Origin of the sequence: Trichocoleus desertorum ATA4-8-CV12 (genome assembly GCA_019358975.1) — a bacterium.
GTDB classification, from domain to species: domain Bacteria; phylum Cyanobacteriota; class Cyanobacteriia; order FACHB-46; family FACHB-46; genus Trichocoleus; species Trichocoleus desertorum_A.
The window spans coordinates 1-57,245 of the sequence record JAHHIL010000025.1 but is presented as its reverse complement, the minus strand read 5'-3'; the positions used below and the strand labels follow the sequence as shown (position 1 = coordinate 57,245).

General features: G+C 49.4%; 54 protein-coding genes and 1 CRISPR repeat array (1 of these 55 running past the window's edge). Of the genes, 25 read left to right on the top strand and 29 right to left on the bottom strand.

Going from position 1 to position 57,245, the window contains the following annotated elements; genetic code table 11:
• The 6 genes from KME12_17135 to KME12_17110 form a co-directional block, all read right to left on the bottom strand.
• Positions 1–575, bottom strand: the beginning of a protein-coding gene (locus KME12_17135) for a hypothetical protein (GenBank protein MBW4489513.1). 1,735 nt of this gene lie to the left of the window's left edge; 575 of the gene's 2,310 nt are visible here — the first part of the coding sequence; the start codon lies at positions 573–575; its stop codon lies beyond the left edge, outside the window.
• Positions 576–600: 25 nt separating this feature from the next.
• Positions 601–852, bottom strand: coding sequence for a hypothetical protein (locus tag KME12_17130; protein ID MBW4489512.1), 252 nt, complete (start codon positions 850–852; stop codon positions 601–603).
• Between the two features lie 35 nt (positions 853–887).
• The gene (locus KME12_17125) at positions 888–1,364 is read right to left on the bottom strand and encodes a hypothetical protein (protein ID MBW4489511.1); all 477 of its coding nucleotides are present in this window, start codon (positions 1,362–1,364) and stop codon (positions 888–890) included.
• Positions 1,365–1,368: 4 nt separating this feature from the next.
• On the bottom strand, positions 1,369–2,187 hold the full coding sequence (locus KME12_17120) for a hypothetical protein (protein ID MBW4489510.1): 819 nt from the start codon (positions 2,185–2,187) through the stop codon (positions 1,369–1,371).
• 27 nt (positions 2,188–2,214) lie between these two features.
• Positions 2,215–2,382, bottom strand: a complete 168-nt coding sequence (locus tag KME12_17115) for a hypothetical protein (GenBank protein MBW4489509.1) — start codon at positions 2,380–2,382, stop codon at positions 2,215–2,217.
• 154 nt (positions 2,383–2,536) lie between these two features.
• Positions 2,537–3,331, bottom strand: coding sequence for a hypothetical protein (locus KME12_17110; GenBank protein ID MBW4489508.1), 795 nt, complete (start codon positions 3,329–3,331; stop codon positions 2,537–2,539).
• Between the two features lie 145 nt (positions 3,332–3,476).
• Here KME12_17110 and KME12_17105 point away from each other — a divergent pair, with 145 nt between their 5' ends.
• The 4 genes from KME12_17105 to KME12_17090 all read left to right on the top strand — a co-directional run bounded on the left by KME12_17105 (position 3,477) and on the right by KME12_17090 (position 6,259).
• Positions 3,477–3,707, top strand: coding sequence for a hypothetical protein (locus tag KME12_17105; protein ID MBW4489507.1), 231 nt, complete (start codon positions 3,477–3,479; stop codon positions 3,705–3,707).
• 279 nt (positions 3,708–3,986) lie between these two features.
• The gene (locus KME12_17100; GenBank protein ID MBW4489506.1) at positions 3,987–4,445 is read left to right on the top strand and encodes a hypothetical protein; all 459 of its coding nucleotides are present in this window, start codon (positions 3,987–3,989) and stop codon (positions 4,443–4,445) included.
• Between the two features lie 201 nt (positions 4,446–4,646).
• Positions 4,647–5,162 (top strand): hypothetical protein, encoded by a 516-nt coding sequence (locus KME12_17095; protein ID MBW4489505.1) that lies wholly within the window; start codon positions 4,647–4,649, stop codon positions 5,160–5,162.
• 44 nt (positions 5,163–5,206) lie between these two features.
• Positions 5,207–6,259, top strand: coding sequence for a hypothetical protein (locus tag KME12_17090; GenBank protein ID MBW4489504.1), 1,053 nt, complete (start codon positions 5,207–5,209; stop codon positions 6,257–6,259).
• A gap of 66 nt (positions 6,260–6,325) precedes the next feature.
• Here KME12_17090 and KME12_17085 read toward each other — a convergent pair whose 3' ends face one another.
• Entirely contained in the window at positions 6,326–7,177 is an 852-nt protein-coding gene (locus KME12_17085) for a WYL domain-containing protein (protein ID MBW4489503.1), read from the bottom strand.
• 127 nt (positions 7,178–7,304) lie between these two features.
• On the opposite strand from KME12_17085, the gene KME12_17080 reads away from it, so the two are divergent.
• The 11 genes from KME12_17080 to cas2 all read left to right on the top strand — a co-directional run bounded on the left by KME12_17080 (position 7,305) and on the right by cas2 (position 18,302).
• Entirely contained in the window at positions 7,305–7,508 is a 204-nt protein-coding gene (locus KME12_17080) for a hypothetical protein (protein MBW4489502.1), read from the top strand.
• 122 nt (positions 7,509–7,630) lie between these two features.
• Positions 7,631–10,411: a CRISPR-associated protein Csc3 gene (locus KME12_17075; GenBank protein MBW4489501.1), complete on the top strand. Its 2,781-nt coding sequence runs from the start codon at positions 7,631–7,633 to the stop codon at positions 10,409–10,411.
• 11 nt (positions 10,412–10,422) lie between these two features.
• Positions 10,423–11,436 (top strand): type I-D CRISPR-associated protein Cas7/Csc2, encoded by a 1,014-nt coding sequence (cas7d, locus tag KME12_17070; GenBank protein MBW4489500.1) that lies wholly within the window; start codon positions 10,423–10,425, stop codon positions 11,434–11,436.
• Between the two features lie 2 nt (positions 11,437–11,438).
• Positions 11,439–12,236 carry a type I-D CRISPR-associated protein Cas5/Csc1 gene (cas5d, locus tag KME12_17065; GenBank protein ID MBW4489499.1) on the top strand — a complete coding sequence of 266 codons (798 nt, stop codon included), beginning with the start codon at positions 11,439–11,441 and terminating at the stop codon, positions 12,234–12,236.
• Positions 12,223–14,511 (top strand): type I-D CRISPR-associated helicase Cas3', encoded by a 2,289-nt coding sequence (gene cas3, locus KME12_17060; GenBank protein ID MBW4489498.1) that lies wholly within the window; start codon positions 12,223–12,225, stop codon positions 14,509–14,511. Before cas5d ends, cas3 begins: the two co-directional genes overlap by 14 nt.
• Before the next feature lie 175 nt (positions 14,512–14,686).
• Positions 14,687–15,124 (top strand): nucleotidyltransferase domain-containing protein, encoded by a 438-nt coding sequence (locus KME12_17055; protein ID MBW4489497.1) that lies wholly within the window; start codon positions 14,687–14,689, stop codon positions 15,122–15,124.
• Positions 15,121–15,573, top strand: a complete 453-nt coding sequence (locus KME12_17050; GenBank protein ID MBW4489496.1) for a DUF86 domain-containing protein — start codon at positions 15,121–15,123, stop codon at positions 15,571–15,573. The genes KME12_17055 and KME12_17050 overlap by 4 nt, the downstream gene beginning before the upstream one ends.
• A 7-nt stretch (positions 15,574–15,580) precedes the next feature.
• Positions 15,581–16,414, top strand: a complete 834-nt coding sequence (gene cas6, locus KME12_17045) for a CRISPR-associated endoribonuclease Cas6 (protein MBW4489495.1) — start codon at positions 15,581–15,583, stop codon at positions 16,412–16,414.
• Positions 16,411–16,998 (top strand): CRISPR-associated protein Cas4, encoded by a 588-nt coding sequence (cas4, locus tag KME12_17040; protein ID MBW4489494.1) that lies wholly within the window; start codon positions 16,411–16,413, stop codon positions 16,996–16,998. Before cas6 ends, cas4 begins: the two co-directional genes overlap by 4 nt.
• 14 nt (positions 16,999–17,012) lie before the next feature.
• Positions 17,013–18,017, top strand: coding sequence for a type I-D CRISPR-associated endonuclease Cas1d (cas1d, locus tag KME12_17035; protein MBW4489493.1), 1,005 nt, complete (start codon positions 17,013–17,015; stop codon positions 18,015–18,017).
• 12 nt (positions 18,018–18,029) lie between these two features.
• Positions 18,030–18,302 (top strand): CRISPR-associated endonuclease Cas2, encoded by a 273-nt coding sequence (gene cas2, locus KME12_17030; GenBank protein MBW4489492.1) that lies wholly within the window; start codon positions 18,030–18,032, stop codon positions 18,300–18,302.
• 252 nt (positions 18,303–18,554) lie between these two features.
• Positions 18,555–26,593: direct repeats of the CRISPR family, unit length 37 nt; unit sequence GCTTCGATCAACTTGAATCCCTTACAGGGATTGAAAC.
• A gap of 71 nt (positions 26,594–26,664) precedes the next feature.
• On the opposite strand, the gene KME12_17025 is transcribed toward cas2, so the two are convergent.
• The 7 genes from KME12_17025 to KME12_16995 all read right to left on the bottom strand — a co-directional run bounded on the left by KME12_17025 (position 26,665) and on the right by KME12_16995 (position 34,416).
• Positions 26,665–27,966, bottom strand: a complete 1,302-nt coding sequence (locus KME12_17025; GenBank protein MBW4489491.1) for a transposase — start codon at positions 27,964–27,966, stop codon at positions 26,665–26,667.
• A gap of 132 nt (positions 27,967–28,098) precedes the next feature.
• Complete coding sequence (locus tag KME12_17020; protein MBW4489490.1) at positions 28,099–29,760, bottom strand: ISL3 family transposase; 1,662 nt, start codon at positions 29,758–29,760, stop codon at positions 28,099–28,101.
• Between the two features lie 77 nt (positions 29,761–29,837).
• Entirely contained in the window at positions 29,838–30,305 is a 468-nt protein-coding gene (locus KME12_17015) for a catalase (protein MBW4489489.1), read from the bottom strand.
• 443 nt (positions 30,306–30,748) lie between these two features.
• Positions 30,749–32,452 carry a YdiU family protein gene (locus KME12_17010; GenBank protein ID MBW4489488.1) on the bottom strand — a complete coding sequence of 568 codons (1,704 nt, stop codon included), beginning with the start codon at positions 32,450–32,452 and terminating at the stop codon, positions 30,749–30,751.
• Positions 32,453–32,775: 323 nt separating this feature from the next.
• Positions 32,776–33,117, bottom strand: a complete 342-nt coding sequence (locus KME12_17005; GenBank protein ID MBW4489487.1) for a hypothetical protein — start codon at positions 33,115–33,117, stop codon at positions 32,776–32,778.
• 102 nt (positions 33,118–33,219) lie between these two features.
• Positions 33,220–33,369 (bottom strand): hypothetical protein, encoded by a 150-nt coding sequence (locus KME12_17000; protein ID MBW4489486.1) that lies wholly within the window; start codon positions 33,367–33,369, stop codon positions 33,220–33,222.
• Between the two features lie 243 nt (positions 33,370–33,612).
• Positions 33,613–34,416, bottom strand: coding sequence for an N-formylglutamate amidohydrolase (locus KME12_16995; GenBank protein MBW4489485.1), 804 nt, complete (start codon positions 34,414–34,416; stop codon positions 33,613–33,615).
• A 154-nt stretch (positions 34,417–34,570) separates the two neighbouring features.
• Here KME12_16995 and KME12_16990 point away from each other — a divergent pair, with 154 nt between their 5' ends.
• Complete coding sequence (locus KME12_16990) at positions 34,571–34,747, top strand: hypothetical protein (protein ID MBW4489484.1); 177 nt, start codon at positions 34,571–34,573, stop codon at positions 34,745–34,747.
• Positions 34,748–34,814: 67 nt separating this feature from the next.
• Here KME12_16990 and KME12_16985 read toward each other — a convergent pair whose 3' ends face one another.
• The 3 genes from KME12_16985 to KME12_16975 form a co-directional block, all read right to left on the bottom strand.
• Positions 34,815–35,180, bottom strand: a complete 366-nt coding sequence (locus KME12_16985) for a hypothetical protein (GenBank protein ID MBW4489483.1) — start codon at positions 35,178–35,180, stop codon at positions 34,815–34,817.
• Positions 35,181–35,186: 6 nt separating this feature from the next.
• Positions 35,187–35,576: a hypothetical protein gene (locus KME12_16980; GenBank protein MBW4489482.1), complete on the bottom strand. Its 390-nt coding sequence runs from the start codon at positions 35,574–35,576 to the stop codon at positions 35,187–35,189.
• 261 nt (positions 35,577–35,837) lie between these two features.
• Positions 35,838–36,953, bottom strand: coding sequence for an ATP-binding protein (locus KME12_16975; GenBank protein ID MBW4489481.1), 1,116 nt, complete (start codon positions 36,951–36,953; stop codon positions 35,838–35,840).
• 158 nt (positions 36,954–37,111) lie between these two features.
• Here KME12_16975 and KME12_16970 point away from each other — a divergent pair, with 158 nt between their 5' ends.
• Together KME12_16970 and KME12_16965 are read left to right on the top strand one after the other, a co-directional pair.
• Positions 37,112–39,937, top strand: a complete 2,826-nt coding sequence (locus KME12_16970; GenBank protein MBW4489480.1) for a cation-translocating P-type ATPase — start codon at positions 37,112–37,114, stop codon at positions 39,935–39,937.
• 37 nt (positions 39,938–39,974) lie between these two features.
• Positions 39,975–40,790: a hypothetical protein gene (locus KME12_16965; GenBank protein ID MBW4489479.1), complete on the top strand. Its 816-nt coding sequence runs from the start codon at positions 39,975–39,977 to the stop codon at positions 40,788–40,790.
• 149 nt (positions 40,791–40,939) lie between these two features.
• Here KME12_16965 and KME12_16960 read toward each other — a convergent pair whose 3' ends face one another.
• The 3 genes from KME12_16960 to KME12_16950 form a co-directional block, all read right to left on the bottom strand.
• Positions 40,940–41,461 carry a hypothetical protein gene (locus KME12_16960; protein MBW4489478.1) on the bottom strand — a complete coding sequence of 174 codons (522 nt, stop codon included), beginning with the start codon at positions 41,459–41,461 and terminating at the stop codon, positions 40,940–40,942.
• A gap of 263 nt (positions 41,462–41,724) precedes the next feature.
• Positions 41,725–42,174, bottom strand: a complete 450-nt coding sequence (locus KME12_16955; protein MBW4489477.1) for a GFA family protein — start codon at positions 42,172–42,174, stop codon at positions 41,725–41,727.
• A 114-nt stretch (positions 42,175–42,288) separates the two neighbouring features.
• The gene (locus tag KME12_16950; GenBank protein ID MBW4489476.1) at positions 42,289–43,026 is read right to left on the bottom strand and encodes a hypothetical protein; all 738 of its coding nucleotides are present in this window, start codon (positions 43,024–43,026) and stop codon (positions 42,289–42,291) included.
• Positions 43,027–43,128: 102 nt separating this feature from the next.
• Between KME12_16950 and KME12_16945 the strand changes: the two genes are divergently transcribed.
• The gene (locus KME12_16945) at positions 43,129–43,320 is read left to right on the top strand and encodes a hypothetical protein (GenBank protein ID MBW4489475.1); all 192 of its coding nucleotides are present in this window, start codon (positions 43,129–43,131) and stop codon (positions 43,318–43,320) included.
• On the opposite strand, the gene KME12_16940 is transcribed toward KME12_16945, so the two are convergent.
• On the bottom strand, positions 43,321–44,136 hold the full coding sequence (locus KME12_16940) for a methyltransferase domain-containing protein (GenBank protein ID MBW4489474.1): 816 nt from the start codon (positions 44,134–44,136) through the stop codon (positions 43,321–43,323).
• 131 nt (positions 44,137–44,267) lie between these two features.
• On the opposite strand from KME12_16940, the gene KME12_16935 reads away from it, so the two are divergent.
• Positions 44,268–45,494, top strand: a complete 1,227-nt coding sequence (locus KME12_16935; GenBank protein MBW4489473.1) for a saccharopine dehydrogenase NADP-binding domain-containing protein — start codon at positions 44,268–44,270, stop codon at positions 45,492–45,494.
• 472 nt (positions 45,495–45,966) lie between these two features.
• On the opposite strand, the gene KME12_16930 is transcribed toward KME12_16935, so the two are convergent.
• Together KME12_16930 and KME12_16925 are read right to left on the bottom strand one after the other, a co-directional pair.
• Positions 45,967–46,233: a transposase family protein gene (locus tag KME12_16930; protein MBW4489472.1), complete on the bottom strand. Its 267-nt coding sequence runs from the start codon at positions 46,231–46,233 to the stop codon at positions 45,967–45,969.
• A gap of 135 nt (positions 46,234–46,368) precedes the next feature.
• Positions 46,369–47,133, bottom strand: coding sequence for a hypothetical protein (locus KME12_16925; protein MBW4489471.1), 765 nt, complete (start codon positions 47,131–47,133; stop codon positions 46,369–46,371).
• A gap of 740 nt (positions 47,134–47,873) precedes the next feature.
• On the opposite strand from KME12_16925, the gene KME12_16920 reads away from it, so the two are divergent.
• On the top strand, positions 47,874–49,598 hold the full coding sequence (locus KME12_16920) for a methyltransferase domain-containing protein (GenBank protein ID MBW4489470.1): 1,725 nt from the start codon (positions 47,874–47,876) through the stop codon (positions 49,596–49,598).
• 84 nt (positions 49,599–49,682) lie between these two features.
• Here KME12_16920 and KME12_16915 read toward each other — a convergent pair whose 3' ends face one another.
• Positions 49,683–50,549, bottom strand: a complete 867-nt coding sequence (locus KME12_16915) for a GNAT family N-acetyltransferase (protein ID MBW4489469.1) — start codon at positions 50,547–50,549, stop codon at positions 49,683–49,685.
• Between the two features lie 21 nt (positions 50,550–50,570).
• Here KME12_16915 and KME12_16910 point away from each other — a divergent pair, with 21 nt between their 5' ends.
• A complete protein-coding gene (locus KME12_16910) occupies positions 50,571–50,753 on the top strand; it encodes a hypothetical protein (protein ID MBW4489468.1) in 183 nt (60 codons plus the stop codon).
• Between the two features lie 56 nt (positions 50,754–50,809).
• Here the strand turns inward: KME12_16910 and KME12_16905 are convergent, their stop codons facing one another.
• From KME12_16905 to KME12_16885, 5 genes are all read right to left on the bottom strand, one after another.
• On the bottom strand, positions 50,810–51,019 hold the full coding sequence (locus tag KME12_16905; protein ID MBW4489467.1) for a hypothetical protein: 210 nt from the start codon (positions 51,017–51,019) through the stop codon (positions 50,810–50,812).
• Positions 51,020–51,035: 16 nt separating this feature from the next.
• Positions 51,036–51,707, bottom strand: coding sequence for a transposase (locus KME12_16900; GenBank protein MBW4489466.1), 672 nt, complete (start codon positions 51,705–51,707; stop codon positions 51,036–51,038).
• Positions 51,647–52,336: an IS1 family transposase gene (locus KME12_16895; protein MBW4489465.1), complete on the bottom strand. Its 690-nt coding sequence runs from the start codon at positions 52,334–52,336 to the stop codon at positions 51,647–51,649. Before KME12_16895 ends, KME12_16900 begins: the two co-directional genes overlap by 61 nt.
• Before the next feature lie 24 nt (positions 52,337–52,360).
• A complete protein-coding gene (locus KME12_16890; GenBank protein MBW4489464.1) occupies positions 52,361–52,588 on the bottom strand; it encodes a hypothetical protein in 228 nt (75 codons plus the stop codon).
• Positions 52,589–53,142: 554 nt separating this feature from the next.
• Positions 53,143–54,213 carry an IS630 family transposase gene (locus tag KME12_16885; protein MBW4489463.1) on the bottom strand — a complete coding sequence of 357 codons (1,071 nt, stop codon included), beginning with the start codon at positions 54,211–54,213 and terminating at the stop codon, positions 53,143–53,145.
• Between the two features lie 270 nt (positions 54,214–54,483).
• Between KME12_16885 and KME12_16880 the strand changes: the two genes are divergently transcribed.
• The 3 genes from KME12_16880 to KME12_16870 all read left to right on the top strand — a co-directional run bounded on the left by KME12_16880 (position 54,484) and on the right by KME12_16870 (position 56,960).
• Entirely contained in the window at positions 54,484–54,690 is a 207-nt protein-coding gene (locus tag KME12_16880) for a high light inducible protein (protein MBW4489462.1), read from the top strand.
• 100 nt (positions 54,691–54,790) lie between these two features.
• Entirely contained in the window at positions 54,791–55,246 is a 456-nt protein-coding gene (locus KME12_16875; GenBank protein ID MBW4489461.1) for a DUF4383 domain-containing protein, read from the top strand.
• Between the two features lie 322 nt (positions 55,247–55,568).
• Entirely contained in the window at positions 55,569–56,960 is a 1,392-nt protein-coding gene (locus KME12_16870) for a cytochrome P450 (GenBank protein MBW4489460.1), read from the top strand.
• Positions 56,961–57,245: the final 285 nt, after the last annotated feature.

Genomic DNA, 57,245 nt, shown 5'->3' with positions numbered 1-57,245 from the left:
TCTTGGGCTTGGAGACGATCGCGCTCTTGGGCAATTTGCTCTCGCATGGCGGCTTCAAACTCTTCCTCACGCTCGCTTAATGCCGCTTCTCGGGCTTCGAGGCCTTGCTGTTGGCGATCGTAATGCTCTTCCAATAAGGCTTGTTCCTGGGTCAAGCGTTCCCGTTCTTTTTGCAGGCGATCATAGTCGAGGGCAATTCGTTCTCGCTCTGCTTCCATCTGCTCAAAGTTCACGACTTCTGCGGCTTGCAGTTGGGTTTGGAGTTGCATCAGGGCTTGTTCATACTGCTCAATCTCGCGTCGATGCTGCAATTGGAGGTTGTACTGCTGCCACTCATACCCCTCTCTAACTTCGTTGGCAACCTCAAGCAGGCGGGTATGTTCATCCGTGGCCTGGATAGTCTCTTCTTCCTGGGAGTAGCCGTAAGCCGCCGCCAGCGCGGCTCCACAGCCGACCCCTCGCAGAGAGACCCAGAGCCATTGATTGGAGCGATCGCCAATCCCCACAAAGCTAAACAGCGACAGGAGGGCCAGAACCACTAGGATATGATTTGAAGGGCGATCGCGAGCGGTCATATTGCACCCCCTCCAGTGGCAGCACTTAGAGTAATCCCAACAGCACACCCGCTAAGGCCGCTGTTGCGTAGATTTTGGCTTCCCGGTGATAGAGGGAATAATGGGGACTGGCTTCCAGCGTGGCAAAGTAGGTCAAGGTCACCATACCTACTCCTACTAGGACGATCAATCCCACATTGGGTAAGGAAAGCCTTTGGCTGACCACCAGCCAGCGCAGTCCCATCGTCAGCAGGTTGAGGCAGAGCAGGCAAGACAAGGCGATCGCGAGGCGTTTCATGAACGTGTTTCGGGTCCATCCCGCTCCATCGAGCATCAGCGTAAAGAGAAGCGAGATACCACTCCTCGCAGGTGCAGGTCATCTTCCTTGTCCACGTTCTTTTGGGTCGCTTCCTGAACCGAGAGGTGGATGCTTTGTACCTTCTCTCGGATGGCATCCTGGTTCATGCTCCACTCGCTGAGGGCCGACTGAGCATTATCGCTGGCGATCGCCACTCTGGCCCGTTTTTCCACGAGTTTGTGAGCGGCAGCGAGGAAATCACATTTGGTGGACTCGAGGTTAACCTTGGCAATGCCCACTTCTACCCGCTTTTGAGTCAGGCTAATGCGCTCTTTTTCTAACTCGGCTTCCGCGATCGCCAGTTTCACGCCGCGCTGTTGGCGTTTGAGGCGCTCCAGTTCCGTGTTGAGTTCAGTTTCGCTCAGCTCGCGCGTGCGGGGGGTAACGAGATGAGCATTTAGAGAAGGACGGGATTCATCGGGACTCGGAGAATACTTCACCATTCGTCGCATAGCATTACCTGCCTTGGCTTTGAGGGGACACAATCAGCGGGGCGGGAGTAGGGCGCACAGCCGCGCTGACGAGTAGGTAGGTGCCGATGCCTGCCATTGCCACCAGCGAGGTCACGATCAGCAGCACGGCCCACGTATCTTGACGGGAGAGCCAGTCATCCCAGCGCTTCCAAAGATTGACGTTAACGTGGATTTCCGTTGGTTGCTGCTCCGCCACCAGGCGTTGGGCTTGTAGGAGGGCTTGGGCGGTTTGTTGGGCTTGCTCACCCGCAACCCGTTGGGCTTCAAAGATGAGAGCAGCGGTGTCTTGAGGGGTGGGAATGTTCGTGGCGAAGCGGGGCAGCGGGCGATCGCTCGGTTGCTCTCTTCCGCTCACCCAAACGATCGCCGGAAGATGATAGGGCGCAACTGAGGTGGGCGCAGGGGTCGGATAGGACTCTGGGTAAGGTTCATGGAAGGTGGAGTCTGGGGTCGAATAGGCGGCACCACCCGAAGGGTATGGCGTGAGGGAAGGGCTGGGAGCCGGAACGATCGCTCCCGGAGGTTGAGTGTGCGTTACTAAAGCTTGCTTAAACGCTTGTGACTGGGGGGTATTGACGAGATCCGCAAGCATCAACAAACCCACCAGAGTGTAGAACAAGCGCTCCACATGGTCCGTTCCTCGGATTTTTAGGTAATGCTGGCCTTCCACAAGGCGCGGGTAGTGCTTGCGCAAATGATAGTCATTCGGCACCCCGAAAGCCGCTAAAGTCAAGCGATGGGGGAAGAGATAACCGAAAGTTGGGTCTGCAATCAGGTGTTGGAGGTAAGGATTGGGCGTCATAGCCTTGAAGTCTCCTGGCGTGAGGATTTAAGGAAGCGGACTAGAGTCTTGAGGCTCTGAGTCCACGAGTTGCGGCAAGTAGGCATCGAGGGCTTGGCAGAGGACCGCATCCCAAGACAGGGTGGGATGCATATTGAGTACCTGTTGGAGCTGGTCAAACAGCGAGTCGGGGAGTTGAATTTCGGTGGTAATCATTGGGGGTACCTCAGGAAATGAGTCCTAGTGGATAATTAGTCACTAGGACAAAACAGTGAATGCCTAGGGCAGGGGTTTTCTAGGCTGAGCGTTGGGCGATCGCCCCCGATCCAAGCCCAGCCACCTAGCACAGCAACCGCGAGGACCAGGACAATCAGATAGAGGGGGACGGTGGAGATTCGCTGGGATTCGACAGCAGACCCAACTTTTTTGCCAGTTCCACCCGAACCGCTTCCGTGGCTTGCACCATGCTGCCGACTTCGGTAATGGCGAGTTCAGTGCCGAGACGGGTGCCCTTCTGGCTAGCCTGTTCTCTTAAAGCAGCTTCCAGCGTTTGGTCGTTGGTCACAAACTGTTGCAGCGTCGTGTTTAAGCTCGCGATCGCCTCGGTCAGCCGTTGAGTGGAGTCAATGACGCTCAGGTTCAAGCTTTCAACCTGCGGCACAGCGATCGGGGTCTCGGAGGGCCTTAGCGTGATAGCGGTGGTGGGAGCAGCAGTTTGAACCTGCTCAGCAGGCGGCTTTGAGATTTGATAAGCCGCCACGAGGTCTGGGTTTTGCTCCCAAACTTTAGCTTTCCAAGCCTCAAGCGGTAGCCCTGAGAGACGGTAATCACCCATGAGTTCGATGCAAAGCGGGGTGTAGCGATCGTCGGGCAGTCTTAAATCCACCTCACTAAACCAAGGGCACGCTTCTTTGATCTTTTGAAACCACTGCTGGACAGACTTGCGGGATACGCCGTAGTACTCCGCGATCGCTTTCGTGAACTGCGGCTCGCTCGGTCGCCACAGGACTAAATGAGAATTCGCACCACCTTCGTGAGAAGTGATAAGGGAAGTCGTAGCTTCTGGGCTCAAAGGCTCCTGAGTGGGTTGCAGTTGCGTTTCCTGGGAATCGGTAATCGGGTCTGCGATCGGCTTAAAAGCCAATACATCAAGGTATTTAGTCATGTTCGTAAGCCCTTAAAAAATGTTCGTAGATAGCAACTGGCGGCGTGGGTAGACGATAAGAAAGTTGCGCCTAGTTCATACGAATCATGCTAGATTAGGTTCAGAACTTAGTCAACGAGGTTCTGAACTTTTGCAGAGAGTTTCAATGAAGTTCAGCGTAGGGGATACGATAAACATGAACAACTCAATATTTTTTCAAGACGTGCCTACGAACAGAGAGCGGATCACTTTTGTCTGTGATCTTGAATTAAAAGCTTTTTTGGAAAAGCAAGCGAGTACTGAAAAGCGTTCGCTCTCAAACTTTATTGAAAAAATACTTGAAGACGTAGCTAAACAAAGCGGCTATACCCCGCCAGAAGAAAATCAGGGTAAATAATTGCTCCAGCATTGCAGTACGAGAAGGACAGAGTCAGTAGCTAAGCCGTCTCAACTCTCCTTAACAACCTGATCTACTAGGAAACTAATTGTTCCTAAGACTTGGACTGCCCATATCTAAAACGGCGTATTTACAAAAATTTTGAACTTGTAATTAATGCAGCCTAAGCCTGTCCCAAGCCAGGTTGAGAGATGCAGAGGGAGCCAATGAGAAAGCGATCGCCCACTTTCCACAGCAGCGATCGCCCTCAAATAACCCTTAGTTAAAAGGTGTATACCTATGCTATCAAGATTTCCTCGACGCAACCCCATTGTCGCGCCCGATCAGATTTTTAGTGCTGGCTTTCGGGATGGGATAAATCGACGTACTCATCACCCGCAGTTCTGCAACAACAGCAGCTACCTCCAGGGTTATGCAGAAGGATGCCGTTCTATCCCTGACTCCTGCAATACCCAGATCAGGTTTAGCTGCCCTACATGCCAACAGGATGAGCAGCGGCTGAACGCTACTGTCGGCTCAAGATCTATCCAGAGATCTGCTCGAAAGGTTGGGCAAGCAGTTTCCGAACTCATTCCCTTCTCACGCCGTTCTACCCTCGACTCAGCGCTTCAAGCAATGTGGATCTGGGAGCAAGACCAAAAACGCTTCGACTTTGGCACGGTTGCCCTCGGCTACCACAATGGCTGGTGGTTAGTGCTGGTCTCTAAAGACTTACATGATTTGGCTTTGCCGTTCTAAGCATCCGCTCAAGCATCTCTAAAGGAGAGCGATCGCTTGACTCTCAAGAGGGTGGCGATCGCTCTACCAACCAGCCCTCTCATTGATTAGTCATTTCCTCAGTAGGGAGATAGAACCTCAATTCTCTCCCTACTAGCCAACAATTAACGACCCAAACCATCATCCATCCTGTCACCCACCTCAGTTGTGGGTCAGTTTCTGATGTCATATTTCGCTTCTGTCACTGCCGACCCTAGTTCCCCTGGCGGCTCAGGCTTGCCTGCTGTTCTGGGAAATTCTCTCGTTTTAGACCTCGATGCATTCCCAGAACTTCATTGGCTCCCCACCTATCTCACACTCCTCAACTCCCTCCACTACGACCGCGATCGCTTAACTCAGGCAATTCAAGCAATTACCGAGGAAGGAGAAGTTTATCGCGACCAGTGGATTGAGACCTACACCAAGAGCAAGAACGGTAAGCAATATCTTTACTACCAACTGCGCTGGCTGACCGGAGAATACAAGCCCTCAGGACAGCCCAAAGTCAAAACTAAACATCTCTCCCATCGCGTCGTGGGAGAAGTGAGAGCCGCGATCGCCCGAGGCCATCAAGTAGAAGTGCTAGAGCAACAACGCCAAGCCGTTGAGGCAGAAATCACCCGACTTCAACAGCTTGTGCGGGGAACCGGCAGACGGCTCCAACGAGCGGCTTCCCAGCACTCACAGCAGCTAGGTTAAACCACCTTCCGTCAAGCCTTTGAACTCATCAGAAAAATACAAATATGAACTCCAAAACCTTGGAAGTCAATTCCATTCCCATTCCCCCTCAACTCACCGGGCTCCTTAAACAAGCACTGGGCAGAACAGGCACCGGATTTGATGAAGGGGCATTCCTGCAACAACTGCACTATTGGACCGTCAACTCGGAAACGAGGGGTTGGCTGAGCAATGGGGTGAAGTGGATCTATAACTCCCTCAAAGCTTGGCAAAAACAGTTTCCTTGGATGAGCGAGTACGGCTTAAGAAAAGCGATCGCCAACCTGAAAAAATTGGGTCTCATCCAAACGGCTCAACATTGGCTTACTCAGTACAAGCGCGTGATGTTCTATCGCATTAACTATGAGAGATTGCAGGCGTTTGCGGGCAACTTGTGCGATCTCATCACACCTCGATCCGTGAACAGCGATCGCCTCGACGTGCGAAGTAATCGCACCTCAAATTCAGAGACCTCTTCAGAGATTTCTTTTTCAGAACAAGCAACAGTGGTTGTTGCAGAAGCTGAAAGAGTTGAAACAGTGGCAACCGTTAAAGCTGGGGAGTTGTCCGAGTTGCCAAAGTCGAGCGATCGCTGTTCTGTTCCCAGTACCGAGTTGAGCAATTCTGCTAAAGACAACTCTTGCGTCCCTAGTTCTGGGAATTTTTTGAACAATCAAGACTTAGAATTCCCAGAACTCATTGAGGCTGTCGCCCAAGCGCTCGGGCGGCCCTCCGGTTCTTCACTACCAAAGTCACTGAAGGTAGCGATCGCTCAGTTTCCAGACCGAGTCCCAGCCGCGATCGCCTACCTCCAACACCAGCAACAGCGACACTCCATCCGTAATCCGATCGCCTATCTACATCAAGCCATTGCCCAAGGCTGGAGCCTGTCTATCGCGGGATCTGCCACTTCTGCACTAGCAACTGACTTCAAACAGTGGTTTGATTGGGCCAAAGCGCAAGGTAAAGTGCTTGCAGCGACCACATTAAACGGGGTTCATCACACTCTCCATGTGCACCAGGGTTGGGTTCCTACTGAGCAATTGATGCAGAATCTTACAATGATGTCTTATGAGTAGAGTGCATAGGTTCCATGAATATAGGCTTTCAAGGTTTCAGTACCTTTACACGGTGATTTTGAGAATTTAGACATCGTACAGGGCTGATAGAGCTTGAAATTTTTGCCGGAAGCGGTCGCGCAGCGCATCTGGTGCAATAATTTCACAATTTTCCCAGTAGCGAGAGACTTCTCGAATGAGCCAGAAGGGATTAGCAACTCGACGGGCAACTTGACGAACATCACCAATGACTAGATTTTCATCATCCCCTGGCTTAGGTTCATACGCATTGGCCATCCATCCCTTAAATTGTAAGTACACTTTTATGGAATCAAGTTTTCCTCGCCATTCTCCTTCAATAGGCTGAATGTCCTGAATGCGATCGAACCGGAGGCAGCGGTTGTGCCAAAGCTCCGGTAAATCAGGAATATCTGCTTCAACATCCGCCGTTTCTTCGCACCAAATTTGTAAATAGAAACGCTTTTCTTGGAAGTGAACTTCGGCATAACGCGCATTAAATTCAAGCAATGTTCCTTGTGAGTTACGGTAGGAAACCCAAAATGGCTGCTTTTGTGCGATGTACTGGTCAATTTGCTCTCGCCATGCAGCGATCGACTGGGTAAGTTGTTGCAGCAACGTTTGTCGTAATGGAGCTTCTAGATCTCCTTGCTCTAACAAGATTGTAATTACACTTTTTGCTGCTTCGATGCAGCCTGCATCAATCAGAAGTTTGACTGATTGCCGTAAAGCATCAATCTGCCCTGGGATCAAAGGGCGAAACATTCCAACTTCTACTTCTTCTTGAGCAATTGCTGCAACTAATTTTGAGGCACTAGGGCTTTCACCCCAACGCAAGTCTAACCGTCCAGCGATCGCCTCTAGCTTTTCTTTTGTACCGGGCGGAACAGATAGCGTTAACGTTTCCTTCTTTCTAGGCATTTTGAGAGAAGATCAAGAAATTTAGTTGCACTTCTTAGAAGTCTGTGTGATACTTCGTTTTGTAAGCATATTTTATCACAGCACTAGCTTTAAGTGCAGATATGGCGGTTTACCCAGGAAGTTTGTGATGACACAATTGAAACGGTTGTCTTCAGTTCTGAGTGATGGGCACTGGCATTCAACTGGGGAACTGGTGCAGGAAGTGGGGCACCGCTTTTCTGCAACGATGCATATTGCTACTAAGAAACATGGCTACCAAATTGAAAAACGTAGGGGGAGCGATCGCCAGTATGAGTATCGGGCGATCGCTGTTACCAAACGCTCTAGTTAGAGTGATTGCTAGACGGGAATATTACCAGAGGCGATTCAAAATAGAGAGATTTTCATACTGTTTAGCGTTCATCTCATTAATCACTCTGTCACTACAGACTCAACTATTAGAATAGAACTGAGATGTTGAAGCGTCATCGACTCTTAAAGCAAGAACCAGAGGGTTTAGATGAACTCTACTTTAAAGAGATTCGTCCTACTCTGTATGAGTTACATGGAGCGCATGGACAGTATGGATCGCGTAAAGGGCGAACTTTAGCTGAACATTTAGATTCAGCTTGTCAATTTGTTCTTACTGTCAGCAAAATTGCAAAAGTATCTGAAGAGAAACGGACTTTGATTTTGGCTGCAACGGCTGTTCATGATTTGAACAAGTTAATTGAAGGTGGGGGTAGTGTTAAAAAGTTGGCACGCGATCGCTCCTTCCTAAAAGAACAACTCAGCCGAGCAGGTGTAGATGAATTAGTGAAGACAGACGACGATCTAGAACTCGTTCGTCGCTTGATTGAGAGCCATTCAGGTCATAACAACTCAGATGGAATGCGTTTTATCGGAGAAGATCCCCAGGTTAAAGATCAAATTAAACGCTGGTCAGCCATGCTGATTGGTGGCGATCTCTTTGATTTGGGCATTGAAGAAGATAAGCGGATTCGGAAAGTTGAAAACGAATTAACAGTTGCATTTGGTCGTCCTAGCAGACTATTCAAGGTCAGGCTATCAGAAGATCGAGGGTATTTAACATCATTACTACTGTTTGCTTGTGAGGAAGTTCTGCACAAACACGGGTTACATACGCTTGCAATTGATCCGGACGGTCAAATTTTTGAGGGTGAAGCATTTCCTGAAGAGGACTTGACGATCGAAATCGCGAAGTATTGGCAAAAACGGATCGATCGCGTTTTTGGTAGCAACATTGAACAATTAATCACAGACAAAAGTACAAATGGGATTAAGGTTGATTATCAAGCTATTCAACAAGATCCAGAAGCAGCACTTGAGCGAGTTGATATCTTATTAGCTAAGAAATACTCAAATTACAAGGCTAGCAAAGTAGCAGAATCCATTGAAAAATACTGTAGAAAAGCTGGTGAGGATGCAGTTACTCATGCAGCCAAAATGGGCTTGGTTCCTATTTCCACAGCTGAGGAGTTCGCTATCTCTGAAGGTTTGAAGGCAGCATATGTCAGTTATCGGCAAGTCAAGCCACAACTCACACCAAACCAGGTTTGGAAAAGAATTTCTAATCACATGGGCTTATCAGATCAACAGTGCAAAGCTCTAGAGGCATTTGAAGAACAATATGGACGCTGTTTATTTGCAGGTAAGGCTTCTACACGGAGAATGAATGGTGTTCAAGAGGCTATAAAAGAATCTTTCCAAATGCGTCTGACAAAAACAGATGAGACGACAAGTACCTCAGAAGTCTCAAAGAGCTTGATAGAGGCTGTTAGATATCTTCTCAATCTACCTATTTCACGCAAGCAGAGTTTTTTTGAGGAGCTATCTACCTATATTGAAGCTAATCCCAGCCAAAGATCATCGTTAGGTTCTATTCGTGCTGAGGTCAGTGAGCTTAGGAAACCTCAAATGCCTCCTGAAACAAAGGTACAAGTATTCTCTAATCGTCTACGAGGAGGCTCTAGTGGTGATCCTGTTCGATGTGCTGATTCCTTAGCAGCTCTGGGTTATCAGCTAATGCAAGTTGGTGCTGGCTTCCCTAATGCTAAGAAGAAATCAAAATCTGGTGGTGAAGCCCCAGTTCACACTTATTATTTACATTTCTCGCTACCAAAAGGTTCCAGTTCTGAGCTCCAGGGCATTTGGCGTAAATGGCTTAAAGATACTGCAAACACGAACGCTGACGGTGGAGCAGTTAAAGTTAATGAATTGCAGTTATACCGTGATAATCAAATAGCGTTTGAATCTGACAAATTCGAGGGGTTTTCACTACCAAAACGCCCAGAGTTTACTTTCTCCACAGTTACCATTCCTGTTGTTTGGGGTGACGTTAACAGTTCAGTCGCTTTGCTTAAGTCGCTACGTTTGGCATTAGAACTCTCTCTAGCGTTTGATTTTGGCTTTCCTTTTATTTTAAGTGCCAATTTAGAAGTTAAACCAGAGTGGGAGATATTTGGCAGAGTTGAGGGGCTTCCTTCTGCATTGCAACCTTTGCTTGGTTCGGGTATTTATCAACGGCAAGGGCATCTATCGCAGCAGGAACAAAAAACTAGCATAACTGCGGAAGAGGTTTTAGAGCGATTGCAGTGCGTGGGGAAACTGGTTATTAGTGTTGCCAGCCTTCAGAAGAAAGATGACTGTCTTTACGATTTGGCTCGTGCCGCTCAACGTCCCCTTAACCTCTATCACGTCTTGTTACGGTGGATTTTGCGGGAACAGGATGATCCAAACCTGGAAATCATCTGGACTCGTATTCGAGAACCTTTAACAACTCTATTAAGGAGCCTCATGTCAGAAGAACACGATCGCGTTTCACACTATCTCAAACAAGCGGCGCATATTGCCGAAGTAGCCAAATTGCGTGGTAGTTCCTTTCGGCGTACGTCACAGGCTGAACCCTTTTCTGAATTTATTAAAGCCGTGCGATCGCGAAAATCCCACATGGATTGGGAAACGATTTTTGCTGCACTCGTGCAGGAATATCATGAACGGCTCGATCGCATTCGAGAACACGGAGTTGGCGCAACAAAATATGAGCAGATTAAACAGTTTTATCAAGTGTTGCGCCAGCTATTTGAGGACGTTTATCACTCCCGCCCAGAGCGGTTATTAACCGACAGCAAAACACTAGAGGCAGCTTATCTGTTCTTCTTACAACAAGCTCGTCAAGAATTGAAAGCTCAAACTCAACCTGCCCAGACTGAACTAGAAACTGTAACAAAATAGGAGTTATTCCAATGACAATTGAGAGGTTGCAACCATTTCTCGCATCCAGCTACGAAAACTTTCCTAAAGGTCGCACGATCGGGGTTGTCGTTTTTCGCACTACACAATCAGAAACGATTTTCCGCACGGAAGGAACAGGCGAACCGATGTGCAGTGAATATGTTCAGGCAGGGATTGAAAACACTGAATCGATTCCTCGTCTAGTCATGACGAAACGTAAGCAGATTGCGCCAGAGCGACGGAAAGGAAGAGAGTTTTTGCGATCGAATGGTCTGCTTTACACTGCGCCTAAGAGCAATGCTATCTGTGCGCTTAACACAAACGCTCCTTGTGAAATGTGTATCGACTGCTTCCTTTATGGGTTTGCAGCTGGTGGTGAAGGAGCGCAGAAAAGCCGTGTCTGGACTGAAGATGCATTTAGCGTTCTGCCTGCAACCGAATTAACTGGCGATCGCACCATCAACGCCATCTTTGAGAATGGCACAATGCGCGATGAGAAGGGCAACCCTTCGACTGCCCTGAATACCAGTGAATACATTAAACCAGGTGTTCATTTTCTCGATATTGTCACCTTTAAGGATGTAACGGCTGATGAAATGCGTTACGCTCTCGGCAACATTCTACTGACCAGTCGCTATGGAGCCGTTTCAAGCCGAGTTGGACGGATGGAGAATCAGATTCTTGGTGTCTTCGGCGGCATTGCTGAACTGCCCAGTTCTCTGGAATTAGTGCAGGGCGTGTACGACAAGCTGATTGCTGATGGTAAGCCGATCGAGCATCCATTCAACACTGACGCTCTTGTTTCCGTTACTCAATCAGTCATTGCTAACTGGACAAACAAGCGAGGAATTTCCATGCAATTGTCTGTTGATGAACTCAATGAATTAATTGCTGATGTCGATCGCCATTGGGATTTGGCTGAACAAGAAACGTTTCTCAACCGCCTTGATAAAACTTACGAATCACTTCGCAAAGTGAAAAGCGAAAGCAAGAAGAGAGGACGTAATGGAAACCAGGAAGAGTAACGATGCCACAACTAGAAATTTCATTGAATTCTCCTGAGTCTAGGCCATCCTTTCAAACCGCCCGGCTCATCGAACTATGGTGTGCTGAACCCGTTTTTTTCGCTTCCCGAGAACTATCAGACACCTATTACACCGAGGGTACGATCGGCAACTATGCTTTGGCTTATGCACTAGGCTGGGCGCAATCGCCCTATCGCCTCACAGGAAAAGATACAGGGCAGCCCAAATATCTAGAAGACTTGGTTCCGTTAGCAGAACAATGCTATATCCTTCCGGCGTTTCCCAAAGATGGGAATGTATCATTCCGGTTTGAGCGGTTCAATGCATTGTCAGATTCCTACTGGTATGCCATGACCAACAACCGGGTCGCAACCGCGCGGGAAGACTTGCCGCTCAAACGAACTGGAAAGAAGCCAAATACCTATCGTCCAAGTAACTTTCCTCAAACGGGAAGATTGCGAGTTATTGAGCGAGGTAGTCGATTCCAGACCCTTGTGTTTGGCAACAAAGAACTTCCTGAATATATTCGAGTGGGCAAATTTACCAGTAAGGTGCGGGTTGATATTGTGCAGGAATTAACGGTTATACCGCTTCCAGAAGGTGAATACTCCTGTAGTGCTTATTTCAGTGCGGCTGATATACCCCGTAGTCTCAACTTGCTTGCGTTTGACCTAATCTCCATACCTCCCGTTTCGTTGTTGAAAAATCTGCAATTCTATGGAGCCGCCTGGCGAGTTGGCAATTTCACTTTACCCGCAAACTTAAGGTTTTGTGGCGGACGAACCAATGAGCAGTCTTAAAATTAATCTCGAACCTCGCAGCATCGCAGCCTGCCCTAACCCTGACCTTCCACCTCCATTACTGAAAGCATTCAATCATCAAACTCTTCAACATCAGGTTGATGTATTTCAGGCAGCAGCAAACAATGACATCATTCTAGATCTTGCCCCTACGGGAACCGGAAAAACTAAAGCTGGTTTGAGTGTGTTGTGGCATAACCGCGATCGCAACGCTATATACATTGCGCCAACCAACGCCCTGATTGAGCAACAAACCGAAGCTGCTGAAAAATTTGTACGAGATGCAGGTCTACCTCACATTGTCAAAGCGGCCTCTGCAAGACACATTAAGGAATGGGCTGCTGAACGTATAGCGGGGCGTCCAGGAGAAAAGCTTTATAACGTGTTACGTGAACCTGCAACGCTTTTTCCTGAATGTGCTAGCAAACCCATTTTGCTGGTTACTAATCCAGATATCTTCTACTACGCCGCCTTTTTCCAGTATGGTTCTAAGGATCGGGTCAACATCGCCAGTGAATTTTACAGCAGTTTTGCTACGGTTATATTTGACGAGTTTCACTTGTACGATGCTAAACAGCTTGTTAGCCTGTTCTTCTACCTAGCTCTCTCCAAAGAGTTTCGCTATTTTCAATACAACCGCAAAGTTATTCTTCTAACAGCGACACCAGAACTAGCCTGTAAAGCGGCTTTAGAGCGGTTAAGAGATGTTGGTGTCAGAATTGCTGACATCAATGGAGAATTTCAAACTAATCACCTAAAGCCTTCACAAACAGCTGTTAGTCTTGAAATTCGTAAGCAGATAGACAAGCAGGCGTTTGTTACGGAAATCACAGATGAAGTGATCAAACGCTTAGAGAACTATCCTGATCAAAATGGTGCAGTCATTCTTGATGCAAAGGATACGTTAGGACGAGTTGCGACTTGCTTGCGAGAACGAGGGTATGCAAATTTTTGTGGGCGTATTACAGGCGACACTAAAACCGAGCAACGTAAACAAGCTGCACAGAAGCAAGTTATTCTTGCCACCAGCACAGTTGATGTTGGATTTAACTTTGAACGAGACATTGAACCCGATCGCCAAAACTTAGATTGGCTTATCTTTTCAACCCGCAATCGCTTCTCCTTCTGGCAACGTATTGGTCGTGTGGGACGAGTATTGGGCAAGAAGCAAACGAATATTCCCTCTGAAGCGATCGCCTATCTTCCTGAACAAGCTTGGGAACAAGGAATTGAAAACTTGGACTGCTCCAGTGGGCGAGAAGCTCTCAATCAAATGCTAGACAGCCTGGACTGCATGAAGCGCCCCTTCTTAGAAATCTATTGGCGCTCAGAAGCATTTCTGGAAATCGCAAAGCCTTTACTAGAACTTGAGGATTTGCTTGAAACCTTGCCTGAAGAATCTCTGATTATTCAGCTTTATCAAACCCTGCAAAGTGTACTAGGTGGTAAACGAGATTGGGATTTCTATCGCAAACGCATGAAGCTCCTAAAAGGCGCGGAGGAAATTGCTCGTAAGACTATAAAGGAAATCCAGAAAGATTGGCAGTACGTCAAAGGTGGAAAAAGCTTTGTATGGAGTTACCTAAAAGTCTACTGCCCTGAAGACGTTGAACAGCTAACATCTGATAAGACAGTAGAGGCATACATTCAGCAGAATCAGGAAATTGCAAAGAATTTGCAGGAGTATGCAACCATCCTCAAATCAAGCTATGCACCACTGTTTCGATTTCGAGACAGCTTATTTGGCAATGTCAAAATCTATGATCCTCATTACTTGCTATTAGATGAGGTAGGAGAAACGGATCTTGATCCCATTCACCTACTAAGATTTCTTGAATTTGAGAGCGATGGTGATCGCATCGTCCTAACTAAACGGGCTGAAGAACCTTACAAATTAGCATTCTCTCTACAAATTGAAGATTTAGAGGATTTCAAAAATCTTTATTTATGCAAGTTGTTTGCATTTGAAGGTTGTAGTATTACCAGAATGCAAGGGGAAAGCACTCGTCCAACAGAGTTACCGAGATCTCTGAAAGAGGCAATCAATGCAACACTCATTCCAGGTGTCATTGTTTCTGAAAGTTCAAAAAATGCTTGGGCAATCGCACGGTTGAAAAAGCAAGGATTAGAGTGTTATCCAATCCATATTTCATCCTATACTTCTACTTCACCAGCACAGTATTTATTTTTCTCCAGTTTATCTGGCATTCTAGCGATCGCTTCTGCTGGAGTTGCCTTAAAGTGCCCCGATGAAGAAGAGTTTTGGGTGGTTTAATTATGCCTCATAGTTTAGTTCTCAATCTCCTGCCTCAATCTCCAATTCCAGCGGGATACATCTCCATACATTGTTTCTGACCCTTACAAGTTCTGTTGAGCAAGCCTTTACCAATCGCCAGCTTCCACTTTATTTCTCAATTCAGGTGAACGATCTTAATCTACCCAGACTTACTATGAACGAACTTGGAATTCTCAAAGCTGCATCTACCAGATTCGCTAGAGATCACCCTAATCTCAAACTTCTTATTCTCTTTGGCTCTAGAGTTAGAAGCGAGGCTGACCTCAGCAGCGATTGGGATTTTGCCTTTCTGGCTGAACCAAGCCATCCTAGCGATTGCAAATCCTCCTGGATCCCTGGTTCCGATCTATTAGATACACTTTGTCATCTGCTGCAAGTCTCCGACAAAACGATCGACCTGGTTGATTTAAGCACTTGCTCAGATATTCTGGCCCACTTTGTTGCCCGTGATGGACAGGTGATCTATGAAAAAACACCAGGGGAGTTCGTCCAGTTCCAGCAACAAGCCCTTAAAACACAAGAGGAACTGAAACAGTATCGCCATACCCAGCGAGAACAGGTGCTTCAAGCGCTACAGCGGTGGGGGGTATGAGCAGAGTAGACCCAGAAGCGATCGCTCAGAAGCTCAGCCGGATGGTGCAGCGCATCGATCGGCTCAAGGAATTTGAAGCGCTCACGCTTGAAGAGTATCTGCAAGATGATTTTAGGCAGGCTGCGATCGAGCGTTTGCTTGAGACAATCATCGACTCCGCCTTGAGCATCAATAAAACACTGCTCAAACGAGCCGCCAATCTAGTGCCCACGGACTCCCAAGCATTCAAAAACTTTGAGTCCTTTATCCTCATGGGTGAAAACGGCTTCATCGCTCCAGAACTTGCAACCCAACTGGCACCCTCTGGTAGCTTTCGGAACGTCCTTGCCCATGAATATGACGAAATTAATCCTGTGCAAGTATATCACGCGCTCCAAAAGGCCCTCCAGCAATACCCGCCCTATATCAAAGAGATTCAGATATATCTCGATACGTTAGAGGAGGATTAACACAACCATGCCACACAGTCTGGTGCTTAACTTACTGCCAACCTCGCCCATTCCAGCAGGATACCTGAGCGGGAAGCATCTCCACGCTCTGTTCCTGACCCTTGTCAGTTCAGTCGATCAAGCCTTAGGCGATCGCCTACATGGACAACAGATGGATAAAGCTTTTACGCTGAGTCCGCTGCAAGTGAGCGATCGCCCTTCACGGAGTCACTCCCTGCAATGGGAGCACCTAAAAGCCATTCCAGCGGGAACTCCCTGTTGGTGGCGGATCTCTTTACTCGATGACTCCTTATTTGGTCATCTCACCCAGCTCTGGCTCAACCTGAATCCTAAACAGCCTTGGCATCTGGGACCCGCTGATCTACAAATCACCAGTGTTTTAGGTACCCCGCAATCGACTCAGCCTTGGACCAACTTCACGACCTATGCTCGACTCTATCAACAAGCAGCCGACGGTACCAATGGAGACCAGAAGGCGCGACAAATTCACTTCTCTTTTTGCACCCCCACTGCTTTTCGTCAAGCTCATTATGACTCTGCGCTGCCCACGAGAGAACTGGTCTTCAATAGTTTATTACGGCGGTGGAATCAGTACAGTGGCATTGAGTTTCCTGAGGATTTATTGGTCTCTATTTTTCCCAGCTTCTTCGACATCCGCACAGAAATGGTGGCGGACGCACGCAGTAAGTTTATTGGCTGTGTCGGGGCACTGAGCTTTCGGATTCTGGGTGACGTAGAACCCCTGACCATTAAACAAATCAACACCTTAGCAGACTTTGCTTTATACGCCGGGGTAGGCCGTAAAACCCCAATGGGCATGGGCATGCTGAGACGGCTATGAATGACTATATCCCGATCGCGGCCCTCAACCAGTACGACTACTGCCCCCACCGTTGCTGGCGCATGTTTTGTGCTGGAGAGTTCCTGGACAATCAATACACCTTAGAGGGCACTCACCTGCATGAGCGGGTGCACACGGTTGGCGATGGCTACCGTGAAGAAGTATGGCAAGTTCGCGCCGTTTGGTTGAAGTCAGAGCGTTATGGCTTGATTGGTAAGGCTGACTTGATTGAAGCTCATGACGGCTGCTGGTATCCGGTGGAGTACAAACGCAGCGCGAAAGGAGAGTTTGATAATGATGCTCTACAAGTTTGTGCCCAAGCGCTGTGCCTGGAAGAAATGACAGGTCAGCCCATCACGCAAGGTTTTGTCTACTACGCGCAATCTCATCAACGCCAAGCGATTGCCCTCAATGATGAACTCAGACAAGCGGCGATCGCCACGCTAGCGGCGGTCAAGACGCTGCTCGAAACAGGTCAAATGCCACCCGCAATTTATTCTCCTCGTTGTCGCGGCTGTAGCTTACGGCAGCAGTGTCTGCCTCAAGCAGCTCCGAAAGTCGATCGATATCAAGAAACCCATTAGAGGATCAAGTCACGATGGGCACAGTTTACATCACCCAAGATGATGCTTTTATCGGCAAAACTGATGAACGGTTGCAGGTGAAAGCTCAGAAGAAAACGCTGCTGGATGTCCCGATGCTGAAAGTCGAAGGCGTAGTCGTCCTGGGACGAGCGACGATTTCTCCTGCCGCTTTGACGGAATTGCTAGAGCGTAAAATTCCTCTGAGCTTCCTCACGGGCACAGGCCGTTACCTAGGCAGACTAGAACCCCCCTTAACCAAAAACATTTTTGTCCGTTCTGCCCAGTGGCAAGCAGCAGGCGATTCGGACAAAGCTATCCATGTGGTTCGCAGCTTCATTCGCGGCAAGTTGAAGAACTACCGAAGCATGTTCCTACGAGCGCAACGAGAAAACGCAGCGCTGAATCTGCAAGCTGCTATTACCCGCTTAGAGCAGGCGATCGCTCCGATTAATGCGACGGATACAATTGACTCTCTGCGAGGATTGGAAGGGGCAGGTAGTGCTGCCTACTTCGGGGGTTTTGATGCCCTCATTCGAGCCGATGGTTTTCGCTTTGAAAGTCGTCGTCGCCGTCCCCCCACTGATCCCGTGAATGCTTTGCTCAGCTTTGGCTACGCCCTCTTGCTGCACGACATTCAAAGTGCGGTCAACATTGTGGGGTTTGATCCCTATCTCGGCTATCTCCACACCCAACGTTACGGACGGCCTTCGCTCGCTCTGGACTTGATGGAAGAGTTTCGTCCTCTAGTCGTTGATGCTGTGGTCTTGGCTACCCTCAATCGGCGATCGCTCACGCTCAGCGACTTTACTACCGAAGCACTGAGTCAAGCGGTTTCCCTCTCAGATGAGGGACGACGGACCTTTCTGCGTTTGTATGAGCAAAAGAAACAGTCCAAGTTCAAGCATCCTGTCCTCGGCACTCAATGCACCTATCAGGAAGCCTTCGAGATTCAAGCTCGATTGCTGGCCAAATACTTGATGGGAGAAACGCAGCAGTACCCACCCCTGGTTCTCAAGTAAGAGTTACTAGCCATGCATATGGTTGTCGCCTATGACATTCCAGAGGATAAGCGTCGCACTAAGATTCATAAGATTCTCAAGTCCTATGGGCAATGGATGCAATTCAGTTTGTTCGAGTGCAACCTGACGGAAACCCAATACACTAAACTCCGGAACCGATTGAGCAAACTGATCAAGCCCGAGCAAGACAGCGTGCGTTTCTACTTTCTCTGCGCTTGCTGCCACAATAAAGTAGAACGCATTGGGGGCGAGGGCGTGCGAGACGAGACAATCTTCTTTGCTTAGAGCGCGGATGGGTAGGTGTTAGTGGGCTTGCCAAATAAAAAATGGGTTCAAACGCTGACTAGGCAGGGATAAACAGGACTTGCTCATACTAATGCCATCCGCGCGATCTCTGAAACTATTGCCAGAAGGGACATTGAGGCAAGCATGTGCAGCAACCCGACTAGGGACCATCAGTTCTCAATGCTATAATCCTGGCAATTCGCGAAACTGTACCTTGAAAACTGCATACAGTCTATATTTCAACTACCCGTCGCTTCGATCAACTTGAATCCCTTACAGGGATTGAAACTTGACTGGTATTGGTGCTTTGGGAGCTTGGGGAATGGCTTCGATCAACTTGAATCCCTTACAGGGATTGAAACATAAAAAGCAGAATTTCGGTAAGTAACCCGTTGTGCTTCGATCAACTTGAATCCCTTACAGGGATTGAAACAAGCTGAATTTGGGTTTGCGCGATCGCCCCATCGCTTCGATCAACTTGAATCCCTTACAGGGATTGAAACAATAACACTAAATTTCACCAAAAAGAGGGTCAGAACGCTTCGATCAACTTGAATCCCTTACAGGGATTGAAACGTAGCTACCCATGTTAATAGATTGCTTTGAGGGCGGCTTCGATCAACTTGAATCCCTTACAGGGATTGAAACGGCAATTACGAGCGATCGCGCGAAATTGGCGATCGTGCTTCGATCAACTTGAATCCCTTACAGGGATTGAAACATTGCTGGAAGAGTTTATCGTCCATGCAGGGCTTCCGCTTCGATCAACTTGAATCCCTTACAGGGATTGAAACCGGCAGGATGGCCATTGTAATTTGACTTGAAGGATGCTTCGATCAACTTGAATCCCTTACAGGGATTGAAACTACTTGCTAATAGAACCATCCTAAACCACTCCTGAGCTTCGATCAACTTGAATCCCTTACAGGGATTGAAACTCAAACACAGGCATCGGGGGTTGCTCTGGATTGGGCGCTTCGATCAACTTGAATCCCTTACAGGGATTGAAACTGTTTAAGTCCTGGGCTTCGTCTACTAACACCCAATCGCTTCGATCAACTTGAATCCCTTACAGGGATTGAAACCACCTCGCCCCACGGCAACGGGTACGAACTTATGCTTCGATCAACTTGAATCCCTTACAGGGATTGAAACTGCAATCATTGAGATTAATTTAGTTATTCAGGGGCGCTTCGATCAACTTGAATCCCTTACAGGGATTGAAACCGTCTCTTTCATCTTCCTAAGCTCATGGGTGGTGGGCTTCGATCAACTTGAATCCCTTACAGGGATTGAAACTTGACCTTCCTTTTGGTGAAATTTGTTGTTATTGTCAGCTTCGATCAACTTGAATCCCTTACAGGGATTGAAACGCAAGTATGTGTGACGCTCATCACATCATTGAACGCTTCGATCAACTTGAATCCCTTACAGGGATTGAAACATTATGGCTGGATTGACCGCGACGGGGTGTTTCGAGGCTTCGATCAACTTGAATCCCTTACAGGGATTGAAACCCTCTGGCAGCAGAGAGCCGATCGACAAGCGTAACGTGAGCTTCGATCAACTTGAATCCCTTACAGGGATTGAAACAGCGCTGTTGACAACGCCTCTGGAGTATTAGCAAGCTTCGATCAACTTGAATCCCTTACAGGGATTGAAACTGAAGTGGGGTACCTATAGTGGCGCGATCAAGCGGGCTTCGATCAACTTGAATCCCTTACAGGGATTGAAACGAGAAGTGATCCGCCATCTGGAGGGCGATCGCTGAGCTTCGATCAACTTGAATCCCTTACAGGGATTGAAACTAGGTGCGCTGCAACGGTGTTGAGGTCAACTTGGCGCTTCGATCAACTTGAATCCCTTACAGGGATTGAAACGGCAATCACCCGGATAGTAGTGGTAAGGGTTATTAGGCTTCGATCAACTTGAATCCCTTACAGGGATTGAAACGGATTAAAACAGTGTGGTAGCTCCATCCTAAACCGCTTCGATCAACTTGAATCCCTTACAGGGATTGAAACGCGCTCCCACAACTCAATCAATTTGGCGGCTGCGCTTCGATCAACTTGAATCCCTTACAGGGATTGAAACTAGTTGGTTCTTCTTCCAAAGGCTGCTGATAAATTTGCTTCGATCAACTTGAATCCCTTACAGGGATTGAAACACGAGCTTGTGGCGGATTGCGACCCCGAAAAGTCGGCTTCGATCAACTTGAATCCCTTACAGGGATTGAAACCTGGCCCGATGGCAGTAACGGCCCCCTACGATCCGCTTCGATCAACTTGAATCCCTTACAGGGATTGAAACCAGTCGGATTAGACACTGTAAATACCACCTCCCCAGGTGCTTCGATCAACTTGAATCCCTTACAGGGATTGAAACAATAAGTGAGCAAGCGTGATGGGTATCCGAGTTGAAGCTTCGATCAACTTGAATCCCTTACAGGGATTGAAACTTGAACAGGGTTGACCTGGGGCTGTATCTGCCTTACGCTTCGATCAACTTGAATCCCTTACAGGGATTGAAACAACTTGCTCTCAGCGATCGCTGGACCATTCACCGTGCTTCGATCAACTTGAATCCCTTACAGGGATTGAAACTTGGTCGCAAGGCAGTGGGTAAAAAGTTACCCACGCTTCGATCAACTTGAATCCCTTACAGGGATTGAAACCTATAACTTGGAATAACAACGCCCCTCCAGTGATGCTTCGATCAACTTGAATCCCTTACAGGGATTGAAACCTCAAACGAGTGAGGGCCGAAGTTGCCACCCTCCTGGTGCTTCGATCAACTTGAATCCCTTACAGGGATTGAAACAACATCAAGAGAAAGCTACCCGCCGGGGGTCGCCTCGTCCGAGCGGCTTCGATCAACTTGAATCCCTTACAGGGATTGAAACGTTGCTCGACTGCGAAAACGGGTGGGAGCGGATCGCTTCGATCAACTTGAATCCCTTACAGGGATTGAAACATTCCATTGCACCTACAGAGATGGTTTTAGATTCGCTTCGATCAACTTGAATCCCTTACAGGGATTGAAACATTGCGATCGCTCCTAATACGGCAACACATCATCGCTTCGATCAACTTGAATCCCTTACAGGGATTGAAACAGAGATAAAGGAATTTGGGATTTGCCGCGATCGCGCTTCGATCAACTTGAATCCCTTACAGGGATTGAAACAAAACAATCTTTAGAGATTGGGATGAGAAATCACGCTTCGATCAACTTGAATCCCTTACAGGGATTGAAACACGGGTAGCTACCTTGACCCCGAAGAACGCATTGCGCTTCGATCAACTTGAATCCCTTACAGGGATTGAAACATACGCTAACTGGGGAACCACCGTTGGGGTGGGAAGCTTCGATCAACTTGAATCCCTTACAGGGATTGAAACGTCAACGGCGGCGGCAACCGTGACGCAGACGTGAGCTTCGATCAACTTGAATCCCTTACAGGGATTGAAACATCTGCGTTTAACGATGGGCTTGCCGCTACAGATGCTTCGATCAACTTGAATCCCTTACAGGGATTGAAACATAGTCTTCATCCTCGGCTAGAAGGTGGTAGCGAGCTTCGATCAACTTGAATCCCTTACAGGGATTGAAACATAGCGTTCTTCTCGGTGTAGAGCAATTGTTAGGTGCTTCGATCAACTTGAATCCCTTACAGGGATTGAAACGAGGAACCTTACAGTGATGCTCTCTGCACCCAGGCGCTTCGATCAACTTGAATCCCTTACAGGGATTGAAACGCCGGTACAGCGCTCAAGGTGCGACGGGTGATTGGCAGCTTCGATCAACTTGAATCCCTTACAGGGATTGAAACGTGTCAGGAAATTCTAAAAGTCTCACGCTCGATCGCTTCGATCAACTTGAATCCCTTACAGGGATTGAAACGAAGGTAGCTTGTGCATTGGAGGCAATCAGGCGATCGCAGCTTCGATCAACTTGAATCCCTTACAGGGATTGAAACGCAATTTTCCCGCTGTGGCAAGTCGTCCAGGCGATCGCGGGCTTCGATCAACTTGAATCCCTTACAGGGATTGAAACTCATAGAGCTTGTGGCGAGGCACGTTGACCCCCAGGCTTCGATCAACTTGAATCCCTTACAGGGATTGAAACACAAGACCTTGCATTTAAGATTTCAGAAGCGGACGGCTTCGATCAACTTGAATCCCTTACAGGGATTGAAACGCCGCGAGCTATCGCAACAAACCCGCAACGCTCAAGAGCGCTTCGATCAACTTGAATCCCTTACAGGGATTGAAACTATGGGGCTGAACGATGGTGGAACCAATCCATCGGCTTCGATCAACTTGAATCCCTTACAGGGATTGAAACAAGGATGGATGCAAAAGTGCTGGTGTAGGTGACTTCGCTTCGATCAACTTGAATCCCTTACAGGGATTGAAACGTAGCGACAATCTAACCCCCACCTCTGGGCGATGCTTCGATCAACTTGAATCCCTTACAGGGATTGAAACGATGTGCTGATCGCATATACCTGGGGCGAAGGCATGGAGCGCTTCGATCAACTTGAATCCCTTACAGGGATTGAAACGAGATCAAGTTTGACAAGAGCGATCGCCCATAATGCTTCGATCAACTTGAATCCCTTACAGGGATTGAAACGCATTGGGTGAGTGTTTGGAGCAAGCCGGATGCAACGTCAGGCTTCGATCAACTTGAATCCCTTACAGGGATTGAAACGCGCAGCCCAGTCTGCCTTGTGCTGCTCAACTAAATCGCTTCGATCAACTTGAATCCCTTACAGGGATTGAAACTCCTTAAAGGTTGGCTGTCTACTGTCGGCATACGGCTTCGATCAACTTGAATCCCTTACAGGGATTGAAACAGGCGATGACCAAAGTGCGCTCCATCCACTGCAACAGCTTCGATCAACTTGAATCCCTTACAGGGATTGAAACAATCTTCTTTTCTATATTGGTTTGGTTTTTCAAGGAGCTTCGATCAACTTGAATCCCTTACAGGGATTGAAACCCAGCGGGATCTAGGCCGTGACGAAGCAACCCAAGGGCTTCGATCAACTTGAATCCCTTACAGGGATTGAAACAGCCGACTATGGTAACTCTGCCCCGCAGAATGGGCAGCTTCGATCAACTTGAATCCCTTACAGGGATTGAAACACCGTCTAACTTCTCCTCTGTAGAGCATCTACAGGGCTTCGATCAACTTGAATCCCTTACAGGGATTGAAACATTTTTTACGTACAGTGCAAAGGCGATCGCAATCGCTTCGATCAACTTGAATCCCTTACAGGGATTGAAACGAGCAGGAGAACAATGACTGGTTGCTGATCATCCGGCTTCGATCAACTTGAATCCCTTACAGGGATTGAAACTCGATTGCCGCCGCCGCCACTAGTACCGCCAGCTTCGATCAACTTGAATCCCTTACAGGGATTGAAACCGTACCGATCTCTTTTTGACTAAGGCTTTACTAAAAAGCTTCGATCAACTTGAATCCCTTACAGGGATTGAAACTTGGAACTTAGCCCAGCCCCGTATCGCGATCCATGCTTCGATCAACTTGAATCCCTTACAGGGATTGAAACATGTAACACCGCAACAGCAGAATCAGAGTCATGGTGCTTCGATCAACTTGAATCCCTTACAGGGATTGAAACAGCTCCGGAGTGGCTAGAGATTCAGGCGGCAGCTTCGATCAACTTGAATCCCTTACAGGGATTGAAACAGCTCCGGAGTGGCTAGAGATTCAGGCGGCAGCTTCGATCAACTTGAATCCCTTACAGGGATTGAAACAGCTCGCTATAAAGCTCAAACAGTAATCCTGGGTGCTTCGATCAACTTGAATCCCTTACAGGGATTGAAACGACGAGCTGGCACCTGTCCGACTGCTCACCCACGAAGCTTCGATCAACTTGAATCCCTTACAGGGATTGAAACAACTCCAAGAGAGATGCTGGTAAACGCTAGAACGGCTTCGATCAACTTGAATCCCTTACAGGGATTGAAACACATTGACAAACCAAAAGGAGGCAATAAGATAAATGCTTCGATCAACTTGAATCCCTTACAGGGATTGAAACTCCCTAGAAGGGCTTACATACAGATCTATCCGATCTGCTTCGATCAACTTGAATCCCTTACAGGGATTGAAACTTACCTCCACCCGCTGAGCCACCGAACAAGACAATAGCTTCGATCAACTTGAATCCCTTACAGGGATTGAAACAGATAAACGCAGCCACTCAGATTAATTGGACGTTAGACACGGGCTTCGATCAACTTGAATCCCTTACAGGGATTGAAACGCTTTACCAAGTCCAGTGCTGCTAGCGCGATCGCCGCTTCGATCAACTTGAATCCCTTACAGGGATTGAAACCCATCGGATCATCATCTTCAGCGATCGCGGGCAAAGCTTCGATCAACTTGAATCCCTTACAGGGATTGAAACCAAGCCCAACGAAATGATGGACGTGGTGAAGCGCGCTTCGATCAACTTGAATCCCTTACAGGGATTGAAACGTAGGTTTTGCGATCGCGTCTTATCCCTATGCCAAGCTTCGATCAACTTGAATCCCTTACAGGGATTGAAACGAAACCTTCCTGCTACCGTACTGCCAACCTCAACTGAGCTTCGATCAACTTGAATCCCTTACAGGGATTGAAACGTAGATGCGCCCCAGATTTGCCGTAGCACCAGGAAGCTTCGATCAACTTGAATCCCTTACAGGGATTGAAACGATCGAGGATCTACTAGTGAAGGCGGGGCACCCGGCTTCGATCAACTTGAATCCCTTACAGGGATTGAAACAATTCACGGAGGAGGAGACCCAACTCTGCGAACGTCGCTTCGATCAACTTGAATCCCTTACAGGGATTGAAACTCAGGGGTCTGAGCCGACTTGTGCTTTGACTTGACTGCTTCGCTTCGATCAACTTGAATCCCTTACAGGGATTGAAACGTCGTTCAGGGCATCGAGGAGGGTGTCGGACACAGTGCTTCGATCAACTTGAATCCCTTACAGGGATTGAAACAAAGCCACGACCGCTATTGCTGGAGCCAATAAGCGGCTTCGATCAACTTGAATCCCTTACAGGGATTGAAACCTTCTCAGTTTCTAAAGTGCAAAACCCGTACTTATCGCTTCGATCAACTTGAATCCCTTACAGGGATTGAAACTGCTGAGTAATCCGACAATTCTGCACACTCACGCTCAGCTGCTTCGATCAACTTGAATCCCTTACAGGGATTGAGACACCGCCACTGTCACCGCCACTGTCACCATATGGAGCTTCGATCAACTTGAATCCCTTACAGGGATTGAAACCTCTACGAAGCAATGCAAGCTCACGGAATGCCAGTGCTTCGATCAACTTGAATCCCTTACAGGGATTGAAACTGTTGGCCCCTCGGAGGATGGTGTAGGCGTAGACCCAGGTGGCTTCGATCAACTTGAATCCCTTACAGGGATTGAAACTCACAAGCCCACCACGTTCAGCGATCGCCACCGCCTCTGGGCTTCGATCAACTTGAATCCCTTACAGGGATTGAAACCCATCAAATGACGAATGGGCGATCGCTCGTCATTAGCTTCGATCAACTTGAATCCCTTACAGGGATTGAAACTTAGGCGATCGCCCTAACTCATGACCTCACTGATCGCACCGCTTCGATCAACTTGAATCCCTTACAGGGATTGAAACATCACTTAGCTGATAAGTTGACTCTGCGATCGCTCCCAGGCTTCGATCAACTTGAATCCCTTACAGGGATTGAAACCCAGCTCCTGAAGGTTCGTGTTTGCCATGTCAGGTGGATGGAGGCTTCGATCAACTTGAATCCCTTACAGGGATTGAAACTGGGATTGCAGCTGTGCCCGTAAACGTATCTGAAGCTTCGATCAACTTGAATCCCTTACAGAGATTGAAACCCATCATTTGCAGTAGCTCTGAGGCGTGAATTTCAGCGGCTTCGATCAACTTGAATCCCTTACAGGGATTGAAACGCTACGTGGGCTGTCAGGCTTGAAGCAACCCCAAGGCTTCGATCAACTTGAATCCCTTACAGGGATTGAAACACGCTGGAAAAATTGGATACACAAGCAATCCTGAAGCTTCGATCAACTTGAATCCCTTACAGGGATTGAAACATGTTTATCTCCTTGTGGGTGGCCTATCTTTATCCCGCTTCGATCAACTTGAATCCCTTACAGGGATTGAAACGGATGCAGCGCTGATGTAGTTGATCTTCTAATTGGGGGCTTCGATCAACTTGAATCCCTTACAGCTGGAGTTTAGACTAATAGCGAAGCTGCTCAGTCCAGCAGTTGAACTGAGAGCATCTGGAGATTCAACAAGAGATGGAGACTTAAGCAGATGGAATGGGCATCTTTTTAGGTCGTTTGAAACCTTTTTTGACGATGGGATAGCGTATCCGTCGAGTCCGAGTCCGACCAGGTAGCCACCCTGGTGACTTTCCCCGAGGTTTGGGATTGGGAGCCGGAGAACCAATTCGGGCTAAAAGGGGGGCGAAACTATCAGCCACTCGACCGGGGGAGGGCAGAGGCGAGAGTTTCTGCCAAGGCAAAGGAGTCTGGCAGAGCCAGGGACGGGCTAACCACAGTTGCCAGGTGAGAAGCGGCATCAGGTCGCTCCAGGTTTGACCTTGTTCTGGAGTGGCAAAGCGGGGTAACGACCAGTGCAAGCGTTGTTTGACAAAGCGATACCAATGATCAATGGCAAAGCGACGCAGATAATACTGCCAGAGTTCATTCAAATCAGGGAGACTCTGCCCGACCCAAACCAACCACAAAGGTGGGTGAACTCGGCCCTCAGCTCGTCGTTCCACTCGAATCAAATGCATGGGGTGAGCGGCTGAGCGAGAGAAATGCAGGTGGTGCCACAGTTGCAACCGCAGGGGTCCGAGGCGCTCCGACTCGACGTCTCGGCATTGGTCGGCTTGCCCCCAAGTTTGCTCATCGTTGAGCTTGAATTTATCACCGTGCTTCCGGGGTCGCCCTTTGCCTGCATAAGCAGGAGGAGCCTTGTACAGCACGCGGTTGGAACGCACTCTCATCAGCTTGTCACAGGCAATGGCAGCAGTTTGCAGAATGAAGGGGGCACAGCCATACTCAGCATCCCACAGGCTGAGGGGACGACCCTGGAGCTGTTCACACACGGCTTTGAGTTGCCCTGCTGCTTTGCTTATCGGACTCTCAAAGCTGCTAATGCGTTCATGTAATAAGGGTAAGGCCCAGCTGCCTTGGGCTTCTGGAATCCAGGCTAAGGTACTATACCCATGTCCTACGGTCACAGGTTTGCTGCCGCTCATGGGTGGTGCTTGATGTTCATAAGTGCGGTCTCGCAATGTTCTGGCGTAGAGTCTGCTCCAAGCTGTGTGGTCGCCTGCTAGGACTAGGCGTGAGGGTTGAGGCAGATGCTGGGCGTATAACTTGAGTAGCTCATCGCGAGGGGGGTGACTCTCTCTAATCGCTGCATACACACTCGGCCATTGGCGGCGAAAGACTGCGGATAATGAGAGTTCAGCAAACGAAGTAATACTTCGACTCACCAGGATGGCATCCATCAGGTCGAAGAGAGCGTCTCGTCCCTTCCCCAAGCGCTCATATACTGACTGGCGAAATGCCTCAAGCTGATCCACACTATTCATGGTTAATGCTGGAATTGTGGTTAATCTCAGCATTGTCCCTTGAGCGGTTGTCCCTTCTACGGGCGATCGCTCTTTGCCTCGTTTAGTCTAAACTCCAGAGAAAACGATTGCTGCACTCCGTTGAGCTTGTCCTTATGCAGCCATAATGAAGCGCTTGGCAAGTAGCTCTAACCCAGCCCTGCCGTACATCTGTCGCTTCAGCAGCTTCAACTTGTGGTTCAAGCCTTCGACAGGGCCGTTGCTAAACTCTGCCATGAGGCTCGCTTTGACCGCAGCATAGTCATCAAATAACCCTTTGGCAAACGTTTGCCAAGGTTTGAGAGCGCAGCTTGCTGCTTTTAGCAGCCAGTCATCGAATGCGTCTGCCCGCCGTTGTCTTAACAGTTGCAAGAACTCATCGGCTAACTCAACCAGCAGCCTCAAGTCGGGATGCTGCTGCCTAACGCGCTCTAGTAGATCAGTCTCTTCTGCCTGACGATTCTCTCGATTGAGTACGACCAAGTAGGCGGCTTGACGCGGGGTGAAGGGTGGCGACTGCGGGTCCACGACTTTGGGCAACGCCTGAGCAACTTTAATCCTTACGGATGGTAGACCCTGTGCTTTGCACAGTCCACTAATGTAGCGTTGTAGGGTCCGAAGAGAGCCTTCAAAGCCGCAGGGTTTGAGCAATCTCATCAGGATACTAGGCTCTCTAATCCCCGAGTTCCACCAGTTCAAAAGCTGTGGCTTGTAGGGATCGAGTAGACTGCGCCCGAACGTGGGCCGGCGAGAGGGTATCTCTGGAAAATCTGGCAAGCGCCTGTAGCGTTGAACGGTCTTGAGGCTAACGCCTAACGTCTGAGCAATCGTGGCTCGAGACCATCCCTGGGCTCGCAAGGATTTGATCGTCCTCTGGTGTTCTATTTTTCGTTGTTGGTTCTGTCGGATTTGTTGCTGCGACTTCTCCGTAGCGGTTGGCTGTGGGACAGCTAAAACGGTTTCTTCAAGAGCGTCTGCAACGGTGGCTTGATGCTGCGATTGTTCAGCCGCTTTTAGCTCACTGCGGTAGCTACCAAAAGCTTGCTCTAAGGTTTCACTCAAGTTCTTGACCAAGTGAAAGCGATCTGCAACTTGTATGGCATCCGGTGCGCCTGCGGTCATCGCACTTTTGTAGGTTTTGGAGCGGTCGCGTGAGAGCACTTCTATACCAGGGTGGGCCTGTAGCCATTCGACCAAGCTTTCTGCCTTACGGTCTGCCAGTAAGGCAATCGGTTGATGCGTTTCCAGGTTAACCAAGATAGTGCCGTAATTGTGGCCTTTGCGGAAAGCAAAGTCATCGACGCCCAATACCTTAGGGGTGGTAAAGTTCGGCAGCGAAAGTCGCTGAAGCTGGTTCAGCAGGGTACTGCCGCAGACAGCATAACCCAGGCAATCGCCTAATCGAGCCCCTGCGGCACCCCCCAGCGCTAAGCCAATTGACTGCAAGCGCTGTATCAATCGCACCGTCTTTCTCGCCCAAGGGGCAGCCACTTCAGGCAATCGCTCTGTGAAGATGCGGCGGCGACACTCAGAGTTTGGGCAGAAAAACTTACATACTTGAAGAATCAGTCTCAGCCTGAAATGGGCGCAGGGTAGGTCAGCTAGCGTCCGCTCATAGTGGCTATGGATACGGTGAGTCAGCCCACCGCAGAGCGGACAGGGGACTATCGTTTGTGTAGAGGAAAGATTCAGCAAGAGGCAATTGCCTGACTCAATGGCGTAGCTTTCCAAACGTAGCAGACTGGTACTGGGCAACAGAGCTTGAAGGAATTCCATGGGCGGAGCACTGAAAGGGGTGATCTATAGTTTCCTCCCTACTTCTCGGCATCACCAAAAGCTCGGAAGAGCCCTATTTAATTGTCGTCCAACAGTTCTGGGAGAAAGCGAGCAATAGTGCCCGATGGAAAAACCGGACTGTTGATCATCAAAAAGTCTTGAGTTACGGCATCAGGTTCCGTCTCCAGGAGTTTCGGTCCTGCCACGTCAATGACCTTGATGGCGATGCCGCGAAAGCAAGATAGACCATCCGGCATGATGTCACCGGGAACGGTTGAGAAGCGAATCATCACCGGATAAGTGCGGGGTTGGCGAAACAATCCCTGCGCGAGATGGGCAGGCAAGTTGTCGTAGATCCTCAGTTCCCCCTTCAGTCCGCCATGACTCTTGGCATGAGCCCCACGCATGGCATGGCGATGCTTGTCAAACACCTTCTGCCCCTGCCGGGCAACGGAATCAACAATTTCGTGAATCAGCCGCTCCTCGTCGGGTTGCTTGACTTCTACAGTTTGGGAGTAACGGATGTATGGTTTGGGGATGAGCATTGAGCGATCGATTCTGTGGGAACTGAACTTATACATTTGTAGTTTAAGGATTTGCTCCTGGCTCCTGCACTTCATCCTACTTAAGGAGGAAATGACTCAGAAGGCAAAACGGCAAAACGCTCTCAATGACCGCATTGAATCCGGTTGTTTCGCAAACGCGGCAAAAACAACTTTAAGGCTAGAACCTTTACTGAGCGGATGTTTCGACCTCTCTTTTCTGTAGAATTCAAGACATTCAAATCGGTAGCTCCTTTGATGAGTAGAGCTTTTAAGCGTTTTCAGGATTATACAGATGTTGGCATTCTTCTCTTGCCGTCAATAGCCCTGGACTGGATTTAGATTAAATTACCGTTTAGTTATGGTCTGAAACCGTTGATTTTTTGTTGAGCCAAAAGTCTAGAACTACGTAAAATCGTTTGAATAGTTGCTTGTCACGCAGCTATTCAAGATGAACAGCTATAGTGCGACACGCCACCCGTGTTAAAAAACGCCTTAGGTCTTAGACGATAGTATTTATCTTCTACGTCTTGTGATTGCTCATCATATGGATAGCTAAGGACTTCTTGCAACTCTTTAACTAAAGTATAGTCACCCTGCATGGCTTGTTGGTAGGCAGGGGCAATCAACCACTCTCGCCATGTGTATTTTGGGTTCGTCTGTTTCATCTTTGTTGATATCTCAGCCAAATTGCCGTCGTTAATGACGAGGTCGCGCCAGCTTTTTAACCAAGATTGCCATTGTTCATCGAGTTGTGGTGAAGTTTTAACGTAGAAGCTTTTTTTCAATGCTGAGATATCATCTGGTATATGGGATAACTCGCGGAAGAAAATGGTGTAATCTACCTTTGAGTCAGTCATTAACTGCATTAATTTTTCAAATAGCTTTGGGTGATATTCAGTCAAGCCAAGTTTGTCCGCCCACATTTTTTGGATTTGTTTTTGCATGGCTTCTGAAAAGCCGAGGCCTACTTGTTCGAACTGTTCTAACGCTTCAGCATCTTCTGTAAGTAGCAGTCTCACTGCTTTCCAAAACATGTAATAATTTGCTTCTGCTGCAATGGGCTGATTGAAGAATGAAAAGTGCTCGCCGCCACCAGTCCAAGGTTGAAACCAAGGGTCAAATTTTTCACAAAATCCAAAGGGTCCATAGTCTAGGGTAAAGCCTCCAGCAGCGCAGTTGTCACTGTTAAAATTACCCTGGCAATAACCAACACGTAGCCAATTAGCCACCAGTGAAGTGAGACGCTGGCGAAATAGCTTAGCCAACTCAACTAATTGATCGGCAAAACCAAGGCTTTGATTAATGTCGCTTTTGTACTCTCGCTCAATTAAGTGCGACACTATCATGCTCAACTCTTCTAATGCTTTTGGATGAGCATTGCTGCGAGTGCGGCGGGCAAATAACTCTAGCTGACCAACGCGCAAAAAGGAGGGTGCAACGCGAGTTGAAATGGCCACAGGATTGTCCACCAAAACATCAGGGTCAATAGAGTAGGAGTCTTGAGAATACCAAGGCCGGGTAACGGTCTCAGATTTAGAAACATACAGTGTCAAAGAGCGCGATGTTGGCACACCTAACGCTTGCATATAGTCTTGCGCTAGAAACTCACGCACACTTGACCGCAGGACAGCGCGCCCGTCGGCACCCCGGCAATAAGGCGTTGGGCCACCCCCTTTCAATTGCATTTCCCAGCGCTGTCCATGGATGATTCCTTCAAATACAGATATCGCTCGACCATCGCCATAACCATTACCCGTACCGAATGGACATTGTTGGGTATATTCGGTGCCATAAATCGACAGGGCATAACCCGTCGCCCAGCCCACCTGACGCATCGGCTCATGGGCAGCAGAGAGATCACCAGAAAATACACGGCGAAATTTTTCATTAAGCGCCAGTCCATCGCTCAACCCAAGTTCCTTAAAAAAAGTGCGGCTATGAGCTACATATTCTGGGTCTGCAAGCGGCGTGGGTGTCACAGGTACGAAATGACCAGAAAAAACCTGGCGGGCCCGGTGATCATCACCATCTCCAGTGGCATCAGGATCGGCATTTAAGGTATCCATCAGAGAATAATCCGCCAATTGCACAAACTCATCGAAGGTCGTTACACAAGGCTCAGCAGAGGGTTTAGATGGATACGACATTGTTGCTAGCGCCGATATTGTCGGGAAGGATTCATGTTTAATTGAGGCCTTTGCAGAGGCTAACATATTAAATGTGAAGCTTTCCAGACTAACCGACTTATTAGTGGGGGTGATTGAAGCAGACCACCTTGAATTCCTTGGGTACCACCGGAGGAATCTGCTCATCTGAGCTTCAGCGCTACAAATAACCGAATAGCTGCCTGCCCAGCAAACAGTCAATGCTTTCATTTCGGTCGCCGCAAACCCTATCCAGCAAAGCTTTGATGCTTATATGATAAATTTTTACACGTATCTCGGATCAATGCCCATTACTGGAAGCACTATTAAGCGATCGCCATACTGAGAGTAATAATCTTCCCATTTATTGTTAACCTTAAAAGCATCTTTTGTTGTGGTTGAATACGCTGTCCTGTAATGGCACATTGATCTTCTTGTTGAGAGACTGCCCTAAACGTCGCTCTAATATCCGACATAGATAACACAGGGGGATGAAAGGGCGATCGCCCATGTTTAACCACGCGAGATCGTTCCCCATCAGGCACTGGCTGCTGATCCACAAACTGCCAAAGGACTTCCCGAATCAGGGTTTGATACCCCTGTTCACCGGAAATCTCCCGCAATCGCTCTTTCAGTTCGGGTTCCAATCGGATACTCGTCACCTGCATTTCCGGGTAGTGCTCAGAATTGGTAATGATGATGTAATGAGATTCCTGATTTGCAAGGGCTACAGCAACGGATAGTATTACATCTTGAGCACTACCAAAACTTTAACTGACGCTTTGAGTGAGGTTCGGTGAGTTCCAAAGTATTCCTCGCTGGGTCACTGTGTTGTAAAGGGCTAAGGCGCGATCGCGTTGAGGGATGTCAGCGCTGGAAGCTCGTAGGGATGGTTGATAGCCGCTGTCCGATGACGGCATTCGCGTCAATGAGTTTTGCCAATAAAAGTAACCCGGCTTCAGGGCTCAGAAGATCCCTAGGGTAGTAGAGCTATCTCCTCGTGCCGATGGTCTGTTCAGACCACTGTTGAAGCGATCAATGCTGAGTGCGGTGACGACAGCCGTGGAACAGGAGACGCAGGCGATCAAAACCTTATAGCCAGCCACGTCAGTCTGCCAAAATCCACTGACCGACTGAAGAGATCATGTTCTTAGGGAGAAGCTTTATCGGGAACGGTGAGGTTGAGCAGCTATCACTGCATCAACAATTTGCTCGAAAATTACCTTAAGCTTGTGTTTCGCGCGATCGAACTCGGGTACCTGCCAATCCGGTACAGAAGAATGCCCCAGTTGATTTGTATCCAGGTAAACCGGATAGCGAACTTCAATCTGTAACGCCTCAACCTGCGGCATGTGACTGTAGTGTCGCGTGATGTACCCACCGCTAAACACTTTGTTCCGGACTACTTGATACCCTTGCGAGCAAAAGGCAGTCTCAACGATTGAGATGAAGGGTTCAGAACAGGTACTACTATTCCCATTGCCCAAGCAGATTTCATCCTCGATCAACCCTAAGAAACTGTGTAAATCCAGCAGATACACATTCCCAAATTGCTCAATCTGTTTGTTTAGCAAGCGTTGAAGCTGTTGGTGATAGGGCCGATAGTATTGCTCAACTCGCTGCTCAATCTCTTCTCGAGAGGGCAAGGTTTGATAGAGTGAAGCGTTAAATGCGGTCTTCTCGGCAGTGACCGATTGCCAGAAGTTACCGAAGAGCGGTTCTTGCAGCGATCGATTAAGGTCAACCACATAACGACTATAGAGGCTTTGCAGTACGGTAATACCCAGACTGGGCAGAAAATCATAGAGTTTGTCGAGATGCCAATCTTGATTGGGTAAATACTGCTGATAAGGAGTTTCTAGACTGTTAGCCATGTCCTTCGGTATCAGCAAGCCACTGTGAGGCAGACTGGCGATGACAGGAATAGCTTGAGTAGTTGGCAAATGAAGCAGAAAAGGAGTTGGCATTGCTGGCTCAGGAAGTGGACCCATCACTGGATCGTCCCACAGGAAACACTCAGGACCACCTGACTGCCAATGAAAGGCACAGTTGTTACGGTAGTCGTCACAAGCTCTTCCATTGAAGCTCTTGGCTTGGGCATCCAGAGCAGGACGAAAACCTATGAATACTCAAATTCGCACCACACCAGAGTCAGCAATTGTTTACGCGGTAGCGATCGCAGAGTTCACGCAAGCTGGATATGTAAGAGGCGTTTTCCTGAGAAAGACCCAGCATGGCGAGGATACGACATTAGCTATTCTTCGTGAAGCTAAGGGGCAAGAAGTGCCCTTGAAGTGAAGCCTTTACTTCAGAATCGCTCGCCTGCCTGCTCCAGAGGAAGCTTTCAGCTCAATCAATGAGATCTCTACGCTGAATCATCTTTCCAGCCACAGTGCTCACAATCCCAATGCACTCCTGGTTGTTCGCAAGCAATGCCAGCCTCACATTGGGGGCATCGGCCTGTGAACATGGGGTGTAAGTCAAGTATTGCCAACTTCTCCAAGCATGACCACCGTGGCTCTGGCGTCATGATCAACTCACCGTTGTAGTAGCTAGCCCTCTCTGGCTCCCACAGCTCCTCATATTCTGCCGTAGGGTCACACTGAAACTCTAAGCAAGCATCACCGCTCACACCCTCGGGATGATTCGTGCAGACGAGATGAGGATCATGTGCATAGAAAAGGCAGCGATCGCACTCTGGTAGCTGACGTCTAACGCTTGGCTCAGTCATTCCCACTCAATCCTCTTCCTTCACTTCTAGCTGATAGATCCGGTTGGAGGAGTGTTCTACCATTAAGCGCCAGTAATAGCCATTGGGTGGGGGTTGCACTCGTGATCCACATCGGTAAAGCAGGGTGGGTTCGTCTCTTTTGATGCCGTCCTTGACTGCCTTTTCTAGCTGCGGATCGGGGGTCGCATCGTTGTACCAAACGAGGGGAGCAGTGTCGTAGTAGCCAGCATTCAAAAGGCTTGCAAACAGCCACTCCATGATGGGTTGCATTGCTTCTATCGGAACGCCACCCTCACTCTGCCCATAGCTGCTAATGGTGGGAGTGAGGGGAGCACTGGTTGGTTGAGGCAGCAAGGGGGCCAGGAGTGAGCGAGCTAGGGTCAGAAGTCTGCTCATGATCAGAAATTGGGAGGGCTAGATTACAAGATTCCCGATGATTGGTGTTTGAGAACATGGGCCGTTGTGAGCAGCCAATGAGCTGTAGGCGATCGCCCTTCTAGCAATTGGTTTGGACAAGTCGGCTGGATGAAAGGAGAACCCCGCGCTGTATGCAAAGCATCAGCGTCGGAAAGATGTCAGAAATCCGAACCTGCTTTTTCAGTGCTCTCTTGCATACTTCTGGCTCAGCCGCTTTCTGAAATACAATACCGCTCGAACTTATAAAATACGATGTTTCAGCCAAAAAGATAACAATGGCATGGCGACTCGATAGCCTACTTTCGCTCCATAAATTAATCCTTTTTGTTCCAATCCTGTCAGCGCGCCCTGAAAACTCCCTCCTCTGGAAAACTGGTGTTTCTGAAGATAAAAACGTGAATGAGGACTATCGGTCGGGTCGATCGCTAAGCTCTCTAGTACCCGGGCCTGAATTGGAGGCAGGAGTAGGAGGAGAGATTCAAAAGTGATGGAAAGATCCTCGACCAATCTTAAGGTGCTGCAATGGACATGATGAAGTTGGATGAGCTTAAGGGGGGATGGCGCTGCAACCCCAATTTCTTCATCTCGGTAGAAGGCATGATGGTCGCTCCAAATTCGTCGCGCCAGGGCGATTGCATCCCCCACATGCCCTTGGGTGTAATCTAAAAATAATTCCAAGGCATCTCCTTCAAACTTTAGGCCAATTGCTGCCATTGCTTCAACCACCCACGTTTCCAGTTCCTGGCGTTGCAGAGGTAACAGAGAGACCAGTTGAATCTGGCTGTTTTCTACCCAATCTTCTGGGGTTGTGGCAAGAACCACGTAGCTGACGCGGTTTTGCTGTTGAATTTCCTGCTTTAAATGGGCTTCCCAGCGACCGGCTCGATCCCAGGAGCGAATATGGGGAAAATTCTGAAAGACAAACACGACTCGGCACCGGAGCTGTTCTGCCATCCTCTGGGGAAGCTTCAGCAAGGCTTGCAGGATGAGCCATTCATCGTTGAGGGAAGCCTGCCAAATAAAGCGGGTTTGATGTGCACTCAGCTGCTCTAAGTGCAAAGGATAGTGAGCCGCCCACTGTTCAATCAACCTTCGTTCTTCTGAAGTTGCAAAGATGTGGAGCATCCCCTCTGCTAGTAACGCTAAAAAGCGAGAAGAATGGGTGGCTCGCAGGCAGTCGATCTCCAAAACTCTGGCTCCACCTTGATGGGCGGCGTAACGGATGAGCGATCTCCGCCCGCTGCCGGTCACGCCTGTCAGCATCAAATCTTGGTCAGCCGCCAAAATTGCACAGATTTGCTCTAGCTCAGCCTGCCTGCCAATCAACCCCTGCGGCTTAAACGTATCGTTCATCATGATCAACCAATTGTCCTCACCCTTGAACCAGCCTTCCAAGAAACCATTTACTTTTTCCTTACCACCTCAAAAGAAATTTCGATGCACTGAGCCTTGCACTATTTTTTAGTGCAAGGCTAGATTTAAAGAACTATTTTATAGTGCAACCGAGTTGACCTATGCCTGCCACCTCCTCGCGCCCTAAAATTTTTCAATTCTCTACAAGCCAATCCTGGCATACAATCGAAGCGGAAAAAGCCCTTTGGCTGCTCAAGAGCGATCGCGCCCAGGGTTTAGCCCAGAACCAGGTTGACCAGAGTTTGCAGCAATACGGTTCCAACGAACTGATCGAGATGAAAGGGCGATCGCCCCTCGAAATTCTCTGGGATCAGTTTAAGAACATCATGTTGCTGATGCTGATCGCTGTTGCAATTATCTCGACGATTCTAGATGTGCGCGAATCCCTAGCAAGAGGACAGTTCATCTTTCCCAAAGACGCAGTCGCGATCTTTGCAGTGGTACTGCTGAATGGGCTACTGGGCTATCTTCAGGAGAGTGGAGCCGAAAAAGCCCTGGCAGCCCTGAAAAACATGGCATTCTCCAAAGTGCGGCTGATCCGGGGTGGAAAAGCGGTGGAGGTGGAATCTAAGGAACTGGTTCCGGGCGACATCATGCTGCTGGAGGCAGGGGTAAAGGTGGCAGCAGACGGGCGCATTTTGGAAGCAGCCAATTTGCAAGTGCGAGAAGCCGCCCTCACCGGAGAAGCTCACGCCGTTGAAAAGCAAGCCAATGCCCTGTTACCAGAGGACGCACCCTTAGGCGATCGCATCAATCTCGTCTTTTGTGGGACGGAGGTCGTGCAGGGTCGAGCCACCGTACTGGTCACGGGCACCGGAATGCAGACCGAATTGGGCAAGATCGCCACCGCACTGCAATCGGTTGAAACCGAGCCCACCCCTTTGCAAAAACGCATGACTCAACTGGGTAATACATTAGTCATGGGCTCGTTAATCTTAGTGGCGATCGTAATTGCTGGAGGTACGCTATTTAACCCCGCACTGTTTGAAGAGTTAGTCAAAGTCTCTCTCAGTATGGCGGTTGCAGTTGTCCCAGAGGGATTGCCCGCCGTGATCACCGTGACCTTGGCATTGGGCACGCAACGCATGGTGAAGCGTAACGCCCTGATCCGAAAATTGCCTGCGGTGGAGACACTCGGTTCTGTGACCACAATCTGCTCTGACAAGACCGGAACCTTGACCCAGAACAAGATGGTGGTGCAGGCAGTCCATACCCATCGCTACACTGCACAAATAACGGGTGAGGGATACAGCCCTGAAGGTCAGTTTTATCAGCAAACGAGTTCAGCATCGCCCCAAGCAATCTCAATCGAATTAGCGCCAGAATTGCGATCGCTCTTAATGGCCTGTGTGCTTTGCAATGATGCCGTCTTGCAGAAAGAGAATGGCAACTGGGCAATTTTGGGTGACCCGACCGAAGGAGCACTGCTGGCAGTCGCCGGAAAAGGGGGATTCCGCAAAGATCAGGAAGATCAGCAGTTACCTCGTGTTGCAGAGTTTCCGTTTTCCTCTGAACGCAAGCGAATGAGCGTGGTGGTGCAGGATGCGTCCGGCAAACTGGGAACCAGCCCCTTGCTCATGTTTACAAAAGGTTCACCCGAACTGGTGCTGGAACATTGCACCCACATTCAGCAGGACAATCAGATTCAACCGATCACAGCTCAGCAACGACAGCAGATTTTAGAGCAGAACAATCAGCTTGCCAGCCGGGGATTGCGTGTCTTAGGGTTTGCCAGCAAGAATCTGAGCGCGTTGTCATCGGAGTCAGACGATCAGGCTGAAACCGATTTGACCTGGTTGGGGTTGGTGGGTATGCTGGATGCCCCTCGTCCGGAAGTGCGTGATGCAGTGGCCAAATGTCGTGCTGCGGGGATTCGCCCGGTGATGATTACGGGGGATCACCAACTCACAGCCCAGGCGATCGCGCAAGACCTGGGCATTGCAACCGTGGGCGATCGCTGCCTAAGCGGACAGGAACTCCAGAAGCTGTCCCAGTCAGAACTGGAAGCTGAAGTTCATCACGTCAGCGTCTATGCCCGCGTTGCCCCTGAGCACAAGTTACGCATTGTCCAAGCACTCCAACAGCAGGGACAGATTGTGGCCATGACAGGGGATGGCGTCAATGATGCACCCGCTTTGAAACAAGCCGATATCGGAGTCGCGATGGGCATCACAGGCACCGATGTCAGCAAAGAAGCCAGCGATATGGTGCTGTTAGATGACAACTTTGCCACCATCGTCTCAGCGGTAGAAGAAGGTCGAGTGGTTTACATCAATATTCGCCGTTTCATTCGCTATATCCTCGGCAGCAATATTGGCGAGGTCTTGACGATCGCTGCCGCACCTCTATTGGGCTTGGGGGGTGTGCCACTCTCGCCGCTGCAAATTCTCTGGATGAACTTAGTCACCGATGGACTGCCAGCATTAGCTCTCGCCGTCGAACCCGGTCGAGCAGTCGTCATGCAACAACCCCCGAAAGACCCCAAGGAGAGCATTTTTGCCAGAGGCTTAGGCTCTTACATGATTCGGATTGGGATTATTCTCGCCGTGATCACGATTTTGATGATGGTCTGGGCATACGGTTATACCGAGCAGGTACAGAGTCAGTTGCTAGACCGCGATCGCTGGCAAACTATGGTGTTTACAACCCTCTGCCTGGCACAGATGGGACACGCGATCGCCATTCGCTCCAATACGCGATTAACGGTAGAAGTCCCTCCGCTCTCGAACCCCTATGTTCTCCTCTCGGTAGCCATCACGAGTATCTTGCAACTGTTGCTCGTTTATGTGGAGCCCCTTCGAAGCTTTTTCAACACTCATTATTTAAGTAGTTTGGAGTTGCTGATTTGTATTGGGTTTAGTTCTCTCGTCTTTGTTTGGATTGAAGCAGAGAAGCTATTGATTCGCTGGTATACCGCTCGTCACTAGCTCAAAACCTAACTTCTTAGTTCAGCTGAAATTAATTATGAACAGAGCCGCTTCATCTTTTGGCATTCGAACTTATTCTCAAGGAGAGCTCACGCTCGACTTAGAACCCGACATTTATCAGAAATTGCAGCAGCAATCCATCAAATTTTCTGACCTCCTACAACAGTTAACTGATTTTATAAGGACGCTAGAAAGCGACAAACAGAAGTACAACATTAATCCTTACAGTGAGAACTTTAATCGGGGCATTCACATCTTAGGTGGGGACAACTTTAAATTGGAGTTTTTTCCTCAAGCGAATTTGGCATTGAAATGTTCCGAAGGGCAATGGAATGCAGAAGACCCCAGAAAGCAGTTCCTTAGAAGTATAGAATTAGCCTGGGAGTTTAAAACCAAGTTAAACGAGCAAGAAAAATCACTGCTCCAAATCTGTCCTGTTTACTTGTATTTCCAAACCGATTTTAGGAGCGCCCTCTTGAAGCGAGTCCTCTTCATGCCACGAATTGAGGGGACTCCGTTAGGAAAAACAGAAACTGGATTTAGTCCTGAATTTTGTCAGACATTCAACATTCCTAGTTTGAAGGAAATTCTTTGCCAACCCCAGTTCGCCCTGCATCGTTCTCTCGATCCTGATCCGCAACGTCAATTGCTCAAAATTCAGTCTGGCTACTTATTTCAACGCCTATCTCAAAAAGGAATTAAAATTTTGAGCTTAAATCAGAAAAATATTCTAGCTGTATCTAATCCCCCTAGTCAGCAACAATATGTCATTATTGATCCGATCACAGATTATTGTTTACCCATTTCTCCTGCCTATAATCTCTTGACAGCTTCACTATGCAGATTTAGATAATCTTGGATTCCCTGGTTATGAGCAGTCCTGGGGCGAGGAGCAAAGGGCTGATGGCAAGAAGCGGATCTCCAAGCCGTCGAGCCGTAGATTGAGCCAGATCCTCGCACTAACAGCAGTCCCCAATTAGCCTAAAAGTTAGCTAGAGCGCGCTACCTCCAGCAGAGCCGCCCTATCTGTCCCCTCAGCACAGGACGCTGCAATACCACCTTTGCCACTAATGCATAGGTCGTCACTGCTCGCGCGTAGTCACCCGTCTCAAACCCCTCAACTTCAACCTCTCGGACATAAAAAGGCTGAACTATTTCCCATCGCCAGAACTCCCCCAACTCAACGGGAATTCGCATCACGGCATGGGCACTGGGATAAGCCCACACTTGTTCGGCGATCACTATGGGCTCAATCCATGTCTCGCTTTGCTCCTGAAGCGAGCGATCCCAAGGCGTATTGTGCTCATCCGTCCAAACTCGCAAAATTTGATTGGCTTGCTCAATCACCGAGAGTGAGGGTCCAACTCCACGCTGTCGCAACGCAAGCTGGATATCGAAATAGGGTAGAGGGATCAAGAAGTCGAGATCATCGCTCTGGCAAGCATAATTGCCTGAATATTTCTCCTCTACAGTCGCACCACAGAGTTTTGGTAGCTCTTGAAACCGTTGCAGCAAATCTAGCATCACTGGCCTTGAGGCGATCGCTGGCTCCTATTTTGTCGCTTCGCGTACCGTTCTTCAAGATCGGATTGCACAATCTCAATTCAATCGCCTGGTTCTAACTGCAATCGTGCTTGCCCAAATTGTCAAAGTCAGCAGGTCGTCAAAAATGGCAAGATGACACTACAAGGCAGTACCTCTGTGCAAAGCCTACTGTAAGCAATTTAACGATCGCAGCGCTACGAACTTGCGCCAGTCCCTTCTGGTCAAGCTGAATTCTTTCTAGACTACTCAATCTCAAAGCGCTCAAACAGTTGGCTAAAGTCGCTCGGTTGCGCCTCGTAGTTTAACATCTGTTCACTCAAAATGACCCACTTTTGCGAACTCTGAGTCCACAAGTTGCCAACGGGCTTGAGCCAACTTGTATCATCTAAGGTTCCAGCTTTTACATTGGTAATTTTGGCGTTTCGAGCCGGGTTATGGAACAGCCTGGTTCCGCATTCTCCACAAAACAAGCAACTCACTTCACGCCCACTATCCGAGACTCGCTGCCATTGTTTCGGTTGCCCTTGAAGAATGACAACTGCGGCACGAGGAACAGGCATTGACAGGCCAAAGGCACTGGAAGATTGCTTTTGGCATTCTTTGCAGTGACACGCATAAAGCGTCAGAGGTTCAGCCCGAATCTCGTATCGAATTTGCCCGCACTGACATCCCCCACTGTAAGGAGCCGTCATATTTTACTGCCCCCACCCAATTCGTCGTATTCATTATGCGCGATCGCCCTACGGATTAGCTTCAAAGTGTGAAGTCTTCGCTACAAACCATCCTTCACCTCAGAGGGCGATCGCTCACTCGAGCAAGACCAAGGATTGAACAATTTTTTCCACTTCGAGCGGCGTCAGGCTGGCATTTTGCTCGCAAGCGTAGGTCTCTTGATAGTAGGTATCATCACCCGCACTTACCCAATAGTAAGGTGAGCGAGAGGAACTCGGTGGCGACTGTAAGGCAGCTGGGAAGCTAGAGAGATTGGGTTGCACGACTCGCAATTGCTCGGCGGTGGGCTGTTGATTCTCTCCAGAAGACTCGCCAAACAAGATACTCACCTCTCCGAGTAAGGTGGTACGAGTCTGAAACTCAAACTCACCCGCTCCGCCCCCTACGCCACCTCCAACTGCCCTCACTAGAAAACAGGTCTTTTGAGCATTGCGGTAGACCAAAGTGTAATGGGGGCCTTCTCGACAAAGACTGCTTCGGGGAGATCCAGCTGTACAAGAGTTGGCGATCGCCTCAGCCAGTTGGAAGCCTTGTGGCACATAAGCTGGAATGAGCGCTGGAATACCTAACTCGCTTAAAGATGTTGTTTGCGTTTCACTCAGTCCCGCAGAAGCTAAAGCGCTCCCGGTAGCATCGAGACTAGAGGGACTAGAACTCACCTGTATCTCTTCGCGCAGCTGAGGTGCTCCAGAATTGCTTCCTGAATTACTGGGAGCAGGTTTCAGGGCGACAGCGTTCCAGGCACAACCGCTGAGGCTCAGCCAAACAGCAGTGGGGAGTGACCAACAAATGATCTGTTCCAGTAATTTCATCAAAGGTGGAGCTGAATGAGAGCAACTGATGTAGATCAACAAACCCAAGGCTCTGATTTCCTAAAAATTGCAGCAATCAATGATTTTGCTTAGGCTTAGAAAATGCCTGGTTATGAGCAGGCAGGCTCTTCAGACGTGTCGCTGGATGCTGTAGTGCTCTCCCAATGCGAACGGGAGGCGATCGCAGTTTATGGAGTGTCAACCTGCGTGACCAGAGGCGATCGCGCTGCAACTTCCCCTGGACACATTGGGAGGATTGCACTGGAGAGAGACAAAAGAGGATATCAATGCTGACTAGACAGAAGAACTGTCAGGGATAGGCACTCCTCGCATCAGCGCGGCCCAAAGTTGAAACGTCCGTTGTGGTGCTCTCGTCATCACGAGGGCTTGCTGAACCGATAGCGGTGCGTGGTCTAAGCACTCCTCTAGTTGGATCACAGCTGCAGGCGGCGTTTGTTGTCGAGTCACCCAATCCTCAAAGTCAATGGGCAACCGCCACTGTTTGAGCACTTCAAAATTCATCCCGGCTGAAGCGATCGCGGTATGCCATTGAGAGAGTTGCCACTCCCAGTAGTGGGAGGGATCGCGTAACTGTTCAATGCGGTTGATGAAGTGAGCCAAGTCATGATCTTCGGGCGAAATCACATCCACGGCTAAAAACTGCCCGTCGGGCTTCAGCACTCGGTGAATTTCTGCCAAGGCGGGTTCGATCGCCGGGAAGTGATGGGCGACAAAGCGGCAGGTGACTAAATCAAATTGCTGATCCGCAAACGGGAGGGCTGTAGCGATCGCGGGTTGAAACCAAACATTGCTCAGTCCGCGATCGCCCAAGTTGCGCTCTGCTTCTGCTAACATGCCAGCGCTGAGATCGATGCCTATTACTTGCTGCACGAACGGAGCCAAGGCAAAGGCAGTGTGACCCGCACCACAGCCCACATCCAGAATCTGCCAATCAGGACTTGGGTGAGCGGCTTCCACGAGCCACTGCAAGTCTTGGCCGCGCGTAAACAGCGGCGCTGTACTGTAGGCTGAGGCTGTCTGGTCAAACTGTTGACGGGTGACTTCTTCTTGGTTCATCGTGCAGAGAGGGCTGAGGAATGTATCAGCCATTTTGACATCCGACAGTACTCGTAACCAATGCCTCGATTTACCCCTGTGACGAGATAAGTGGCCATGTGAACTCCGATCGCTTCGAAAGAGTATAGTAGCCAGTGCAGCCTGTGACTAGGAGTGGTTCTGTGATGTCTGAGCGTCCTTATGATGTCATCCTCTATGGTGCCAGTGGTTTCGTGGGCAAACAGACCGTGCAATACTTTGCCAACCATGCCTCTGGGGGAGAAGTGCGGTGGGCAATCGCGGGCAGAAACCGCCAGAAGCTGGAAGCGATTCGCGATGAAGTCGGGGCTGCCGTCGATGTGCTCGTTGCCGACAGCCACGACGAAGCTGCGATCGCCGCTCTTGTCTCTCAGACCCGAGTCCTGCTGACTACGGCTGGTCCCTTTGCTCGCTATGGCAATGCCCTCGTGGATGCCTGCGTGCGCTTTAGAACTCACTACGTCGATATTACGGGAGAAATACCTTGGGTCAGAACCCTCATCGATCGCTACCAAGCTCAAGCGGCGGCTGATGGCACTCGAATCATTCCCTATTGTGGCTTTGATTCCGTGCCCTCGGACCTGGGCACCTACCTCGTGGTGCGGTACCTACAACGAGAACTAGGAGTTCCTTGCCAGCAGGTGCGGGCCTATTTTCAGGCGTATGGCGGGTTGAACGGAGGAACACTGGCCTCGGCTTTCCATCTCTATGATTCCACCGGGGCCGCTCAGATGAATGATCTCTTCCTGCTGAATCCCCCCAACACTTCCTCTCCCCCTTCCGCTCAGGCTGAACGCCATCGTGACCCCCAAACCCCCTCCTTTGCTGCCGACCTCAACACTTGGGTCGCTCCTTTCGTCATGGGACCTGTCAATACCCGCGTCGTTCGTCGCAGCGCGGCTCTCTACGAGGAATGGCAAGACCCTTATGGACCTGACTTCACCTATCAGGAGTATCTCAAGTTCGATGAACCGTTGTCCTGGCTGAAAGCAACGAGTGTTACCGCTGGTCTGGCCGTGTTTACAGGCGTTGTGCAACAACCCCAAGCGCGATCGTTCCTACAACCCCTCTTGCCGCAACCGGGAGATGGACCCTCTGAGCAAACGATGAATGAAGGGTGGTTCTCCTGTGAACTGGTGGGCACTGCAACAGATGGTCGCCAAGTGCGGGGACTGATCCGAGACCAAGGAGATCCTGGCAATCGAGCCACAGTCAAATTTGTCTGTGAATCGGCTCTGAGTCTAGCCTTGCAACCCGATGAACTACCAGGTAGCCAGACACGTGGCGGCATTTTGACGCCTGCAACTGGCTTAGGTGAGGTGCTGGCAGAGCGCTTACGTCAAGCTGGAATGACTGTAGACGTGACTCTATAATGCGGGGCTAAGCTGGGACGTAGAAGCTTGAGTTGAAGGATGGCTCAGCAAAAACATCCCTTGAAGAGCCCGAATTAAGGAAGTATGGCGGCGGATTCGAGTGGCCCGAAGTGATTGGGTCATCATGCTGCCTGCCGAGGAGCGCGCGATCGCCTCAGGGTATTGCTCTCCTAACTTCGGAGCGATGACAGGGCTAGGCTGGCCTGTAGAATGAAGCAGTCGGCAGCTTCATAAAGCGTTACTTCTATGACTCTTAATACCCAGATTGAACCAAAAATAGTGCAAACCAATGCAGAAGGCGAGAGTCATTCGGAGTCAAATGCTGAAAAGATCCTATGTCCTCATTGCCTAAGAACCGCAACCAATGGTATCAAGTGTCAGGGAATCTGTGTAGCGGATAGTGACTACTAGACCTCTTCAAAAATAAGACAAACGGGCAGGTCAAGCTGCTAAAGCCCTGATTTTAGACATATTACACCCGTAAACGGACTAAACCACAGACACACCCAATCGCAAGCTCATACATCCGTGAACGCATCCGAAACTCTTCCTTGGCAACCCGGAAAATTTGAATCACTCGAATCACAGGTTCCACAAACACTCGCTTTTGACTCAGGTAGCGATTAAACTCCTTTTGCCCCTGAGTTAATTCTCCCTTTGGTGGCTTCTTATGTGGAGTGCTGGTATTGCAGCGACCGACATAGACTCTGTCGCCGATGAACGAGAGGTGGTTCGGCAATTTTTCTCAGTCAATAGGGTCTACAGGTGAAAACTATATCGGCTCTAGAGAAAGCGAGCCTGGGCAAACGTGCCGAGAGGTTCTGATAAAACGCTTGAAGAAACCAGATGAGTCTCTCGGCTTCGAAGGAATGCCTCAGCTCCCTACTGCTGAAAGTGTTTCTTGAGAGAGGGGTGATACTGCCTTCGTAATAAACGTTTGGTCATAAGGATGCTTTTGAGCAAACGCTAGCATTTCATTCATTGACTCTGTGAAATCTGCAAACACTCGCTCTACCAACGTAAAAGCTTTTTCCCTCTGTGCCTCTGTCAGCTCTATGCTTTCAAGGAAGTGGTTCACGTCCTCTACCTCGGCTTGAATGTGACCCGTCTCCTTGGCGTAATGAGACTGACCGAAATAAGGATGATGCTGTTTGGTAATTTGCTGGAGTTCTTTTGCGACTTGTGCAATCTCAAATAAAGCTACATTTCCGGTTGCTTCGATCGATTCGATAATGGTCAATTTCATCAAGATATCATCTTCAAAAGCACACATGCCCAATAGGTTATAAGCCATAGAGCGTACTTTTTGTGTTTCTTTACCCCAAAGAAACTTCAATGTGTCCGTGAAGTTGATGGAGTAGTCGTATCCCATTAATTTCAAATCTTGCAAAAACCAAACCCAGTGATGTCCATCTTCGTAGGCGTGCTGGTTAATCATCTCTTGAAGTTTGCTGGTTGCAGGTTCTTTGTGAAGGACAAGGTGATTAAAGTCCTTAAAGCTCATTGCGAAAGGAGCAAAGCTTGGAGCCCAAGCTAGCCTTTGTCTTGGATCTATACTTTTGTCTTGCAAAAACGCCATGAAAGGGGTTTGAGCAAACTCTTCCTTCTTTTTTTCGATCAGGGCCAGAACTTCTTTCATCTTGGTACCTCGTACTCAAATTATTTAATGGTCAATAACTCTTCATCTCTCGGGATGCCGAATCGAGATCATCGCAATTTCTGAGAGTTTGAAGCAGATAGAAACAGGAGTTTGTCTTGATGTCATTTAGTTTGGCACTAGACACTTGACAATTTCTCCTAGTTCCATCGTGAGACTCCTGAGGTATTACCCTGCCAATGCTTGCATCAAGTTAATGACTGAGGCAGTGGGTTGCGGGATGCCTGGTAGCTTCACTTAAACTGCCCAAATTCTCCAGCGAATATCTATTAAAAGTTTTTAAATGGAGCGTATAAACTCCGAGAAAAAGCTCTAACGCTAGGACACGTCAAAAATTCCAAATCTTATCTAGAAGATGCGGCAACGGCTGCTTGTAGCAAAAGGGCAATGACTAACTCTGTCCCATGACAGAGCGTTGAGTTAGCTGCCCATGTTCCGGGGTGTTTCTCCCGTACGATGGGACCCGCGATCGCCGGCCTCAATCTTGAATACTACGTCCATGGTGAATGTGACTGAGGGGCTTGTTCGGGAGCGATCGTGCTTTGGTCTAGGTGGGGCGATTACTACTGGAAAAACCTCTGCAGCAACAAATGAAGTGTGTCTTCTATCGCCATTGCAAGAACGAGTCTCGCAGTTTTTCAAACGCATGTGATTTGATCAAGATCGTTAAACACGGCCTGCGTGGGCTGTAGCCAGGTGATCTGATTGAGGGCAGTCCAGTCATGAATTCAGTTGAGTGGTATGAGCAAAATGCGACAGCTGTTATTCCTGGGTATGAAAGCCTTCAAGCAGCAGAGGTTCATGGTTGGCTATTAGGCTTGCTCTCGGATCGTCCCAGCTTAGTGCTTGATATTGGGGCTGGCAGTGGTCGGGATGCTGCTTGGTTAGCAGCCCAGGGTCATGAAGTAGTTGCCGTTGAACCAGCTGCCTCCATGCGAGAAGCAGGACAGCGCCTCCATCCAGATTCTAAGATTCGCTGGATGGATGATCGCCTTCCAAGTTTGCAAAATCTGCACCACTTGGGTTTGACATTCGATTTCATTCTTTTAAGTGCCGTCTGGATGCATGTTCCGCCGACAGAGCGATCGCGGGCCTTCCGCAAAGTCATCACGCTACTAAAACCTGGTGGGCTATTGGCAATTACCCTACGGCATGGCCCAGCTGAAGCAGAGCGGCAAATTTATGAAGTCTCTTGGGAAGAGATTGAACGGTTGGCCCGCAATCACGGAGCGGCGATTGTCCGCAAAGTCGAAGGTCAGGATCAGCTACAGCGATCGCAAGTTTCCTGGACTCAAATTGCGCTCTCATTGCCCGATGATGGTACGGGTGCTTTGCCCTTGCTGCGGCACATCATCTTGAATGATTCTAAGTCGTCTACTTACAAATTGGCGCTACTGCGGGTTATTTGCCGCATTGCAGCCAGTACTGCCGGAGTCGCTCAACACTACGACGATGACTTTGTGAGTGTCCCGCTGGGTTTGGCTGCCCTCTATTGGATTCGCTTGTTGAAGCCATTAGTTGAGGCGGATTTACCTCAAACCCCGACAAATCGAGGGACGCAGGCGCTGGGATTTGTGGGCGAAGGCTTCCGTTCGCTCACGAATGTGTCTCACCTTGATTTGCGAGTGGGAGTGCGGTTTGTAGGAACCGTGGCTAAAGGTTTGCATCAGGCCTTGAAAGAAGCAGCGCAGACGATTACCAAAATGCCTGCCCATCACATGACCTATCCCAATGGAGGTCAAATCCTTCGAGTCATCCGCTCTTCTCGAGTGCTGACACCAAGTGAAATCTGGCTTGATTTGGCATACTTGACGAGCTTTGGGCAGATTCTCATCCCGAAACACCTCTGGATGGCGTTGTTGCGCTTTGATATTTGGATTGAGCCTGTGGTCATGGCGGAGTGGGTTCGGCTGATGAAAGGTTATGCCGCAGGTCAGGGACGTGGTCTTGAACCAGCCGAAATTGCTGTAGCCATGATTTGGTCAGATCCAAGCCGAGATGTGACAGCTGCTCGGCAGCGGGCTCTAGATCTCTTGTCCTCTAAGAATTTGTTCTGTGTATGGAGTGGTAAACAACTGAGCGAGCAATCCTTGAATATTGACCATTGCTTTCCCTGGTCTATCTGGCCCTGTGATGATTTGTGGAATTTGATGCCTGCTCATTGGCAGGTTAATCAACAGCAGAAGCGCGATCGCTTACCGAGTGCTGAGGTCTTTCAAGTCGCTCAAGCACGAGTGCAGGAGTGGTGGAGTGAAGCTTATCTTCAATCCCGCAACCCATTGATACCTCTACGCTTTACCCATGAAGCCCGTGCGAGCTTGCCGGGATTGTTGCATGTTGCTAATTCACTGACGTTGGATGACCTGTTTGCAGCCGCGATGATCCAGCGATTGCGGTTGAAGCATGATCAACAGGTGCCGGAGTGGATGCCGACTTCCAATGGGTAGGGATGAAATGCTTCGTTGACGCTGTATGTTGAAGCCTGGGACGAATCTTGATAGCCATTGCCTTGATAGCTTAGCTAAATGGGATCAGAACCGCTTTTCATAGACCCAAAATTCACCTCCTGCAACAGCGCCATAGCCTGCTTGCTCTAGCGCCGTGAGCAAGGGGTTGGTCTTAGGAAAGAAACCGCTGACTTTGGAGTATTGGAGGTGGTGTGCCAAATACCGCATCTGTCTCAACACAACAGGAATCTCATCAACGGTGCCTCCGATGAACCCGACCCATAAGGTTGAATCAGCACTCTCCAAGGGACTTTGAATTAGCAGACCCTGTAACTGCTGATTCTGCCAGTACCCCCAAACTTTCCCACTGCCTAATCGCTTGTGCAACTGCTCAAGCGTGAGCATTTGCCATTTGGCACCTCGACAGACAAAAAGCGGCGACGATTCATGACTCTGCTGGAGCCATTGCCAAACCGCTTCGAAATCACTTTCGTACAGTGGGCTGAGTTGCTCCATCGGTGCCGCGATCGCCGCTGCAGAATGCTTAAGATAGCAGGCAACAGGTTGATATCCCCGTCGCTGGACAGTGTCTGGCATAGCCTTGTTCCAGGTGGCAACACAGCAGCGAACAGTGGTAATGTCCCGAGTCTCGAAGTAGCGATCGATCTCAGGGTCCAAGAGACGAACCAGACCTCGCCCTCGATACTGTGGATCGACCCGTAAGGCCTCCCACCATCCTTCGTGTTTTGCCAGTTGCACCACTCGCGTCATGGCAACTGGCTGGCCTTTCAACGTGGCTACTAGGATCTGCCCAGAAGAATCTGTCATCCACTGATCCCACACAGCCGCGATATAGTCTTCTGTATCCAGCCAAGTGTGCTGGCAGAAGTTCAACACCGCAGTTTTATCGCTCCACTGAGCTGGACGGACAATCATGTTTTCGTGTTCCATATCAGCTGAACTCCTCAATGGATGACAAACCGACAATTGGCCCTTGATATTTTCTGGCTCCCCAATTCCATCAATCGTGATTTTCAAAATACACCTCAGTTACCGCTTTTTTCAGAAGTCGTCATTGGGGTGCTGTGCTTGATTAGCCGAGAGTATCAAGCGCAGCACCCCAATGCTTGGTTGATTGAAGTCGCTTCGCCCTGAAGACTTCTGAGCTGCATGATAATGAAGGAGTTGTGAAGGATTGAAACTGCCAGGACTTACGCAAGAGTCATTTGTACAGACGGGTGCTTGAGTTGCTCAATCAGGTAGTCCGAGAGCATCCCTTGCTTGACCTGATAAATCGTTCTGCCGCTTTGGTACGCGACCGATTTGAGCCGACTCCAGACCAGCAAGGCACAGGCGATGTGGTTGCGTTGAATGCGGGCTTTGCGACACTGGCAAGCCTCAACACCTGTTAACTGCTTCAATTCTCGGTGAAACTCCTCAATCTTCCAACGAATGCCACACACATCTTGCGTGGCATTCGTTGGAAGATTGAGCCAAGTCGTTGGTGGCGACAAACTCCGTCCTGTTGGTAGAAACAGTGACCCGGAATAGTTTCACTTTCTTGTCAGCGGGAAAGCCACGAACTTTGATCAACCTACCTTTTTGCAACTCCTCAACACTCCAGGACAGCTCGTCAATCCGTTGGTAGGGTTGAGTGCCGCCGCTGCCATCGATGCGTCGGTTCGTTTTGAGCGGGCAGTAATACAGCTTCTCGAACTGGTCAATCTGTGCCATCAACTTTTGGGTGGCATACCAACTGTCCATCAACACCGTTGCAAACGGTAACTGCTTGCTGTACACCACGCTATCGAGCATGGTTGCAACGTGATCGAGTTTGCTCTGCCCGTCGCCATCGGGGTCATAGAGTCGGTAGTCAATGACCCAAAACTGTCCAGTTTCACCGTTGACGTACACACAACTAATCAAGCCAATGCCCCAAATCACGCGATGCTCATTGCCGCTGTATTGTCGTCTGACCAGTTCAATGGATGCGGAATGCCGCTTATCTAGGACAGTATCGTCGAAGGCGTTGCTGAAATTGTAATGAACTAAGCGGGTAGAGGAACCGTTCGATACTTCAAGTAGTGCAGTAGTAAACGGAGCGAACACTTCAACATCTCAACTGACTTGGAGTAGCACAAGGTTTTACGGTGCAACCGCGCGAGGTAATGCCGCAGACGGGTGTTCTCTCCTTCTACTCGGGTCATGTAGGTCTTACTCACAATCTGGTCGCCGTCTTCAATGAACATTGAGTAAACCTTCCATCCATCGGTGACGTAGAAGAAACAGTGCCAGCACTTGACAATCACCCATAACCCCTTGAAGGTCTCGCTGCTGCGCTCACCGATGACCCAGGCCAAAATTCCTGCTCGCTTGTGGTTGACCGCCGTCCAAATCCAGAGTTTGTGGCGCTTATGGCCGACAAAGGTTTGCAGTTCATCCAAGTCGGTTATTTCTGGGATTTCTTCAGCTTCGGGAGCATCTCTAAGGGGATGTCCAGCTTCTCGAATCCAGTGCATGATCGTCGTGTGGTGGATCTCGGTGACTCGTTCGATGCCCCGCAGTCCCATGCCATTGAGATACATTTTGAGACACAGTTGCTTGATGTCATCGGAGTAAGCCCCAGGGCGGTAAGACTCGAGAAATTGGCGACCACACTGCTTGCACTTATAGCACTGTCTGCCTCGACGGTGCCCGTTTTTAGTCGTGTGAGTGGAGTGACATTGAGGACATTTCATCCCTCTATTATGCCAAAGCTAGCATTACTTTTTCAGCAACGCCTCGTCGAACAATAGATAAGCAGTTGAGGATGGTTGCAGCAGCGGTTTAACGTTGTCCCACAACAGGCGAGGGGTTAACTTCTCGCCGCGCAAATAGCGGTTGATGTGGTCATGGCTGATGCCCGCCAGGTGGTCGGCCAAGTTCGTCACCGTGTAGTTAACCGGGCTGCTGAGAAGGTATTGGCAGTATTCGAGTTTGCTAAAGCTCATCTCTTTAGTTTAGAGTTGCCCTGCGTAAGTCCTGACTGCATTAAGCGTACCGTTCTCGTGCTTGGCGTCAAGCGGCTCGGATGATTGTAGAGAGAATCCTGAGTTAGCAAAGTGAGCGGTCAACAGCACCTGGAGGGTCTGATGAGGAGCGTGGTGCTGGGGAAGACTGGTAAGACGAGTGGGGCGGGTTAAGCTGATCCCCTTTGAGAGACTGGTAAGACGAGTGACTCATGTCTCACGGGTAAGCCGCATGTAGTCAGCGTTGGAGTGAGCCATGGAATCAACCTTCTTGCTTCACAAGCCAGTTAGTTACGGCAGTGCCTTGACCAACGACCTCTTCTTGGGGCTACTTTATCCTCGCAAGCGCAATCGCCCCGATCTCGGCGATTGTAGCTTTCAGAGCCCGAAAGGGCAGCAAATTGCATGCACAGTCAGAACGCTGGTTTGCCGGGTCGATGCTCATCGTGACACTCACTGGTATCAGGCTCGACGTAGTTCCACTCTGCTTTTTCGTGCCAGAAAACCATACAAAATATGCAGGTTATACCAATTCTCTAAATCCCGGCTACAGATAGCGCTGGGAGGATCAAGTCTCGTCCTGTAATCGAGGCCACCACTTCTGGAGTGAGTCTTTCCAAGCGTTCCTTCAACTGCTGACGCGACTGGTCGAGGGTGGCAGGAAGCCTCCAACGCAATCGCCGCTTGAGATATTGCCACACTTGTTCAATGGGGTTGAGTTCTGGACAATGGGGTGGTTGAAAGAACAACACGATGTTGGCAGGAACCTTCAAGCGCTTGGCTTTGTGAAACGCTCCGTTATCTAACTGAACGATCAATATCTCATTCTTAAACTCCTCGGAGACCAAGTCGAGAAAGGCTTGAAAGCAGTCAGTATTGAGATGAGAAAACTCAAAGAAAAAAGATGCTCCCGTTTTCGGTTCCACAATGCCGTAGAGGTAGGTGGCCTCAAATTGCCACTGCACCTGTCCCACAGGCTTGATGCCTCTGGCCGTGATTTTTCGCCCTCCGAGGGTCTTGAGTCCTAGGCGAGTTTCATCCCCGCAGAAAAAGCGGATACTCCCACTCCACCCCAGAATCGTGAGAGCCACCCACCCTAGCATCGCTAGGTGCTCACTCAAGTTTTTTTTATATGCCTCTTTTTGCTCAGACGATTGCTCCACGCTGAGAGGACGAGGGACTTTCGGGGCCGCCTGCAAGCGCTCATGCACCAGTTTATGCACCGTCTTGTACTTCACCTCTAGGCCCAACTGAGTCTCTAGCCAATCACAAATGGCTTGGTAGCCATCAAACCCTTCAGGAGCTTCCAGACGTTTTTGTAGAGCCGCCTCAGCCCATGCTGGAATTGCACGAGGGCGACCCGACCGCGCTTGGGTCTGCAACATCCCCGCCAACCCACCCTCTCGGTAGCGTCGCAACCACTCTTGGGCCGTGACTCGATGGCGACCGAGCAATTCGGCTGCTGCCTGTACCGTTTCGGCTTGTTCACTCTTGAGCAAGTACAGCAATTGCACCCGTTCTTTAGCAGAGGCTGTTTTCTGCTGTCTCAGCAGTTGTTTAAGTTGTACTTCACTCTCGCTAATCTCTAGCTGGTATACCCCTGCCATATCGATTGCTTAAACTCCACACCAGCTTTATAGCATCTGTAGCTCTATTTTCAAGAATTGGTATTACACTATGCCCAGCACCTATCCAGCCCACCTAGGCTTCCTGTTCATGGGGCTGTGCATCCTCTACCTTTTACGAGAGGTTACCCCACCTGAGTGTTGCTTATCCAATCTTTAGATATAGATAAAAGCCAATCCTAATGGCAGAACATCCCAGCAGAGCCACTCGATAACATGAAATCGAAACAGCATCCTTGAGAACGATTCACCATGAAAACTTCAACCATCAATACGGCTCAAGTCCCTACCGTTGCCCCCGCTTACAACGGTGCCGATCGCAATGCTTGGATCTTTGGCTGGAACCCACAGCAGGAGTTATGGAATGGTCGTTTGGCCATGATCGGTTTTGTGGCATATCTGCTTTGGGATTTAGGTGGTTACAGCGTTCTGCGAGATGTCCTCCACCTGATTCGATAGGAACTCCAGTGATGAGGGATCGGCTGTCTGGGTTTCCTTAAGACCCGTCAAAACCTTTATTTAGTCCGTACCAAGAATCTTTAAGAACCAAAATACTGCCATGCAAACATCAACTTCTTCAGCTTCAGCAATTCGTTATACAGCTCTGAGCCTGGGTCTGCTTTTCTTGTTACTGGGCCTGGCTGGATTTTTGCCTGCTTTTGTCACTCCTTCTGCAAACTTCACCTCTGAACCAGGCTTCGGCTACATCTTCGGCGTCTTTCCTACCAACTACTTTCATAATGCCATCGGCATTTTAGTGGGTGTTTGGGGAATTGCGGCATCTACGAGCTTAAGTGGAGCGATTGTGTTTAGTCGCATCTTTGCTCTTCTCTATGCAGCAGGCTTTATTCTTGGGCTGTTTCCTTTGACCAGTACCCTATTCGGTCTAACCCCACTTTTTGGCAATAATGTTTGGCTCAATGCCATTACAGCTGCGACCGCTTTCTACTTCGGCTTTGTGAAGTCAGCAGAAGTCGAGGGGCCGAGTGTCTCTGGAACTCAGCCTAGCGTGTAAGAAGCCTATCTTTTCCCAGTAGACAAAGGGGACGTTGCTGATTTGGTCGTGGTATCGCTTTCTCAAAAGCAGATTCCTTCGTAGAAAAACCATCCCTTTCCAGCTACGCCACCAAGGGTTCTACCGCAGTCCATCAAAACCTCAATCGAATAATACTCAAGTAGTCCTGCCAGGAGGACTACTTTTTTTGTGGTTATTTGCTGAGAATTGACAGTCAGAACTCCTAGAGCGATCGCCTGAGAACCCAGTTGCCCCCGGATTGCCAGTTACCATGAAGTAGCACCTTTGAACTGCGGCTCAGTCTGACCCTCCCACTTCCATCATGGCTGACACCTCCCCTCAACTCCTGAATGGCCCCCCTAACACTCCTTCTTGGCAGCGTCGCCTCTGGGGTCTGCGCTTTCTGTTTCGTCCCCTAGAAACGTTAGAAGCTCGCACTCAAGCGTATGGCGATGACTATCGCGTCTCTCCCCCAGGCATCCAACCTGCCTTGGTCTATTTCAGCAGCCCCGAAGCGCTAGAAGCTATTTTTACGGCTAAACCAGAGCAATTGAGTGCTGGGGGAGGCAATCAGATTCTCAGAGTCCTCCTCGGTGAGCATGGCATTGTCTTGCTCGAAGGCCAGGCTCATCAACGCCAGCGCCAGCTCTTGATGCCTCCCTTTCATGGCGACCGCATGCGCTCCTATGCGCAAGTGATTCAAGACACGACGGCCCAAGTAAGGAGTCAGTGGAAAGTGGGCACCACATTTGCCGTGCGACCCGTGATGCAGTCAATTTCCTTGCAGGTGATTCTTAAAGCTGTATTTGGTCTCGACGGTGGGCCACGCTATGAGCCATTGCGGCAGGCGCTGACTCAAATGCTCGATGGGTTCAGCTCTCCCTTCGGGGCCATGTTCCTGTTCTATCCCTTCTTGCAGCAGGACTGGGGCGCTTGGAGTCCTTGGGGGCGCTTCTTGCGGGTCCGCCAGCAAGTGGATGCTCTGCTTTATGCTGAGATTGCCGAGCGCCGCAGTCAACCAGAGGTGGACCGAACGGATATCTTGGCCCTGCTCATGGCAGCCCGTGACTCGGAAGGGCAAGCATTGAGTGAGGTCGAACTGCGAGATGAACTCATGACGCTCTTGTTTGCGGGGCACGAAACGACAGCCTCGGCTTTGGCTTGGGCTTTGTACTGGATCGCCTTCCTCCCAGAAGTGCGTAGCCAGCTGCTCGCAGAAATAGAAGGAATGCAGGGTCCGCCCGACCCAATGGCGATCGCGCGGTTACCGTATCTCAGCGCGGTGTGTCAAGAAACCCTGCGGCTCTACCCGATCGCCTTCAGTGCGTTTCCTCGTGTGGTGAAGCAGCCCCTAGAGATTGCGGGCTACGCGCTTGAACCCGGAACGCTAATCATGCCCTCGATTTATCTGGCCCATCACCGAGCGGCGGTCTATCCAGAGCCGAAGCAATTTAGACCAGAGCGATTTTTAGAACGACAGTTTTCCCCTTACGAGTACTTTCCCTTTGGGGGAGGCGATCGCCGCTGTATTGGAGCCGCCTTTGCCTTGTTTGAGATGAAGTTGGTACTGTTTGAGCTGGTGTCGCATCTAGAGATGGAGATTGTCAATGCTAAGCCCATTCGACCTATACGACGAGGGCTAACTGTTGCCCCCTCTGACCGCTTTCGCCTCCAGGTGACAGCCGCTCATCAACGAGCGGCTGTTTCCGGGTAATGCTCGCGATCGCCTGCTCCCTAGATTGATCCATACTATTGTTTGGCAACAAGAACTCAGCTCAACACTAGTTGGAGTTCATTTCTCAAGCCGTTGAGCAGCATTTACTACAATTCATCTGCCTACCCTGGCATGAATTTTCGATCTACTGAAACATAAAACTAGTAGTTCACCAATGTGGTTTTGACAGGTAAAGCAGACCCAGGGATACTGGTAAAAAACCAGAACCTCTCATGCCAGAAAAGTACATCGTTGACCTCACATCTGAAGAGCGTCAGTCTCTGC

What these genes read in the sequence shown, in the direction of transcription:
- KME12_16925 (MBW4489471.1), bottom strand. Translation starts at nt 47,133, where the DNA reads ATGAAAGAAGTTCTGGCCCTGATCGAAAAAAAGAAGGAAGAGTTTGCT.
- KME12_16915 (MBW4489469.1), bottom strand. Translation starts at nt 50,549, where the DNA reads ATGGAACACGAAAACATGATTGTCCGTCCAGCTCAGTGGAGCGATAAA.
- cas1d (MBW4489493.1), top strand. Translation starts at nt 17,013, where the DNA reads ATGGGCACAGTTTACATCACCCAAGATGATGCTTTTATCGGCAAAACT.
- KME12_16910 (MBW4489468.1), top strand. Translation starts at nt 50,571, where the DNA reads ATGACAAACCGACAATTGGCCCTTGATATTTTCTGGCTCCCCAATTCC.
- KME12_16940 (MBW4489474.1), bottom strand. Translation starts at nt 44,136, where the DNA reads ATGGCTGATACATTCCTCAGCCCTCTCTGCACGATGAACCAAGAAGAA.
- KME12_17115 (MBW4489509.1), bottom strand. Translation starts at nt 2,382, where the DNA reads ATGATTACCACCGAAATTCAACTCCCCGACTCGCTGTTTGACCAGCTC.
- KME12_16935 (MBW4489473.1), top strand. Translation starts at nt 44,268, where the DNA reads ATGTCTGAGCGTCCTTATGATGTCATCCTCTATGGTGCCAGTGGTTTC.
- KME12_17125 (MBW4489511.1), bottom strand. Translation starts at nt 1,364, where the DNA reads ATGCGACGAATGGTGAAGTATTCTCCGAGTCCCGATGAATCCCGTCCT.
- KME12_17000 (MBW4489486.1), bottom strand. Translation starts at nt 33,369, where the DNA reads ATGCCGTCATCGGACAGCGGCTATCAACCATCCCTACGAGCTTCCAGC.
- KME12_17130 (MBW4489512.1), bottom strand. Translation starts at nt 852, where the DNA reads ATGAAACGCCTCGCGATCGCCTTGTCTTGCCTGCTCTGCCTCAACCTG.
- KME12_16950 (MBW4489476.1), bottom strand. Translation starts at nt 43,026, where the DNA reads ATGAAATTACTGGAACAGATCATTTGTTGGTCACTCCCCACTGCTGTT.
- KME12_17120 (MBW4489510.1), bottom strand. Translation starts at nt 2,187, where the DNA reads ATGACGCCCAATCCTTACCTCCAACACCTGATTGCAGACCCAACTTTC.
- KME12_17095 (MBW4489505.1), top strand. Translation starts at nt 4,647, where the DNA reads ATGTCATATTTCGCTTCTGTCACTGCCGACCCTAGTTCCCCTGGCGGC.
- KME12_16870 (MBW4489460.1), top strand. Translation starts at nt 55,569, where the DNA reads ATGGCTGACACCTCCCCTCAACTCCTGAATGGCCCCCCTAACACTCCT.
- KME12_16885 (MBW4489463.1), bottom strand. Translation starts at nt 54,213, where the DNA reads ATGGCAGGGGTATACCAGCTAGAGATTAGCGAGAGTGAAGTACAACTT.
- KME12_16980 (MBW4489482.1), bottom strand. Translation starts at nt 35,576, where the DNA reads ATGAGCAGACTTCTGACCCTAGCTCGCTCACTCCTGGCCCCCTTGCTG.
- KME12_16890 (MBW4489464.1), bottom strand. Translation starts at nt 52,588, where the DNA reads ATGAGCTTTAGCAAACTCGAATACTGCCAATACCTTCTCAGCAGCCCG.
- cas7d (MBW4489500.1), top strand. Translation starts at nt 10,423, where the DNA reads ATGACAATTGAGAGGTTGCAACCATTTCTCGCATCCAGCTACGAAAAC.
- KME12_16960 (MBW4489478.1), bottom strand. Translation starts at nt 41,461, where the DNA reads ATGCTAGATTTGCTGCAACGGTTTCAAGAGCTACCAAAACTCTGTGGT.
- KME12_17050 (MBW4489496.1), top strand. Translation starts at nt 15,121, where the DNA reads ATGAGCAGAGTAGACCCAGAAGCGATCGCTCAGAAGCTCAGCCGGATG.
- KME12_17080 (MBW4489502.1), top strand. Translation starts at nt 7,305, where the DNA reads ATGACACAATTGAAACGGTTGTCTTCAGTTCTGAGTGATGGGCACTGG.
- cas6 (MBW4489495.1), top strand. Translation starts at nt 15,581, where the DNA reads ATGCCACACAGTCTGGTGCTTAACTTACTGCCAACCTCGCCCATTCCA.
- KME12_17025 (MBW4489491.1), bottom strand. Translation starts at nt 27,966, where the DNA reads ATGAATAGTGTGGATCAGCTTGAGGCATTTCGCCAGTCAGTATATGAG.
- KME12_17110 (MBW4489508.1), bottom strand. Translation starts at nt 3,331, where the DNA reads ATGACTAAATACCTTGATGTATTGGCTTTTAAGCCGATCGCAGACCCG.
- KME12_17005 (MBW4489487.1), bottom strand. Translation starts at nt 33,117, where the DNA reads ATGCAGGTGACGAGTATCCGATTGGAACCCGAACTGAAAGAGCGATTG.
- KME12_16880 (MBW4489462.1), top strand. Translation starts at nt 54,484, where the DNA reads ATGAAAACTTCAACCATCAATACGGCTCAAGTCCCTACCGTTGCCCCC.
- KME12_16975 (MBW4489481.1), bottom strand. Translation starts at nt 36,953, where the DNA reads ATGATGAACGATACGTTTAAGCCGCAGGGGTTGATTGGCAGGCAGGCT.
- KME12_16955 (MBW4489477.1), bottom strand. Translation starts at nt 42,174, where the DNA reads ATGACGGCTCCTTACAGTGGGGGATGTCAGTGCGGGCAAATTCGATAC.
- cas3 (MBW4489498.1), top strand. Translation starts at nt 12,223, where the DNA reads ATGAGCAGTCTTAAAATTAATCTCGAACCTCGCAGCATCGCAGCCTGC.
- cas4 (MBW4489494.1), top strand. Translation starts at nt 16,411, where the DNA reads ATGAATGACTATATCCCGATCGCGGCCCTCAACCAGTACGACTACTGC.
- KME12_16895 (MBW4489465.1), bottom strand. Translation starts at nt 52,336, where the DNA reads ATGAAATGTCCTCAATGTCACTCCACTCACACGACTAAAAACGGGCAC.
- KME12_17105 (MBW4489507.1), top strand. Translation starts at nt 3,477, where the DNA reads ATGAAGTTCAGCGTAGGGGATACGATAAACATGAACAACTCAATATTT.
- KME12_16875 (MBW4489461.1), top strand. Translation starts at nt 54,791, where the DNA reads ATGCAAACATCAACTTCTTCAGCTTCAGCAATTCGTTATACAGCTCTG.
- KME12_17015 (MBW4489489.1), bottom strand. Translation starts at nt 30,305, where the DNA reads ATGCTCATCCCCAAACCATACATCCGTTACTCCCAAACTGTAGAAGTC.
- KME12_17020 (MBW4489490.1), bottom strand. Translation starts at nt 29,760, where the DNA reads ATGGAATTCCTTCAAGCTCTGTTGCCCAGTACCAGTCTGCTACGTTTG.
- KME12_16920 (MBW4489470.1), top strand. Translation starts at nt 47,874, where the DNA reads ATGAATTCAGTTGAGTGGTATGAGCAAAATGCGACAGCTGTTATTCCT.
- KME12_16995 (MBW4489485.1), bottom strand. Translation starts at nt 34,416, where the DNA reads ATGCCAACTCCTTTTCTGCTTCATTTGCCAACTACTCAAGCTATTCCT.
- KME12_17055 (MBW4489497.1), top strand. Translation starts at nt 14,687, where the DNA reads ATGAACGAACTTGGAATTCTCAAAGCTGCATCTACCAGATTCGCTAGA.
- KME12_16970 (MBW4489480.1), top strand. Translation starts at nt 37,112, where the DNA reads ATGCCTGCCACCTCCTCGCGCCCTAAAATTTTTCAATTCTCTACAAGC.
- cas2 (MBW4489492.1), top strand. Translation starts at nt 18,030, where the DNA reads ATGCATATGGTTGTCGCCTATGACATTCCAGAGGATAAGCGTCGCACT.
- KME12_16990 (MBW4489484.1), top strand. Translation starts at nt 34,571, where the DNA reads ATGAATACTCAAATTCGCACCACACCAGAGTCAGCAATTGTTTACGCG.
- KME12_16985 (MBW4489483.1), bottom strand. Translation starts at nt 35,180, where the DNA reads ATGACTGAGCCAAGCGTTAGACGTCAGCTACCAGAGTGCGATCGCTGC.
- KME12_17075 (MBW4489501.1), top strand. Translation starts at nt 7,631, where the DNA reads ATGTTGAAGCGTCATCGACTCTTAAAGCAAGAACCAGAGGGTTTAGAT.
- KME12_16945 (MBW4489475.1), top strand. Translation starts at nt 43,129, where the DNA reads ATGCCTGGTTATGAGCAGGCAGGCTCTTCAGACGTGTCGCTGGATGCT.
- cas5d (MBW4489499.1), top strand. Translation starts at nt 11,439, where the DNA reads ATGCCACAACTAGAAATTTCATTGAATTCTCCTGAGTCTAGGCCATCC.
- KME12_16965 (MBW4489479.1), top strand. Translation starts at nt 39,975, where the DNA reads ATGAACAGAGCCGCTTCATCTTTTGGCATTCGAACTTATTCTCAAGGA.
- KME12_17100 (MBW4489506.1), top strand. Translation starts at nt 3,987, where the DNA reads ATGCTATCAAGATTTCCTCGACGCAACCCCATTGTCGCGCCCGATCAG.
- KME12_17090 (MBW4489504.1), top strand. Translation starts at nt 5,207, where the DNA reads ATGAACTCCAAAACCTTGGAAGTCAATTCCATTCCCATTCCCCCTCAA.
- KME12_17085 (MBW4489503.1), bottom strand. Translation starts at nt 7,177, where the DNA reads ATGCCTAGAAAGAAGGAAACGTTAACGCTATCTGTTCCGCCCGGTACA.
- KME12_17010 (MBW4489488.1), bottom strand. Translation starts at nt 32,452, where the DNA reads ATGTCGTATCCATCTAAACCCTCTGCTGAGCCTTGTGTAACGACCTTC.